Here is a 57671-nt window from a genome sequence, read left to right on the forward strand (position 1 = left end):
CCAACGTTCTAATCCTGAAATGCAAAAACGTGCTGCCAATGCCATTCGCGGATTGGTAGAAAGCGATACCAATCCAATTGTTTCCATTCACGATCACGGAGCTGGTGGCCATTTGAACTGTCTTTCAGAATTGGTGGAAGAAACCGGTGGTCTGATTGATTTGGACAAATTGCCTGTAGGCGATCCAACACTTTCTGCGAAGGAAATCATTGGTAACGAATCTCAGGAAAGAATGGGATTGGTGATTGGCCAAAAAGACATCGATACTTTACAACGTATCGCCGACAGAGAACGTTCACCGATGTATCAGGTTGGTGATGTTACCGATAATAAACGCTTTACTTTTGAAAGCAAAACCAAAGGTGATAAGCCAATGGATTTCGCCTTAGAAGACATGTTTGGAAGTTCGCCGAAAACCATCATGGCAGACAAAACCATCAAAAGAAATTATGCTGATTTAGACTATAGCAGCAATTATATTCAGGACTATTTAAGAGACGTTTTGAAATTGGAAGCCGTTGCCTGTAAAGACTGGTTGACCAATAAAGTTGACCGTTGCGTAGGCGGAAGAGTTGCCAAACAACAATGCACCGGACCATTACAGCTTCCATTAAATAATGTTGGTGTAATGGCTTTGGATTTTAATGGCAAAGAAGGAATTGCGACTTCAATCGGTCATGCTCCTATTTCAGCCTTGATTGACCCGAAAGCAGGAAGCCGAAATGCGATTGCCGAAGCGTTATCTAATATAGTTTTTGCTCCATTAAAAGAGAATTTGAAAAGTGTTTCACTATCAGCCAACTGGATGTGGGCTTGTAAAAATGAAGGCGAAGATGCCCGTTTATACGAAGCAGTTGAGGCCTGTTCTGATTTTGCAATAGAATTAGGAATCAATATTCCAACCGGAAAAGATTCTTTGTCGATGAAACAAAAATATCCGAATGATGAAGTGATTGCACCGGGAACAGTGATTATTTCTGCTGCCGGGAATTGTTCAAACATCACTAAAGTAGTAGAACCTGTTTTACAAAGAAACGGCGGTTCTATTTATTATATCAATTTGTCACAGGACGATTTCAAATTGGGTGGAAGTTCATTTGCTCAAACCCAAAATAAGATTGGTTCGGAAACACCAACCATAAAAGATGCTGCTTTCTTCAAAAAAGCATTTAACACCATTCAGGATTTAATGAAAGACCGACAAATCCTTGCCGGTCATGACATCGGAAGCGGTGGTTTGATTACGACCTTATTGGAAATGTGTTTTGCGGATGTTAATTTAGGAGCAAAAATCTCGTTTGATTCATTCCCTGAAAATGATTTGGTAAAAATCCTTTTTGCAGAAAATATCGGTTGGGTTTTACAAGCCAAAGACGATGCTCTTTTTGAAAGCGCCCTAAGCGGATTAGAATATTTCAAACTGGGAACTGTTGTTGAAAGCGCCACACTTGAAGTTACCCATAATTCAGAACTTACTGTTTTCAGTATTCCGTCTTTAAGAGATGATTGGTTTGAAACCTCGTACCTACTAGACCAGAAACAAAGCAAGAATGGCAAGGCATTAGAACGTTTTGAGAATTTTGCCCATCAGCCACTACACTATCAATTCCCAGCTCATTTTACAGGAAAAAAACCTGAAATAGACAGTTCTAAACCTAGACCGAAGGCAGCTATCATCCGTGAAAAAGGAAGCAATTCCGAGCGTGAAATGGCGAATGCGATGTATTTGGCAGGTTTTGATGTGAAAGACGTTCACATGACCGATTTGATTTCGGGAAGAGAAAACTTAGAAGACATTCAGTTTATTGGAGCCGTTGGAGGTTTCTCTAATTCGGATGTTTTAGGTTCAGCTAAAGGTTGGGCAGGAGCATTTAAATACAATGAAAAAGCCAACAATACATTGAAGAACTTCTTCAAAAGAGAAGACACACTTTCAGTCGGAATTTGCAATGGATGTCAGTTATTCATGGAATTAGAATTAATAAATCCGGAGCACAAAGTCCACGGAAAAATGCAGCATAATGAAAGCCAAAAGCATGAAAGTATTTTTACATCTGTTAAAGTTCAGGAAAATAATTCGGTTATGCTGAAAACCTTAGCAGGAACAACGCTTGGTGTTTGGGTTTCACACGGAGAAGGGAAATTTAATTTGCCTGAAACAGAAAATCAATATAGTATTGTAGCGAAATATGCCTACGAAGGTTATCCTGCGAATCCAAATGGTTCTGACTATAACACCGCCATGATGTGTGATACAACAGGGCGACATTTGGTTATGATGCCACATATTGAGCGTTCGACTTTTCCTTGGAATTGGGCGTATTATCCATCGGATAAAAAAGATGAAGTTTCACCGTGGATTGAAGCGTTTGTAAATGCACGATTGTGGTTGGAAAATAACCGATAAGAAATCAACATTTCAACAATCCAACGTGTTCATAACTAATTTGCACACTCCGACCAACGACAACGAATAGTTTTTACTTTTATTAAAAGTAATTCTGAAAATATGAAAGTAAAAAATCTATTATACGTTGCTTTATTGCTGCTTTCACTAAACTGTTTTTCTCAAAACTGGGATAAAATCGAAGCCAAAGACGGCATCCATTACATTTCACATTATATGCAGAATATCAATCTGGATATACTGGGCAAATATTTATTTAAAGGCCAGGAACCTGTGGTAGAACTGAATGAATACGGAATGGGATTCTATCAGCTTCACGAGCAGCCAAAAAGACCCATGATTTGGGGATTAGAATGTGATGACAGAGGAGCGCTGATATATAAAAAGGGATTTGATAATGCTTCGTATACGCTTTGGTACCAATACACTACAAAACTGGAGGATGATACTGAAGATGACATGAATTGGAAAGCTGTAGAATTTACAATGCATTTCAATACTTTAAAAATGTTTATTCAGGGAGAACGAAGTAAAGACTATAAGGAAACTGCCAGTAAATAATATAAAAAAGGCTCCTGAATTCAGGAGCCTTTTTTATTTAAAATCTATAACCGAGAGTAGCCTGATACCACATGTTTTTGTAGCGGGGCGTATCCGAAGTTCCGTCTCCATTATTATTCTTTACATCCCAACCAGCTCTCAAACCAACTACCAAATGATTAAAATTTAAATCAACACCACCTGTCAATCCAAAGATGTTCTTACGAATATTGGCATTGCTAAATGCCTGTTCCTCTGTAGTTGATATCGTTCCTCCTTCAAAATCATCGGTTTGCTTTGACAAATACGAAAACTGGGGACCAAATAAAATAGAAAGATTTTCAATTGGTTTAAAAGAAGCCAAAATTGGCACATCAATAAAGTTGGTTGTTCTAGTCATTTCATAGCTACTGCCCAAAAATGTCCCGGTTGATTTAAATCCTTTTTGCGAAAATAAAATTTCAGGCTGAATTCCAAAATACCTACCAATTGGAATAGAAACAAAACCTCCTATTGCGAATCCTGCTTTTGAATCGGCTACAAAATCGTCTCCCTCAGAGTCATATACATTAGATAAATTAGCTCCGGCTTTAATCCCTAAAAATAACTTTTCGCGATTATCTGTCGTCGTCGTTTCCGGCTCACTTTGAGCCAAACTCTTTGTTGCTGTTAACGTAATCATTGCGATTACTAGAATTACATTTTTCATAGTTTTCATTTTAAGTGTTTGTAAATTTTGGGTTGTTATAAATAACATTGTAAAATTCGCCATTAACAGTATAAAATGAATTACAGAAATATCCCTATATGTTATATAATTATGGCGTGTCCCGCCGAAAATGGCGGGTCGGGCTGTCCGCACTGCACGGCAGCTTGCTTCCATCCCTCACGCAGTCATTGCGAGGTACGAAGCAACCTATTCACCAAATTGTCAAAACAAAAAACTTATCATTTCTTTGAAAAGTGTTTACAGCACATAAGTCAGCGAGTGTTAAATATTGATTTTGTCTGTTGAATTAACCTATCTTTGAGTAGCAGCAATAAAATAGACTTTTTATGACAATTTTTTATTTTCGTAAAACATTCATTGTTTTGATCTTTTTAGCCGCTTCAACTTTCACATATTCTCAAAACAACACTACATCTTCAGGAGGCCAGGCTAATGGCTCTGGAGGCTCTGCGAGTTATTCAGTCGGGCAGGTTGTCTACAATATGCAGTCAGGTTCTAATGGAAATATAATCCAGGGTGTACAGCAACCGTTTGAAATCATGGTGCTTTCCAATCCCGATTTCCAGCCAATTAATTTAGTATTTAAGGTGGCTCCAAATCCCGCTGCAGAAGTCCTTTACCTGACTTCTGACGAAAATTTCGATTTAACGAATGTTAATTATGCTTTATTTGACAGTACAGGTAAAATTTCAAGACATACAATTCCGGTAAACCAACAAACCCAAGCCATTCCTATGGAAAACCTCCCACAAGGATTCTATATTTTAACGGTTTCTAAAAATAATCAAGTCTTAAAAAGTTTTAAAATCATAAAGAAATAAGCTAATTATCGCCATGAAAAAACTACTATCCTTCCTAATCATTCTTTCAGTTTGTTCAGTCTTTGCTCAGTCTCCACAAAAAATGAGCTATCAGGCAATCCTCCGAAATACGAGTGATGGTTTAATTATAAATACAGCTGTTGGCATGAAAGTCAGCATCCTGAAAGGCTCTGTAACCGGAACAGTTGTTTATGAAGAAACCCATACAACAACTACGAACATCAATGGGTTAATTTCAATTGAGATTGGAGCAGGGAATATAACCTCCGGAAGTTTTGCTGCTATCAATTGGGGTAACGATTCCTACTTCGTTAAAACTGAAACCGACCCAACTGGCGGTAACAACTATACCATCACCGGAACAAGTCAGCTTTTGAGTGTGCCATATGCATTTTATGCAGAAACCACTAAGCCTGTTGGTAAGAGTAATATCTATTTGAAAGGAGATATAACCGATGCAGAAGCTGCAGCGCAGCTAGGCCGCGAATTGGGCTCAAGTACTGAGTTTGTTAACATTATTAGCACAACTGTATTAACAACAGTAAATCTGGATGCAGCAACCACCTTAGTAAGATTGACAGTTACAAACAATACTGCTTTAACAACATTGTCGGTTAACGGTATTACTCAATGTTACGAATACATTAATGTTCGTGATAATCCTTCACTAACAACCTTGACTTTTAATTCGCTTACCAAATCAGATAGGATAGATATATGGAATAATGCATTACAGACAGTTAGTTTTTTATCCCTTAGAAAAATAACGACCGGTAATAATTTGGGGATTACCTCGCCTAACATTACCTCTATAAATCTCCCTCAATTAACTGAAGGCGATATAGAAATCTCGAATACAAGTGTGACTACTTTAAATATTCCTAATTATACGAATGGCAGACTTACTTTATTTGGTGGATCCACTTTATCATCAGTTTCATTACCAAATTATACAAGCGGTCGTGTGTATATAGGGGGCAGCGTAAATCTGACATCCTTCTCAGCACCCAATTATACTACTTCTACTGGTATGACCATTAGCAATGCAGGCTTAACATCATTATCATTACCCAACCTGAATATTTCAAATTCAGAAATTCTTATCGATGCTAATCCCAGCTTATCATCTATCAGCTTTCCGAACCTACAATATACAACTGGCACTTACTCCTCCTTAAAGATTACTAATAATACATCATTGACAACCATAAGCTTACCGAGTTTCTTAAGTGGTAATCTTTATTTCAGTGGTACATCACTGTCGACAGTAAACCTCCCTAATCTTCATACCGGAGGAATCATTAACATTACTAATTCCAGCATCCAAACATTAAATTTTCCTGCACTTACAACAGCAGCCTTTGACTTTAGGAATAATCCTCAGTTAACTTCTGTTACTATGCCAAATCTAACATCAGTATTGGGAATGACCCAGCAATTCTCAAGCAATCATTTGAGCAGTGCATCTGTAAATAGTATTTTACATCAGTTTACGTTAGTTCCTGGATTATCGGGAATGAGAATATATTTATACCAACAAAATCCATTAGCGCCACCAACCGGTCAGGGAATTACAGATAAAGCTACATTGGTAGGTGCCGGAAATTATATTTACACTGATTAATATATAAAATCAGCATTCAGAGCAAAGAGCCCACAATACACATAAAGTTTAAGGCGTCAACATTTTCTCGAGGCTGCGTCAACAAATTGTTGACGCAGCCTCAAGTTTTTATTGATAAGGCTTCGATATTTTGTCGACGCAGCCTCAATATTTTCTCCACCTTATTAGAAACAAAAAACCCTATCCAAATAAATGAATAGGGTTTTATAAAAAAAGATTTGATATTAAGAGGAGGAAGCCCAGTGGGCTTCAGGTATAAAAAAAGAACCCTTCATCAATGATGAAGGGTTCCATAAAAAAAGGCAGCGACATACTCTCCCACATAACTGCAGTACCATCTGCGCAGTCGGGCTTAACTTCTCTGTTCGGAATGGGAAGAGGTGAGCCCCGACGCAATAACCACCTTAAGTCGTTTTGCAAGGGTCTCGTTCTGAAAACGAGAACAATACATAATATCTTAACATACTGAGATAAAGAAAAATTAAAGAAAGTTTCTTCCTCCGCCTTGCGGCGGAGGAAAAGGTGTACATAAGCTTACGGGTTATTAGTACTACTCGACTATGACATTACTGCCTTTACATCTATAGCCTATCAACGTGGTCATCTTCCACGACCCTTAAAAGAAATCTCATCTTGTGGTGGGTTTCGCGCTTATATGCTTTCAGCGCTTATCCCTTCCAAACGTAGCTACTCTGCGGTGCTCCTGGCGGAACAACAGATACACCAGAGGTTTGTCCAATTCGGTCCTCTCGTACTAGAATCAGATCCACTCAAATTTCTTGCGCCCACAGTAGATAGAGACCGAACTGTCTCACGACGTTCTGAACCCAGCTCGCGTGCCACTTTAATGGGCGAACAGCCCAACCCTTGGGACCTTCTCCAGCCCCAGGATGTGACGAGCCGACATCGAGGTGCCAAACCCCCCCGTCGATATGAGCTCTTGGGGGAGATCAGCCTGTTATCCCCGGCGTACCTTTTATCCTTTGAGCGATGGCCCTTCCATGCGGAACCACCGGATCACTATGCTCTACTTTCGTACCTGATCGACCTGTATGTCTCTCAGTCAAGCTCCCTTATGCCATTGCACTCTACGCACGGTTACCAAGCGTGCTGAGGGAACCTTTAGAAGCCTCCGTTACTCTTTTGGAGGCGACCACCCCAGTCAAACTACCCACCAAGCAATGTCCCCCGAAATACGGGGTTAGACCTCAGATAAGCAAAGGGTGGTATTTCAACAATGACTCCACAACGCCTGGCGACGCCACTTCATAGTCTCCCACCTATCCTACACATCACTTATCCAAGACCAATACTAAGCTATAGTAAAGGTGCACAGGGTCTTTTCGTCCCACTGCGGGTAAGCGGCATCTTCACCGCTACTACAATTTCACCGAGCTCATGGCTGAGACAGTGTCCAGATCGTTACACCATTCGTGCAGGTCGGAACTTACCCGACAAGGAATTTCGCTACCTTAGGACCGTTATAGTTACGGCCGCCGTTTACTGGGGCTTCAATTCAATGCTTCTGATTACTCATAACATCTCCTCTTAACCTTCCAGCACCGGGCAGGTGTCAGGCCCTATACTTCATCTTACGATTTTGCAGAGCCCTGTGTTTTTGATAAACAGTCGCCTGGACCTCTTCACTGCGGCCCCCATTGCTGGGGGCGACCTTTCTCCCGAAGTTACAGGTCTATTTTGCCTAATTCCTTAGCCATGAATCTCTCGAGCACCTTAGGATTCTCTCCTCGACTACCTGTGTCGGTTTACGGTACGGGTACTGTTAATCTAAGTTTAGAAGTTTTTCTTGGAAGCCCTTAGGTACACTATCTCTTTGTCCGAAGACTCCGAGTACTATCGCATTTCCCCAGTTCCTGCGCATTTAACTACAAGACCTATAGGTAGGTGCTTTAACGAACTATTCCGTCAGTTCGCGGTACTTTCATCACTCCGTCACTCCATCACAATTAACAGTAGTACGGGAATATTAACCCGTTGGCCATCGACTGTCCCTTTCGGGTTCGCCTTAGGACCCGACTAACCCTCAGCTGATTAGCATAGCTGAGGAAACCTTAGTCTTTCGGTGTGCGGGTTTCTCGCCCGCATTATCGTTACTTATGCCTACATTTTCTTTTCTGACCTCTCCAGCATACCTTACGATACACCTTCGCTGATGTCAGAATGCTCCCCTACCACTTACATTACTGTAAATCCATAGCTTCGGTACTATACTTATGCCCGATTATTATCCATGCTCGTCCGCTCGACTAGTGAGCTGTTACGCACTCTTTAAATGAATGGCTGCTTCCAAGCCAACATCCTAGCTGTCTGGGCAGACAAACCTCGTTATTTCAACTTAGTATAGATTTTGGGACCTTAGCTGATGGTCTGGGTTCTTTCCCTCTCGGACTTGGACCTTAGCACCCAAGCCCTCACTGTTAGTGAACATTATATAGCATTCGGAGTTTGTCAGGAATTGGTAGGCGGTGAAGCCCCCGCATCCAATCAGTAGCTCTACCTCTATATAACTTTATAACTAACGCTGCACCTAAATGCATTTCGGGGAGTACGAGCTATTTCCGAGTTTGATTGGCCTTTCACCCCTACCCACAGGTCATCCGAAGACTTTTCAACGTCAACCGGTTCGGACCTCCACTATGTGTTACCACAGCTTCATCCTGCCCATGGGTAGATCACACGGTTTCGCGTCTAACACTACTGACTAAAGCGCCCTATTCAGACTCGCTTTCGCTACGGATCCGTATCTTAAATACTTAACCTCGCCAGCAACGTTAACTCGTAGGCTCATTATGCAAAAGGCACGCCGTCACCCCACGAAAGGGCTCCGACCGCTTGTAAGCGTATGGTTTCAGGATCTATTTCACTCCGTTATTCACGGTTCTTTTCACCTTTCCCTCACGGTACTGGTTCACTATCGGTCTCTCAGGAGTATTTAGCCTTAGCGGATGGTCCCGCCAAATTCAGACAGGGTTTCACGTGCCCCGCCCTACTCAGGATACCACTATCTATATCTTCTCTTACCTGTACGGGGCTATCACCCTGTATCGCTTACCTTTCCAGGTAATTCCAGTTCAATCCGCATAGAATGTCGTGGTCCTACAACCCCAGCATTGCCGTAACAACACTGGTTTGGGCTAATCCGCGTTCGCTCGCCACTACTTACGGAATCACTTTTGTTTTCTTCTCCTCCGCCTACTTAGATGTTTCAGTTCAGCGGGTTTGCCCACCTATCGGTGTGACATGTCTTCAACATGCCGGGTTGCCCCATTCGGATATCTACGGATCAATTCGTGTGTGCCAATCCCCGTAGCTTTTCGCAGCTTATCACGTCCTTCTTCGCCTCTGAGAGCCTAGGCATCCCCCATACGCCCTTATTTTGCTTATTGTACCCAATCTCGTTGTAAACAACGAGACCGTTTTTTTTTGTTCATTACTATAAATAGCAACAAACGCTTTCTACTTTTTAAATTTTTTCTTATCTCAATATGTCAATGAACTTTTCTTCTTTCGAAGCTGTGGAGAATATCGGAGTCGAACCGATGACCTCCTGCGTGCAAGGCAGGCGCTCTAGCCAGCTGAGCTAATCCCCCGTTTCTTAGTGGTCAGTTAACAGTTCTAAGTTAACAGTACTTCAAACGGTTACTCAACCTCCAGAATTTCCTTTATAAACAAAACAAAGTAGTCCCGCCCAGACTCGAACTGGGGACCCCTACATTATCAGTGTAGTACTCTAACCAGCTGAGCTACGAGACTCTGTTTTTTGCTTATTATAATATTTGAACTAACAGCGAGAGTAATTGAATTAAATGATTTAAGGTCTAGTCCTTTTTATCGTCTCTAGAAAGGAGGTGTTCCAGCCGCACCTTCCGGTACGGCTACCTTGTTACGACTTAGCCCTAGTTACCAGTTTTACCCTAGGCAGCTCCTTACGGTCACCGACTTCAGGTACCCCCAGCTTCCATGGCTTGACGGGCGGTGTGTACAAGGCCCGGGAACGTATTCACCGGATCATGGCTGATATCCGATTACTAGCGATTCCAGCTTCACGGAGTCGAGTTGCAGACTCCGATCCGAACTGAGAACGGTTTTATAGATTCGCTCCTACTCGCGTAGTGGCTGCTCTCTGTACCGTCCATTGTAGCACGTGTGTAGCCCAAGGCGTAAGGGCCGTGATGATTTGACGTCATCCCCACCTTCCTCACAGTTTACACTGGCAGTCTTGTTAGAGTTCCCGACTTGACTCGCTGGCAACTAACAACAGGGGTTGCGCTCGTTATAGGACTTAACCTGACACCTCACGGCACGAGCTGACGACAACCATGCAGCACCTTGTAATTTGTCCGAAGAAAGATCTGTTTCCAAACCTGTCAAACTACATTTAAGCCTTGGTAAGGTTCCTCGCGTATCATCGAATTAAACCACATGCTCCACCGCTTGTGCGGGCCCCCGTCAATTCCTTTGAGTTTCATTCTTGCGAACGTACTCCCCAGGTGGGATACTTATCACTTTCGCTTAGCCACTGAGATAAATCCCAACAGCTAGTATCCATCGTTTACGGCGTGGACTACCAGGGTATCTAATCCTGTTCGCTCCCCACGCTTTCGTCCATCAGCGTCAATCCACTGGTAGTAACCTGCCTTCGCAATTGGTATTCCATGTAATATCTAAGCATTTCACCGCTACACTACATATTCTAGTTACTTCCCAGTAATTCAAGTCTGGCAGTATCAATGGCCGTTCCTCCGTTGAGCGAAGGGCTTTCACCACTGACTTACCAAACCGCCTACGGACCCTTTAAACCCAATGATTCCGGATAACGCTTGGATCCTCCGTATTACCGCGGCTGCTGGCACGGAGTTAGCCGATCCTTATTCTTACGGTACCGTCAAGCTCCCTCACGAGGGAGTGTTTCTTCCCGTACAAAAGCAGTTTACAATCCATAGGACCGTCTTCCTGCACGCGGCATGGCTGGATCAGGCTTGCGCCCATTGTCCAATATTCCTCACTGCTGCCTCCCGTAGGAGTCTGGTCCGTGTCTCAGTACCAGTGTGGGGGATCTCCCTCTCAGGACCCCTACCCATCGTAGCCATGGTAAGCCGTTACCTTACCATCTAGCTAATGGGACGCATGCTCATCTTTTACCGTTGGAACTTTAATTGCAAAATGATGCCATTTCGCAATGCTATGAGGTATTAATCCAAATTTCTCTGGGCTATCCCTCTGTAAAAGGTAGATTGCATACGCGTTACGCACCCGTGCGCCGGTCTCAGGTATTGCTACCCTACCCCTCGACTTGCATGTGTTAAGCCTGCCGCTAGCGTTCATCCTGAGCCAGGATCAAACTCTTCATCGTATATTGTTATGCTGAACTCGCGTTCTGCATTCGTAATGTAGACAAAGGCTAGTCTTTTTTCAAATCTTCCGATTCTCTTACTCTCTTTTTGTTGTTTTAAACATCACTGTCTAAAACGGCTGTCAATTCAATATGTCTATGAACGTTTTTGTTTTCTTTAGTTCCTGAAACAAGTTCAGGACAAATCGCTATTCTTTCGTTTAGCGGGTGCAAAAGTAACTATTCTTTTTTAACCAACAAGCAATTTTAAAAATATTTTTGAATTTATTTTAAATTCCTCGTTTTTCCAGTTTTTATATGAACATCCCTCTCTTGCGGGGTGCAAATATAAAAACTAAATCTCCCTTATTCCAAATAAAATTTAATGTTTTTTGAAGCTTTTTTTAAGGTGTTGATAACTTGCAGTTTACAACTGCTCTTTGTCTTGATTTATACAAAACCTCCAAAATAGCCCCGATAGAAGCAGCTACCGCGTAGCGCGGATAGCGGGACGACTCGTCCCGAATACTGTAATTGGTGTGCTCCTAAAATTTAAAAAGGATTGTCTACTTTTTGAGTTCTTTGGCTTTCTTCTCCCAGTAATCATATAGTTCATCTATATCTACAGGGTTTGCAGGTTTCTGATTGACTAATCTTCCTCTGACGAAAGCGCGGTCCAGAATGGTTTCAATTAAAAAGTCTTCGTTAACGTCGTAGGGCGCATATTTTGTTTTGAGATTTATATCGAATAATCTGGCGGTGTTATTAGACCAGAATGCTTTCCAGCCGCTTTTGTAATCTTTAATCAACTCGAATGTGGTATAACCTGTTTGGCGATGGATTAGCTTAACTAATATCTGGCCTTGTTTTCTCGAGAGTTTTTTTAGTTGTCCTGTGAACTCATTCTCCATATAATTCTCAACTATTTTGAAGTATTTCTTTTTCTCTCTGTTGGTTTTCATTTTATCCATATTCTTATTCATGACCGTCAATCTTTCGGCGGCAATTTTGGCAATTGGATATACTTTATAGACTCTGTTTTGAAGTAACTGGAATTCTTTCTTTTCTTCTGCGCTCCACTTGTGTCTATAGACTACTACTTCTTCCAGCGGAACAATGGTGTCGTTCGCTTCTATCATGGCATCTCTTTTTGCCAGTGAATCGTTTGTAACTTGTGCGTTTGAAATAAAAGAAACGGAAAGGAATAAAAAGAGAAAAATTAACTTTTGCATAGATATTATTTATTAGGGTAAAAATATGGAATATCCCTAACAACTGTGATGCCAAATTTATATTTTAGCAAAAAAATATTTATGGCAACAAAATCTATACTCACCAAATCATCACTTTCCTTTTTAGAAACCTATTTAAATAATGCCTCTCCGACGGGTTATGAATCGAATGGTCAAAAACTTTGGATGGATTATTTGAAACCTTATGTGGATACTTTTATAACTGACACTTATGGTTCGGCTGTGGGAGTAATCAATCCGGATGCTAAATATAAAGTAGTTATTGAAGGACACTCTGATGAAATTTCGTGGTATGTAAATTATATTACTGCTGAAGGACTAATATATGTTATACGAAATGGTGGTTCAGATCATCAAATCGCACCTTCTAAAAGAGTTAACATTCACACTAAAAAAGGTATTGTAAAAGGTGTTTTTGGTTGGCCTGCTATTCACACCCGAAATCGTGGAAAAGAAGAATCAGCAACCTTACACAATATATTTATAGACTGTGGTTGTTCTACGAAAGACGAAGTTGAAAAACTAGGCGTTCATGTTGGTTGTGTTATAACCTATCCTGATGAATTCATGATTTTGAATGGCAATAAATTTGTTTGCCGTGCTATCGACAATAGAATGGGCGGTTTTATGATTGCGGAAGTTGCTCGACTTTTGAAAGAAAATAAAAAGAAATTGCCTTTTGGATTATATATTACCAATTCTGTCCAGGAAGAAATTGGGCTTCGTGGCGCCGAAATGATTACCAACACTATAAAACCTAATGTTGCCATAGTAACCGATGTTTGTCATGACACGACAACTCCGATGATTGAGAAGAAAATCGAAGGCGATTTACAAATGGGTAAAGGTCCGGTGATTGCTTATGCTCCGGCTGTTCATAATACGTTAAGAGAGTTAATTGTAAATACGGCGGAAGCTAATAAAATTCCATTTCAGCGTCATGCCACTTCAAGAGCTACCGGAACTGATACTGATGCTTTTGCTTATAGTAATGGTGGTGTTGCTTCGGCTTTGATTTCTTTACCGTTGCGTTATATGCATACGACGGTTGAGATGGTTCATAGAGAAGATGTAGAAAACGTCATCAAACTGATTTATGAAAGTCTGCTGAAAATAGAAAACAACGACACTTTTTCTTATTTCAAGTAATACAAAACAAAAAGCATCCCGATAAATCGGGATGCTTTTTTTACTTCCGCATGGCTGCGAAAGCAATCAACCTAAACTTATAATTTTAAATCTACTTTAATAGTAGCATCGTTATTGTACACTTTAACACATTGAATTTTACTGTTTATTTTTTCAAAATCTAATGGAAAAAATTCATTTGAAATTGTGCTTTCAATAATTTGATTGTCTTCGGTAATTCTGTCTTCAATAGTTGTTTCTAAAGAAAGGTATTGAGCAGTTTCATCTTGACTTTCAGTAATTAACTTGTTTTCAGCTATCACATCTTCGATAGTTTTTACATAAGTAGTTTCAATAACTGAAGCTGGATTAAAAATTGTTGTGTCAGTTTCATTTGATACTTCATTGTTAGTTGAAGTTTCTAAAATTAATGTAGCTGATTCTTGTTGGTCTAAAACTTGAGTTTCAAACTCTGTAGTTGCATTTGCGTTAGTAAAGCTTAAAGCAACTAGTCCTAAAATGATGATTGATGTTTTCATGATGATTGATTTTTTATGATTGATGATTTTTTATGATTGATGATTTTATTATTTAGATTAATATCCTATGCAAATATATGGCTAAAAACAGATACCTTGTTTTACATAGTACTTAAATTTAACAAATTTTTAACATTAAAAGCATTTTTATTGATGTTTGGAAATAAAAAAAGCACCGCTTATAAATAAACGGTGCTCTTTAAATTGGTTTTAAGCTTGTTTTAAAAAAGCTAAAGCTTCTTGTGCTTTTGAAAGCTCAGCATATTTTAATGCTGTATTTCCTCTTTCGTCTTTGATTTTTTTGTCTGCACCTTTTGACAATAAATATTTGATGATTTCAACATTGTTGTATCGGGCAGCAAACATTAGAGGTGTTACTCCGTTTGACAATTCATTTACATCGCTGCCATATTCAACGAACTTTTTAACTGATGCTATATCTCCATTGATAATAGCATTACATAATGGAGTGTTGTTGTAATTTACAATTTCTTTTGAAGTTGTAAAAGTTGAAGTTGAAACAGTACTTGCAACTGCAACATCTGTAAAAGCTACAAGAGCTAAACCTAGGATAATGATTGTTTTTTTCATGATTGATGATTTAAATGTTAATGATTAAAGTGTAAGACTATCGTGTTTGCAATTCGTTACAGAAAAAAAATATTATAACATATATTTAACAAATGCACTAATTATTAGCTCTTTATGTCTATACAAAGAAAAACCATCCGTAGATGCGGATGGTTAGTTAATCTTTATTTCACTATTATTTTATTGGTTGAGAAAACTCAATACATTCTTTTCAATTCTTTCATTAATATTTGATATATCGGCTTTGATAAATTTTTCGCCTAATATATTTTCATACAATTCGATGTAGCGTTCCGAAACCGTTTCAATATATTCATCAGTCATATTTGGAATTTGCTGTCCTTCTTTTCCCTGAAAACCATTTTCTATTAACCAACGACGAACAAATTCTTTTGATAATTGTTTTTGTTCTTCACCATTATCTTGTCTTTCCTGATAACCTTCAGCATAAAAATAACGGGAGGAATCCGGCGTGTGGATTTCATCAATTAAGACAATCTTTCCGTCTTTGGTTTTACCAAATTCATATTTGGTGTCGACCAAAATTAAACCTCTGCTTGCCGCAATTTCAGTTCCTCGTTGGTATAAAGCTCTGGTGTACTTTTCTAAAACCAAATAATCTTCTTCTGAAACGATTCCGTTTGCCAAAATAGCTTCACGCGAAATGTCTTCATCGTGTGAACCATTGTCTGCTTTAGTTGTTGGCGTAATAATTGGTGTTGGAAATTTGTCGTTCTCTTTTAAACCTTCTGCCATAGTTACACCGCAGATTGTTCTTTTTCCAAGAGCATATTCACGAGCTGCATGACCGGAAAGATAACCACGAATTACCATTTCTACTTTAAAAGGTTCACAAAGATGACCAACAGCAACGTTTGGATCCGGAGTTGCAATAAGCCAATTGGGAACAATATCTTGTGTCAAATGCATAAACTTAGTAGCAATTTGATTTAGAATTTGTCCTTTATAAGGAATTCCTTTTGGCATAACGACATCAAAGGCAGATAATCTGTCAGTAGCAATCATCACTAACAAATCGTCATTGATGTTATAGACTTCACGGACTTTACCGCGGTAAACCGATTTTTGATTCGGAAAATTGAAATGGGTTGTAGTAATAGTATTCATTATGTTGTGTTGTTGTGGATGCAAAAATAGGAATTTGAAGGAACTTTTTAGTTATCAATTTAAATTAAAAAAAGAACCCTATCAATCTTTAACTTGATAGGGTTATGTTCTAAAATTAAAACTATTGATTAGTCGTTATTCTCAATACTCTTATACGCATCGATTACTTTTTTAACTAATCTGTGACGAACAATGTCTTTGTCATCAAGATAGATGATTCCGATGCCTTCAATATCTTTCAAAACTAATAAGGCTTCCTTCAATCCCGAAATGGTTCTTCGTGGTAAATCAACTTGTCCCGGATCACCCGTGATGATAAATTTTGCGCTTTTTCCCATACGGGTCAAGAACATTTTCATTTGCGAATGTGTTGTATTCTGCGCTTCATCCAAAATCACAAAAGCATTATCCAAGGTTCTTCCACGCATGAATGCTAATGGTGCAATTTGTATAATTCCTTTTAATATGTAATCTTCCAAAGTTTGTGGCGGAATCATATCACGCAATGCATCGTATAAAGGTTGCATATACGGATCAAGTTTTTCTTTCATATCACCAGGAAGAAATCCCAGATTTTCACCAGCTTCCACAGCAGGGCGCGTTAAAATAATTCTTTTTACCTGTTTTTCCTTTAGTGCTTTTACTGCCAAAGCAACTCCGGTATAAGTCTTCCCGGTTCCGGCTGGACCAACTGCAAAAACCATATCGTTTTTAGCGACGTAATCTACCAGCTTTTGTTGGTTAGGCGTCATCGCTTTGATGAGCTTCCCTCCTATTCCGTGAACCAATATCTTATCACTGTCAGGCATGCGTTGCTCTTCCTGTGAGTTGCTTTGTATAACGCGATCGATAACATTATCATCAATATTGTTATAACGTGTAAAATGTAACATCAGGCGGTTAAAGCGGTTTTCGAACTCATCTAACTCTTCTTTCTCTCCGAATGCTTTTAATGTGGTGCCTCGGGCTACGATTTTGAGTTTAGGGTAATATCTTTTAATGGTTTCAAGATGGGCATCTTGAGCGCCCCAAAATTCTTTTGGAGCAATGTCGTGTAATTCAATGATACGTTCGTTCAAATGCAGTAGTATTAAATTAAAATAATTCGCTATATATTATTAGCTTTGTATCCAAATTTAATCAAATAAAAGAATAGGTTTTACTATTTTTGGAAACCGATTTCAACCAAGTTATAAACAATTTATGTCAATCATCACTTTAACGACCGATTACGGATTAAAAGACCACTTTGTCGGCGCTTTAAAAGGTAAATTGTTATCCGAGTTTCGCGAAGCCACGATTATTGATATTTCCCACAATATTGACGCTTTCAATGTTGCCGAAGCTGCTTATATAATTGGTGCGGCGTATAATAGTTTTCCAAAAGGAACCGTACATTTAATTGGTGTTGACATCGAATTGAATACCGAAAATCAGCATATTGCTATGCAATGGAACGATCAGTACTTCATTTGTGCTGATAATGGGATTTTGAGTATGCTGATTCAAAAGATTGTTCCGCAAAAATTGGTTGCCATTAATATTCACGACCGTTTACCAAATGATGCCACCGATTTGGATGTGTTTGTAAAAGTCGCCTGTCATTTAGCCAAAGGTGGTTTGCTAAACGTAATTGGCAAAGAAATAAAAGCCATCAAAGAAGTTACCGAATTACAAGCTCTTGTTCACGATAATCAGATTAAAGGAAATGTAATTTATATTGATTATCTGGGTAATGTCGTAACCAACATTCCAAAGAAATTATTTTTGGAAATAGGCAAAAGCAGACCTTACGAACTAAAGTTTAAAAACCAAATCATAAAAACTATTTTACCAAAATACTCCGATATTGGAATTTCCTCCAACTATCCTTTGAAAGATCATGAAGGACAGAAACTGGCGATTTTTAACGAAGCTGGTTTTTTGGAAATTGCCATTTTTAGAAGTAATCCGGAAACCGTTGGATCTGCTTCCAGTTTATTAGGTTTGAATTATAGAGATGTGGTAACGATTGAGTTCGGAAGTTAAGGGATTAGGGAAAAGGGATAAGTTAAAAGAAAAATAATGTTCATACGAATAGTAAAAATGAGTTTTCACGAAGAGCATATTCCAAAGTTTTTGGAGAATTTTGACGTGATGAAAGAAAAAATACGCGGCGCAGAAGGCAATCGTTTTTTAGAATTGTATCAGGACAAAAACAATCCGTGCATTTTCTTTACGTATAGCTTTTGGGAAACCGAAGCTGATTTGGAAAATTACCGTCAATCGGAATTGTTTTATGATGTTTGGACATTTACCAAAAAACTATTCAACGAAAAACCGGAAGCCTGGAGTGTGGATAAAGTAGTAAGTTTACCCTAAAATAAAATAAATGAAATCAATAGCGTTACGCGAAATAAAATCCTTCTTTGGTTCACCAATCGGCTACCTCGTGATTGGATTATTTCTATTGCTCAACGGCTTATTCCTTTGGGTTTTTGATGGCGAATACAATATACTCCAAAGCGGATTTGCCGATTTGAGTCCGTTTTTTACTTTGGCACCATGGATTTTCATTTTCCTGATTCCGGCCGTAACGATGCGTAGTTTTTCGGATGAAAAAAAGCAAGGCACAATTGAATTGTTATTGACCAAACCCTTATCGCTTTGGCAAATTGTAAACGGCAAATTCCTCGGTTCGTTTTTACTGATTGTTATTGCGCTGCTGCCGACTTTGGTTTACGTTTACGTAATTTCCAGTTTGGGAATGCCCGAAGGCAATATCGATATGGGTAGCACATTGGGTTCTTATTTTGGATTATTATTTCTGGTTGCTTCTTACACTTCTATCGGGATTTTTACATCCACACTTTCTGAAAATCAGATTGTGGCGTTTTTACTTTCGGTGTTTTTATGTTTCCTTTTTTACTTTGGTTTTGAAGGTATTTCAACTTACGTTAAAGGTTTTGAAGATGCTGTTTCCCGAATCGGAATGGATTATCATTTCAAAAGCATGTCGCGCGGCGTTTTAGACACACGGGATATTTTGTATTTTGTAAGTGTGTCGTTTCTGTTTTTATCGTTCACTGTTTTTAAACTTAAATCTTTGAAATCGTGATGAAAACAACAAACAATAACTTTAAAAAAATAGCGCTCACTATAGGTTTTATAGTGATACTGAACTTGGCTGGTCATTTTCTTTACAAACGTTTTGACTTAACTGCCGACAAACGCTATACACTTTCGCAAACATCTTTAAACATTGTTGCCGATGTCAAAGAACCATTATATATAGATGTCTTTCTCGAAGGAGATTTTCCGGGAGAATTCAAAAAATTACAAACGGAAACCCAACAATTATTAGAAGAATTTAAATCGAATAATTCGAATGTTATCTTCCAATTTGTCAATCCGCTTGAAAAAGAAGAAGAGAAAGACAGCATAATGCAATCTTTTATACAACGTGGCTTGACTCCTGTAAATGTTACCGTAAACGACAAAGGACAACAAACTCAGGAAGTAGTTTTTCCATGGGCAATTGCCACTTGTGGCAATCGTTCGGTAAAAGTTCCGTTGCTAAAAAACATGATGGGCGCATCAACAGCTGAAAAAGTGGTGAGTTCGGTGCAGCATTTAGAATATGCTTTTGCTAATGCCATCAATACCGTTTCAAAAGACAAACAGAAAAAAGTGGTAATCATTAATGGTAATGGCGAGCTTGAAGACCGATACATTGCAGATTTTATCAAATCCGTTAGAGACAATTATTTTATTGCGCCATTTACTTTAGATTCAGTTGCTAAAACTCCGGTTCAGACTTTAGAACATTTGAAAAAGTACGATTTAGCGATTATTGCCAAACCAACTGAAGCCTTCTCAGATGCAGAAAAACAAGTATTAGACCAATATGTTATCAATGGAGGAAAAACGATTTGGCTGGTTGATCAGGTCAATATGGAAATAGACAGTTTGTATAATGAAACAGGAGCAAATCTGGCATTTCCAAGAGATTTGAATCTGAATGATATGTTCTTTAAATATGGAATAAGACTGCATCCTGATCTGATAAAAGATTTATTGGCTACACCAATTATATTGGAAACAGGCGCACCGGGAAGTGGCACTCAAAAAGTTAAACTGCCTTGGTATCTTTCTCCGATGATTTATCCTTCGCAAGACACAAAAAATCCAATTGTAACTAATTTGGACGGAATCAAATTTCAATTTGCCAGTCCGATTGAGCCATTGAAAAACGACATCAACAAAACCATTTTACTGCAATCATCCCAATATTCAAAACTAATTGGAACGCCGTCTGAAGTAAGTTTACGAATGGCATCTGAAGAATTAGGTCCAAAAGATTTTGCCGGTTCAGGAAATTATCCGGTGGCTGTTCTTCTCGAAGGAAAGTTTCATTCGGTATACGAAAACAGGGTTTTAGCGTTTAAAGATGCTAGTTTCAAAAACACCGGAAAAGACAGTAAAATGATTGTTATTTCCGATGGTGATGTAATTAAAAACCAATTGGACAAAGATGGCAGAGAGGTTGAATTAGGATTGGATCAACGAACCGGAATTCTTTACGCCAACAAAGATTTTATGATGAATTGTGTCAATTATTTATTAGACGACAACGGACTTATTAACATTAGAAGCAAGGAAGTGAATTTGCCTATTTTGGATAAAGAAAAAGTCTATGCTTCCTATACCCAATCGCAAGTCATAACTGTAGCAGTGCCAATCGTTATTCTCTTGTTATTTGGAGTTGTGTTTACCTTTTTACGCAAGCGAAAATATAGCAAGTAATGTTAATAAAAAACTTTTTGAAATCTATTAGTTTAAGATATATTTGTAAAAATTAAATTCAGATGAAATTTATAGTATCGAGTTCATACTTATTAAAACAACTACAAGTTCTGGGTAGTGTTATCAATAGCAGTAACACTTTGCCTATTTTAGATAACTTCCTATTTGAGTTAGACCATAAAAACTTAAGTGTTTCAGCTTCCGATTTAGAGACAACCATGTCGGCTACTTTAGAAATTGATTCAACCAGCAAAGGAAGCGTTGCTGTTCCTGCGAAATTGTTATTAGACATTCTAAAAACATTTCCTGAGCAACCATTGACTTTCACTGTAGAAGAAAACAGCACTATCGAAATCAGTTCAAATTCGGGTAAATATGCTATTGCTTACGCACCGGGAGAAGAATTTCCAAAATCGGTAAGTTTAGATAATCCATCTTCAACGGTGGTTCCTTCAGAGGTTTTAGCCACAGCGATCAGCAAAACTATTTTTGCTGCCGGAAACGACGATTTACGTCCGGTAATGAGCGGTGTTTTTTTCCAATTCTCTCCTGAAGGTTTGATTTTTGTTGCTACTGATGCACATAAATTAGTGAAATATGCTCGAGCCGATGTGAAAGCTTCGCAAGTTGCTGATTTCATTATGCCAAAGAAACCTTTGAATATTCTGAAAAGCATTCTCGGAACTTCTGATGCTGATGTAACTATAGAATACAACGATTCAAATGCCACTTTCTCTTTCGATAGTTATATTTTGACTTGTCGTTTGATTGATGGAAAGTATCCAAACTACGAAGCGGTAATTCCAAAAGAAAATCCAAATAAATTGATGATTAACCGAGTTTTATTATTGAATTCTGTGCGTCGTGTTGCGATTTTCTCTAACAAAACTACGCATCAAATCCGTTTGAAAATTGCCGGTGCCGAATTGAATATTTCTGCTGAAGATATTGATTACTCAAACAAAGCAGAAGAAAGATTGACTTGCGATTATCAAGGCGATGATATGCAAATCGGATTCAATTCCCGTTTCTTATCTGAAATGTTGACAAATTTAACATCAGACGAAATCCAATTGGAAATGTCAATGCCAAATCGTGCCGGAATTTTAACGCCAATTGATGGCTTAGATGAAGGCGAAACCGTTACCATGCTTGTGATGCCGGTAATGCTGAATAACTAAATATAAACTAACCTTTATACCGAGAAACCGTAATTTCGAAAGAGATTGCGGTTTTTTATTTTTTATTATATATTTGACAACCTAACAATTTAAAAACTATTTAAAACATGAAGAAAAATGTACTTGCTGGATTATTATGTCTTGCTTTTGGAATTACTGCTACGGCTCAAAAACTAGATAAATTTGGGGCTGATTTGGCTAAAAAATCAGTTATGGGAAAAGAAATCAGAGTTCCTTATACGGATTTAACCAGCTATTTTGGATTTATCAAACCAGGTTCAAAACCAGACGAAGTGAAAGGTGGAAAAAAAATGTATTACATCTATGTTTGGGTTCCGGTTGCAGCTCCTGAAATTGGAATCAGAATGATTTCACCTGTGCCTGACAGTGTAAAACCAAGTGAGAAAGATTACCAATCAGCTGACTATACTGCTAATGCCGCAGACACAAAAAGTTTCTTTGATACTTGGGTAACTTTTGAAAGAGCTGACGGGATTTTGAAAATTGAAGATGTAGCTGCTAAAGCAAAATCGGCTTCATGGACAAAAATTGAAAGCAATGACGATTCAGGTGAAATGCCTGCTCAGCCATCAGGAAGCAAGTATAATTCTTTGATGAGAATTACAAGCGATACTTCTAATCCAACAAAATCTTTAGTGATGGGATTATACAGAATCGGATTCACAACTTACAAAACAGGTGAAGTTCAAGGAAGCTTCTTAGCGCAACTAGGTGCTCCAATCAAACTTCCTGGAGTTCAGGTTGCTGTTAATCCTGCAGATATCGTAAAAAAATAATCGTTTTACATAAAGCAAAAAGCTCCGGTTTCCCGGAGCTTTTTTTATTCGTGTAATGCCAGAATTGGCGTTTTGGAATGAAGTGACATTTTCTGTGTAGTTGATGTTGTAAAAAGTTGTGTGAAAAAGTTTTTTTTGTGCATAACCATAGCCAATAAATCAATACTTTGATTTGCTATGAAATCCTCAATTGTTGATTCAATATCATTACTCGGAATGACAAAGAATTCCAAGTTTTTTTCATTTTCAAAGATTGATTCCCAATATTCAATTTTTTCTCCCTGGAAATCTGAATCCACAGTTTTTACATATAAGCATTTTACTTTGGCATTCATTTTTTTGGCTAACGTCAAAACTTCATTCAATGCATAAATTTCATCCTCTTTGTAGCGGGTTCTAAATCCAATAGTTTCTATTTTATGATATTTTGCGTCATGAGCCACACTTAAAACCGGCACTGAAACATCTGAAATAACGCTGCTCGTATTAGTTCCTATAAAAGAATCAAACCAGCCCGAAGCACCATTGGTTCCCATAACAACAAAATCAACATTTTCCTGTCGAACTACTTCCTTGATGCAGGAAATTAAATCGCCATTCATTATTATGTGATTCATGACAATGTCTTCAGCATTATGCTCCTTGGCAATATCTTCAAGCTTTGGCATTTCATTTTTGAAATGATCTGAATTAGCCAATTCTAAAGTGTCATACATTTCAGCATAATTAAGAGGTATAACCTGACTGTCAAGAATCGGTAACTCAAACGTGTGCAGCAAAACCAACTCAGCTTTGTACAATTTGGCCATCTCAATCGCATATACAAAGGCATTTTCAGAGGTTTCTGAAAAATCTAATGGAACGAGTATCTTTTTCATGGTAGGCTGTTTTTTAAATTATACACATAAAATTACGCCTGCATTTTTTAATTAAAAAGTTAATTAAGAGACTCTTAACGAATTAGTTTGTATTTGTAAAAGTTGTCTTAAATCATGTAAAAATCACATCTTAAGTTTTATTATCTTTGCCATTCCGGAATAAAATTTATAAATGATTTCACAAGAAACTATTGTTGCTTTAGCTTCTCCATCTGGTGCTGGTGCCATTGCCGTTATCCGCCTTTCGGGTAAGGAAGCTTTGAGTATCGCTGAGCAAGTATTCCAATCGGTTTCCGGAAAATCTATTTCTAAACAAAAAACACACACGATTCATCTTGGACATATCATTGATGACGGAAAAGTATTTGATCAGGTTTTGCTTTCTATTTTTATAAATCCACATTCGTATACCGGCGAAGATGTTGTTGAGATTTCCTGTCACGGTTCGACTTATATTCAGCAGCAGATTATTCAATTGTTATTGCGAAAAGGTTGCCGAATGGCTCAAGCAGGTGAATTCACATTACGGGCATTTCTTAACGGAAAACTTGACTTATCACAAGCCGAAGCGGTTGCCGATTTAATTTCATCCGATAATGAAGCCAGTCATCAAATTGCGATGCAGCAAATGCGTGGTGGTTTTTCAAATGAAATAGCCAAACTAAGAGAAGAGCTCTTGAATTTTGCATCACTTATCGAACTCGAATTAGACTTTGCCGAAGAAGATGTTGAGTTTGCCGACAGAACTCAGTTTAGTGATTTGTTGAATCGAATTGAATTTGTTTTAAAACGCTTAATCGATTCATTTGCGGTTGGGAATGTCATTAAAAACGGAATTCCGGTAGCTATTGTTGGTGAACCAAATGTTGGAAAATCGACTTTATTGAATGCTTTATTAAATGAAGAAAGAGCCATAGTTTCTGAAATTGCAGGAACGACACGCGACACGATTGAAGACGAATTGGTTATTGGAGGAATTGGATTTCGATTTATTGACACGGCCGGAATTCGGGAAACAAAAGATGTGGTGGAAAGCATTGGTATCAAAAAGACATTTGAAAAAATAGAGCACGCACAGGTTGTTGTTTATCTGTTAGATGGAAGTTGGATGATGGAAGATGGAAGCCACAATATTAAGAAAGTTCAAATCGAGGCAGAAAAAATAAAAAATCAGTTTCCTCTGAAACCATTGATTATTATCGCTAACAAATCGGATAAACTCAGTAGCAGTCAAATTTCGAATCTGAAATCTGAAATTCCAAGTATCTTACTTTTATCTGCCAAGGAAAAAATAGGCATCGATGATTTGAAAACCCAATTGCTTTCGTTTGTAAATACTGGTGCGTTGCGCAATAACGAAACGATAGTAACCAACACGCGTCATTATGATTCGCTTTTAAAAGCTTTGGAAGAAATTCAAAAAGTGAAATTTGGTTTGCAATCCAATCTTTCTTCTGATTTAATGGCAATTGACATCAAACAGGCGCTGTATTACTTTGGTGAAATCACAGGAGAAGTTACCAATGATGAATTATTGGGCAATATTTTTGCAAATTTCTGTATCGGTAAGTAGAAAAACATCTTATGAATTGTTACTATTTTTCTTTATCTTTAGGAACTTTCTTCATCATTAAAAATACAATATGGGGTTTAAGAGAAATTGGACAAAACTTTCAAAGTGGTTTTTAACTAGACCCAATACTTCTGGAACTTTAGTTTTTCTTTTGTTACTTGTATTGGTATCCTTTTTAGTGAAATCCAGATACAATGTTGTTAAGGAAAATCAACGCCGTGAAATGTCGAACATCCTGAATGTCGTCCGACAAAATTTTGAGCAAATCCTTAAAAGCAGTTACGTAACAACCTTAACGCTTGCAATGACTGTAAACGATGAAGGCAAGCCTGAAAATTTTGATAAAATTGCAGCCCAGTTAGTAGATTCAAATCCTTCTATAAATGCTGTTCAACTTGTCCCAAATGGTGTTATCAAATATGTTTATCCATTAAAGGCAAATGAAGCTGCTATTGGTTATGATATCCTACATAGCTCAAAAGTAAAAGATGAAGCACTCAAATCAATCGAAACCAAACTAATCTATTTTGCAGGACCACTTGAGTTAAAACAAGGCGGAATGGGTGTTGTGGGAAGATTACCTATTTTTAAGGAAAATAAATTTTGGGGATTTTCAGCAGTAATTATCCGACTCGAAACCTTGATAAAAGCCTCGGGCATTGAATCCATTGATGATTCAAAATATTATTTTCAGTTTTCAAAAATTAATCCCACCTCTAAAAAGGAAGAGTTTTTTCTTTCGAACAAAAAGGAATTTTCGGAGTACTATTTTCAAACTGTTATCATTCCAGATGGCGATTGGAAATTATATTTGATTACAAGGGAAAAAAATGCGTTGTTATATCAAATATTTACCTCAAGTTGTTTGGGATTTTTATTATCATTAATCTGTGCACTTTGGGTAGTTTCTATCATGAAAAAACCTGCTCAATTGCAAAAAAAGGTTTTTCAGCAGGCTAAAAAAATTCACGACAGTGAAGTAGAATTCAAGACCTTATTTGAACAGGCACCATTGGGAATTGCTAAAGTTGATAGTCAGACAGGAGATTTTATTACTGTCAACAGTGAGTTTTGCAGAATAGTGGGTTATCCTGAAGACGAGCTCACAAATTATAATTTCCAAAAGATTACACATCCGGATGATTTAGAAGAATATGTAAATTGCTTAAATAAACTCAAAGATGGCAGTATGCAGGAATTTGCGTTGGAAAAAAGATATTTACATAAATCAGGCAGAACGGTTTGGGTTAACCTGATTGTTTCCAAATTATGGAAATCAGATGAAAAAGCAAGCAGCAATATTGCTATAATTGAAGACATCACCGAAAAGAAAAAAGCTGAAGAAGAACTCAAGCAATCATTCCAATTAGTCTCAGACCAAAACAAAAGACTACTGAATTTCTCCTATATTGTTTCTCACAATCTAAGGTCTCACACCAGTAATATTAAGACTATTTCTGATTTTTTGGAAGAAGCAGAGACAAAAGAAGAACGAGATGAAATGATAGGTTTGTTAAAAAAAGTTTCCGAATCGCTCAATGAAACAATGTATAACCTAAATGAAGTAGTCAGCATAAGAACAAATATCACTCTAAATACAGAACATCTTAATCTTTGGGAATATATTGAAAAAGCAAAAAAAATCCTAGGGCAACAAGTTCTCAAACAGGAAGCTACAGTTCAAAATTTGGTTCCTAAAACCATAGAAATCAATTACAATAAAGCCTATCTTGAAAGCATACTTTTCAACCTTATTTCCAATGCAATCCGCTATTGTCATAAAGACAGAAAACCTGTAATAATCCTTTCATTTGATGAGGAAACAAAATCATTGAAAATTAAGGATAACGGAATAGGCATTGATCTAAAGAAAAATGGTGAAAAGCTTTTTGGCATGTACAAAACTTTCAACGATAATCCCGATTCAAAAGGGATTGGACTATTCCTCGTTAAAAATCAGATTGATGCCATGGGAGGAACTATTAAAGTGGAAAGCAAGTTGGGCGAAGGAACTACATTTATAATTTATTTCAAGTAATCAATCTTAGTCTATCACTATCTTCTTAGTCACTACTTTAGCATCAGCCGTTATTTTTACTAAATAAATTCCGGAAGCGAGATTTAGATTTAAACTTGTTTCACCCGTAAAATTTTGCTCAAAAACCTTTTGTCCAAGAGTAGAAAACATTTCAATTTTTGCATCCGTTGTAATGCCATAAACAGTAATGTTATTTTTTGCAGGATTTGGATACAGTACAACTTTAGCAGCATCAAAATCGGTTGTTGACAATGGCGCAAACCAAGACTGACCAACATTTGCTCCAAAAACATAGTCCGCCAAAGTTGGATAATCTATAAACGGATTTCTGTTTACCTGCCAGGTATAGATGAAATTGTTTCTATTCATTTCAAAATCATCTCTTGGATCAGAATTATTCCAAGCTAACAGTGTTGTTAAGTCACCTATTTGCCCAACAATATTTTCATTTGGATTACCATTGACCACATTCAGCCCGTTGTATCGCACTGCCATATAAAAACAAGCACGAGCCACATCGCCTTTCCAACTGCTGGTTGGTGTAGCTACTGGTCCATTATAATCAACACCATAATTTCGATTACCTCTTGAAGAATTTTCCTGACCATCAACCGCTCTCAAATGATGCGCATCAGATAATCCGGCACCAATATCATCAGGGCCGGTCGAAGACCAAACATTGATACCATCAGGCGGTAAATTATACAAATCACCATAATTCCCTCTTGACTGGCAATAAATGTGTTCCCTATTCCATTTTCCAATAATGCTGCTACTTGTTTGATAATCTATTTTAGAACGAGGCTGCTCCGTGTAGATTAACCAAACCTGATTGCTATTCTCCGGGTTTTGATCGGCAGTTTTTAATATGTTGATTATATCGCCATAAGTGTGCGCACGAACAACAGATGGATTGGCAATAATATCTTGTATGGCTTGCTTTAAAACTGCTCCTGATTTTCCTTCCAAAGAAGCATAATAACCCGCTGGAGCAGTACTCGAAATATTTCCATAAGTTGGATTTGCCGGAGTACCAAAAGGCAATGTTGTAAAGTTTATATCAACAACTCTAATTATATTGTTATTATTAAGTACAATATAATTAGAAGGCACTGTTCCAATGGAAACTTCCATTTCTTCATCACCATCATTCGTTGCATCGTTCAAAATTTGAATTACGGTTGACCCTGTTGATGCTCCGTTTGGAATAGTTATGTTTAGATTTCCTGTAAAATCAGCTGAATTAAACGAACCATTATTTAATGTTATTGTGAAATTCAAATCAGAAGTTACAGCAGTATCCGTTGCAAATGTAAGCGTTATGCTCTGTCCTTCAGAAATTGAGTTTGTCGGACTGAAAGAAGTTGTGATTCCGTTATAAATAATTCCGGTACCATCATTATTGGCTCTTGGTGTTGGCGCTTTTACTTCGTATGTTCCATCCGATTTTCTTTGAATTGATTGTGTTGCTGCCTGACTATTTGCATTTTCATTATAACTAACTGTTTCGCCTAAAGCTGTCATTAAAGCTGTAGCAGAAGTTGTCCCGTTATTGCCATACACCAAAGCATCAATCAAATTGGTAGTTGTTCCGGCAGTGTTTGTTGGAAAATCAGTCGCTTCTCCTAAATAAATGGCTACTGCGTCAGGACCGTGCTGAATAGAAGACTGTGGGATCGTTAAGGAAGCGGCAGGAATCAGTAAAGGGTTTCCTATTACTACATTCCCATTACCATCGGTAACCAATCCGTCTAAATCGACGGTAAAATAGCTAAGATTCGTCAAGCCAGAAGAGCTTCCATTAAAGCAAACCAGGACATAGCCATTCAAAGCCATAAAAGGTGTTGTAGATTTTAATTCGACAAACTGTTTGGTATCAGTTGACGGTGTATCTGCATCGAGTTCATTAATAACAATTTGGGCATTACTTACTGAAAAAACAGTAAGCGCCATAAGGAGCAGTATTTTTTTTAACATTATTCTTAAATTGTGGTCTACAAATATATTTATAAGAAAAAGTAAAATCATAATTACCTCTCTTAATTAACCATAAAAATGCTCCAAAAGGAATTTAATAAGGAAAAAACTTAAAAATTAGTAACCATAAACTTTCAAAAAACTAAACCGTGTTTTTTAATACAATTACACTATTTTTACAACATTAATCTTTAGTAGTGTTAGAACTTTTTGGATATATCGGAGCTTTATTTATTGGGATAGTATTAGGAATTACAGGCGGTGGTGGTTCGATACTAACGGTTCCAATATTGGTTTACATTCTAAAATATGATCCAATAATTGCGACAGCTTATTCCTTATTTATTGTTGGAACTACTTCCGGATTTGGAACGTATCAAAATTTTAAAAAAGGTTTTGTTGTTCCAAAAACAGCTTTGCAATTTGCTATTCCTTCGGTGATTGGAGTTTATATAACACGAAAGTTTATTGTTCCAAAAATACCGGAAACTATATTTTATTTTGGCTCCATTCAATTATCAAAAGATACTTTTTTGATGTTGCTTTTTGCAATCGTTATGTTTATGGCTGCCTATTCAATGCTGAAAGACGAAAATGAAACTGGCGTTGTTATTTATAAAGCTAAATCTATTGTACTTGTATTTATTCAACTATTCTTTGTTGGGATTTTAATTGGATTGATTGGTGCCGGTGGTGGTTTTTTAATCATCCCTGCCCTATTGAAATTTGCCAAATTACCGATGAAGACTGCCATTGGAACTTCACTGTTTATAATTACCATTAATTCGTTAATTGGATTTACAGGTGATATTCAAAATATGGAAATCGATTGGCTTTTTCTGATTCCGTTTACAACCTTTTCTGTGATTGGAATTTTTATCGGTCTTTATATTCAACATTATATCAATGAAAAGCATTTGAAAAAAATATTTGGTTTTTTTGTTTTGATAATGTCATTCTTTATTCTCTACAAAGAACTTTTATCATAAAGTATTCTAAATTCATTGCTTACTTTTGTAGGTATCTTTAATTTTGCGCATTCGATACCAATAAATCGAATGTTACTACATAAAACATTTTTCTTATGAAAATAGAACAAATATACACCGGATGCATTGCCCAGGCAGCTTATTATCTTGAAAGCAATGGTGAAGCGGCTATTTTTGATCCGCTACGTGAAGTGCAGCCTTATTTGGACAGAGCCAAAAAAGACAATGCCAAAATTAAATACATTTTTGAAACACATTTTCATGCTGATTTTGTCTCCGGACACATCGATTTAGCAGGGAAAAGTGGCGGAGAAATTGTATATGGTCCAACCGCAAATCCCGAATTTAAAGCCATAATCGCTACCGATAACCAAGAGTTTAAAGTGGGCAATTATACTGTAAAAGCGATACATACTCCGGGACATACGTTAGAAAGCACTTGCTATTTACTGATTGATGAAAATGGAAAAAATCACGGAATCATTACCGGTGATACTTTATTTATTGGTGATGTTGGCCGACCTGATTTGGCTCAGGCCTTAGTAGAAGATTTAACACAGGAAAAATTGGCGGGTTATCTTTTTGATTCATTGCGAAATAAAATTATGCCATTGGCTGATGATTTGATTGTTTATCCAAGTCATGGTGCCGGAAGTGCTTGTGGCAAAAATATGAGTAAAGAAACGACCGATACTCTAGGCAACCAAAAGAGAACGAATTATGCATTGCGGGCTGATATGACCAAAGAAGAATTTACTAAAGAATTGCTTGATGGTTTAGGTCTTCCACCAGCTTATTTTCCTCAAAACGTAATGCTGAATATCAAAGGATATGACAGTTTGGACAGCATTATTGAAAAGAGCAACATCGGGCTTTCTCCAAGAGAATTTGAAGCCGTTGCCAATCAGGGTGACGTTGTGATTTTGGATGTCAGACATGAAAATGATTTTGTAAAAGCACATATTCCGAACTCGATATTTATTGGCATTCAGGGAAATTTTGCACCTTGGGTTGGTTCAATGCTTCGCGATGTTAATCAAAAACTACTACTTGTCATTCCGGAAGGAAGAGAAGAAGAAACCATCACCCGACTGTCACGTGTTGGTTTTGACCATGTTTTGGGTTATCTTAAAGATGGTATTGATGCATGGAAAAAAGCCGGTTTCGAAACAGATAGTATTCATTCTATTTCACCTGAACAATTTGCCGGCGAAATAAACTCGAAAAGTATCATAGTTGACGCCAGAAAACCCGGTGAATACGAAGCAGAACATGTTGAAAATGCAATCAATCTTCCTTTGGACAACATTAATGAGAACTTCCAAAGTGTTCCAAAAGGAGAAAATTTCTATTTGCATTGTGCCGGTGGCTATCGTTCAGTGATTATGGCATCGATTTTAAAATCGCGCGGAATTCACAATCTTATCAATGTTGAAAAAGGAATGAACGGTATTAAACAAACAACTGTAAGTTGTACAAAATTCGAATGTCCATCCACAAAAAAATAAATCAAAAAAAAGTTAAATAACTGATTGTTCATTAGGCAAATTAAATACATTTGCATTCGTAAAAAATTTAAAACAAAAAAATGAAAAAAATACTTCTTTTAGTAGCTGTTGCCGTAGTTCTGTTTTCATGTAAGAACTTAGGTGAAGGTGAATATGAAATTACAGGAAATGTAAAAGGAATGAAAACCGGTTTAGTTTTTCTTGAAAAACAAAACCCAATGGGAATGGGAGCAATGGCAATTGATACTGTAAAAATTGTTGACGGAAAATTTGAAATCAAAGGAAAAACTGCAGAACCGGAAATTCATTTTCTTCAAATTGATAAAGTAGACGGTAAAGTTCCTTTTATTCTTGAAGGTGGTGAAATTGCAATTACCGTTGATAAAGACAGCTTATTCAAATCTAAATCTTCAGGTACATACAGCAATGATGAGTTTACTAAATTCAATGAAGAATCTACTAAAATTCAAAAAAAGATGCAAAAGGATGTTATGGCTTTTCAAATGAAAAACATGGCCGTAATGAATGAAGCTCAGCAAAACAAAGATACGGCAACAATAAGCCGATTGAGAAAAGAGTATGATGTAGTTCAAAAACCAATAACTGATTACACTTTTGGTTACCCAAAAACGCACCCAAAATCTTTCATCAGTGTTTTGATTGTACAAATGATGTCTAACAATCCTAAATTTGCCAAGGATATTGATGGGCTTTACAACTCACTTGATGAGTCATTGAAAAAAACAAAACCAGGAAAGGCAATCAAGGCAAATCTTGATATAAAAAAAAAGCAAGTAGCAAAGTAGTCCGTGTTGGTCAACCAGCACCAGACTTTAAAGCACCAACGCCGGAAGGAAAGCTGGTTTCTTTAAAAGAAAGTTTGGGAAAAGCAACTTTGATTGATTTTTGGGCATCATGGTGTGGACCTTGTAGGCAAGAAAATCCAAATGTTGTAGCGCTTTACAATGAGTTTCACAACAAAGGACTAAACATCATAAGTGTCTCGCTGGATGAAGATGCTGCCGATTGGAAAGAAGCGATTGCAGAAGATAAATTAACTTGGACGCATGTTTCTAACCTGAAAGAAATGAAAGATCCAATTGCATTGCAATATGGCGTTACTCAAATTCCGACTACATTTTTGTTAGATGTTTCAGGAAAAGTTGTTGCAGTTGATTTAAGAGGCGAAGCTTTAAATGCAAAAGTTAAAAAGCTTTTAAATATAAAATGATACTAATTTAGTACTATATAGAAAAAATCTCCTTCGGGAGATTTTTTATTTTACTTAAAACCAAAACGTTAAGAAAAGGCTGGTGAATTAGTTATTTTTTTATTTGTTAAGCTGAAAAGTGTTTTTATATTTGCAACCGCTACAGGCAAATGGGGAGATACTCAAGCGGCCAACGAGGGCAGACTGTAAATCTGCTGTGAGAACTTCGCAGGTTCGAATCCTGCTCTCCCCACGAATAAATACATCAATAAGGAAAAACGCCAAGTTTACTTGAGCGTTTTTTTGTTTGATGTATTTTCAGAGCGTAGCTCTGCAGGAAGGACGAAGTCAATCCTGCCTTGCAAAGCAAAATCCTGCTCTCCCCACAAGAAATCTAAAAACAGGCTCAACGAAGTTAATCCTGAACACTGTTAAAATATTTTGAGTTTTTCATCTTTAACTTTTTTTAAATTATAAAAACTTATATTTGAGTTCTTAAAATCTGACACTATGAAATCAAAATTAACTTTCTGTTCATTACTGGCACTCTCAATTGCATTCATTTCCTGTAAAAAAGAAGACGCCAAAACCGAAACTGAAGCAGTTACAACAGAGACAACCCAACAGCCGGTAATAGTACCAAACGTACAACCAATTCCCGCTCAAACAACCTATACGCAACCAACACAGCAGGTCAGTATGCCTGTGCAAAACACACCACAAACAGTAACTCAGACTCCAGTTGTAACTAAACCCGGAATGAATCCACCTCATGGGCAAGCCGGACACAGATGTGATATTCAGGTTGGAGCTCCTTTAAACTCTCCGGTTGCGAAAGCGGCTACACCAACTGCAACTCCAGGAAAGCCATCATATACCACAACGACTACATCTACTCCAAACCCTACATCAACAACTCCGGTAGCAGGAACTCCTGAATTATTAAAAGCAACTACGCCTGTTGTTACAGCACCGGGAATGAATCCGCCACACGGACAAGAAGGTCATAGATGTGATATTGCTGTCGGACAACCATTGCCAAAATCATAAGCTTATTTTAAAATCATAAAAAAACTCCTCAAGAAATTGAGGAGTTTTTTTTATATAAGTAATTGACTTTTTATTCCAATGCGAAAGTTACACTTACGTTTGTATTTATTTCTAATTCGCCAACAGCTAATGTTTCTCTCTGTGCGCCTCCATCTGCTGCCATTGCCATCATTCCACCTTTATACATTGGCTGCGGAATATAAGTTTGAGAGTTATCCGTAATCAGCAATGCTTTACCCACTTTCTGATTGAGAACTGAAACATAATCCTGTGCTTTTTGTTTGGCATTCTGAATTGCTTTTTTTCTGGCTTCTCTTTCATAATCTTCCATTTTAGACGATTTGAATTCGACTCCATTAATGGAATTTACTCCTGCATCGTTTAATTCCATCATGATATCATCATATTTTGATAAATCTTTAAGTGTAATGCTCAGGTTTTGACTTGCTTGAAAATTATATTTCTTTTTCTCGTAATCATAGCTTTTATATAAGCTTACGTTATTGGTCTTGTAATCGGTAGCAGGAATGCCTGATTTCTTTAAAAACTTAATCACTTTATCTACTACTTCATCATTCAAAGTTTTTACCTCTTTGGCATCTTTCCCTGAATTCTGAAAACCAACAGTTACAACCGCTTGATCCGGAACTATTTTTACTTTTCCTTCACCCGTAACCGAAATTTGTGGCACCTGATTTTTTTGTTCTTGTGCTTGTACTGCTATAGCCAAAAAAGTTGCTATAATTAAAAATGACTTCTTCATAATATTTTTTTTATTTGATTGTTGGTTCCGTTTTTCAAAAGTTGTGCCAATTATAATTTCCCCATTTTGGCCATTACAAAAAGAATGATTATGGGTATCGCCAAAAGAATAACCATAAAAGTGCTTTGTTCAAAAAGTATTGGTTCTTTTAACAACGTAATAGCATAACCGCCAATGGCTCCACCAAAGTGCGCTGTATGCCCAATATTATCTGTCCTTGACTTCATTCCGTAAATAGAATATAACAAATAGGCTATTCCGAATATATAAGCCGGCATTGGTATAATTCCGAAAATGCCAATAACCATATCCGGATACAATAGTATAGCCGAATAGATAATTCCTGTAACCGCACCCGAAGCTCCAACGGCACGGTAATTATATTCATTGCCATGAAAAACCATCGTCAATAAACTTCCAAAAATTAAACTCCCGGCATATATTAACAGAAAGGTCAAATTTCCTAATGTTTCCGTTATTACTGGAGCGAAAGAATATAATGCAATCATGTTAAACGCCAAATGAACAATATCAGCATGGAGAAAGGCAGAAGAAATCATTCTTATTTGTTCTCCGGCACGAATGCTTCCAACATGAAACTGGTACTTTCTAAAAAAAGATTCGTCGTTAAATCCTTTGATACTAAACAAAACATTGGCTCCAATAATTGCCAAGATAAATAGGTTATCCATTATTTGAAATATTTCAGTAAAAATAATAATACTTCCGCAGCAATTGTTAAATAGAATACGTTAAAATAACTTTAAACTTTATATTTGCATAAAATTACAGTAGATGCAATTACTTCTTTTTATTCTTGTCTATCCAATCATTTGGCTGATTTCCATACTTCCATTTCGATTACTTTATATTTTTTCTGATTTTGTGTGTTTTTTGGTTTATCCTGTTTTTGGCTACCGTAAAAAAGTTGTCCGGGAAAACATTGCCAGGGCTTTGCCTCATTTATCCGAAAAAGAAAGATTAAGCATTGAGAAAAAATTCTATAGTCATATGTGCGATATGTTTTTGGAAATGATTAAAACCATGAACATTTCTCAAAAAGAAATGGAAAAACGATTTGTGTTTACCAATCTGGATTTATATCGTGATTTGGAAAAAAAAGGAAAAAGCATCGCTTTGCTTTGTGCTCATTATGCTTCATACGAATGGGCTGTTTCTATGAATTATCATATCACATTTGAAGGCTATGGAATTTATAAAAAGATCAACAATAAGTATTTTGACAAATTAATAAAAAACATTCGTTCAAAGTTCAATGCTACTCTACTCAACACCCGGGAAACTATTCCGACTATTGAACGAAATTATAAAAACAATCATTTAAGTGTTTATGGTTTAGCAAGCGATCAATCGCCACAAGCCAGCAAAGCATACCATTGGGCTAAGTTCATGGGAATCGAAACACCTGTTCATACCGGTGCTGAAATGCTTGCCAAACGTTTTGATATGAATGTAATTTTTTTGAAAAACAAAAAAGTAAAACGTGGTTACTACGAAGCTACGTTTGAACTTATGGCTGATAATCCGAAAGAGGTACCAAACTATGAAATCTCTGAAGACTTTTTGAGAAGGGTTGAAAAACAAATCTATGAAGCTCCTGAGTTTTATTTGTGGACACACAAACGTTGGAAACACAAGAAGAAAAAATAGTGTTGAGTCTTAGAATTTAAACCAAGATTTCACCATAGTTTTTTCCTGATTTAAAGCTTTATTGTGGGCAAATTCATTGGTTACGGGATTATACTGATACTCTTTTGCCCATTCCTGATGATGCTTTGCTAAAGCTTTGATGCTGTCACAAACCATTTGAATTTCTTCTGAAGTTGTTGTTGGATGAATAGACATTCTGATCCATCCCGGTTTTTTAATTAAATCTCCCGAAGTAATTTGACAAACCAAATCATGTGATGTTTTTTGGTCAACATGTAGCAAGTAATGTCCGTAAGTTCCGGCGCAACTACAACCACCACGTGTTTGAATTCCGAATTTATCGTTCAATAATTTTACCCCCAAATTAAAGTGTAAATCATCAATATAAAAAGAAATCACTCCTAACCTTTCCTGATGCTGATTGGCCAAAATGTGAATATTGTCAATAGTATTCAATTCTGAAAAAACATAATCAACGATTTCGTGTTCTCTGTCCAGAATATTTTTGACTCCCATTTGCTCTTTCAACTGAATGGCTAAAGCCGTTTTTATCACCTGAAGAAAACCCGGAGTTCCGCCATCTTCCCTATCTTCAATATTGTCAATGTATTTATGTTCACCCCAAGGATTCGTCCAGCTTACGGTTCCGCCGCCTGGACAATCAGGCACATTATTATGGTACAGATTTTTATTAAAAACCAAAACTCCGGAAGTTCCCGGCCCACCTAAAAACTTGTGAGGTGAAAAGAAAATGGCGTCTAAATAACTTTCATCATCCGGATGCATATCAATGTCTACATAAGGTCCCGAACAGGCAAAATCTACAAAGCAAACACCGTTGTTTTGATGCATAATTTTGGCTACCTCATGATACGGAGTTCTAATTCCGGTAACATTAGAACACGATGTAATTGAGGCAATTTTAAAACTTCGGTCTTTGTATTTTCTCAATGATTCTTTGAATTCTTCCAGACAAAACAATCCTTCTTCGTTTGCCGGAAGAATAACAACATCAGCTATGGTCTCTAACCACGATGTTTGATTAGAATGATGTTCCATGTGCGAAATAAAAACAACTGGTTTTAATTCCTTTGGAATCGCAATGAACTCTTTAAGATTTTCCGGCACTTTCAATCCAAGAATACGTTGAAACTTATTGACAACACCTGTCATTCCGGTTCCGGTATTGATTAAAACATCATTCTCATTGGCGTTTACGTGTTGCTTTATAATGCGCTTTGCTTCATGGTATGCCATCGTCATGGCTGTTCCTGAAACGGTAGTTTCTGTATGTGTGTTGGCCACAAAAGGGCCAAATTCGTTTATTAGTTTTTCTTCAATTGGACGGTACAATCTACCACTGGCAGTCCAATCCGTATAGATAATTTTCTTTTTCCCAAAAGGCGTTTCAAACTCTTGGTCAATGCCAATAATGTTCTGGCGAAATTGCTGAAAATAGTGTTCTAGTTTTGTTTCGGTTGCTGTGGTAATCATTCTGTAACAATTTGGTTTCAAAGATACATTATTTTTAATTTTAGTGTAAAATAATTGGACTTCTTTGACAAATCCACAAATTGCTGTTCTCATTTAAACCTTAACTTTGTCATAGAGTCTTAAACCAAAATCTATTTTTATGAAAAATAAAGTTATGTTGCTTTTGGTTATTCTAGGAATAACAACAGCTTTCTCCCAGGAAGATACTCGTCCGGTAAATACAGGTGATGATTTTAGCTTAGAAGGTGCATTAGAATTGTTCAAAAATTCTAATTCATTGGAAGAATTTGAAAAAAGTATGAATCAGGAAAATAATCAAGTCAATAATCTTGACTTAGACGGTGATGGTCAAACGGACTACATCAATGTAGAAGACATCAAGGAAAATGATTCACACGTCATTATCATGAGCACCTATCTTACTGAAACAGAAAAGCAAGATATCGCCATCATTGCTCTTGAAAAAACAGGTGATGGTAAAGCGGTACTTCAAATTGAAGGCAATGAAGATTTGTTCCCAAAAAACACTTTATTAGAACCTTCAACTGAAGAAAAAGGAGCAGTTCAAAATTTAAAAGCAGAATCCAATGTTGCCGTAATTGAAAATGCATCGCCAACCGTTAATGTTTGGTTATGGCCAAGTGTTCGTTACTTATATGCTCCAACTTATGTCGTTTGGGTTTCACCATATCGATGGAGAGTTTACCCAAGATGGTGGAAACCTTGGAGACCCATTTCACATCCTGTTTTTTATGCCCATAGAAATCACTACCGAACTTATTATCGACCAGTTACTGTTCGTCGTGTTTCAGCTGTTCGCACTGTCTATTATCCAAGACGACATTCGTCAACATTAGTAGTGCATAATCGAAGAGGAACAACTGTAATTCATAAAAACAAAAGAGGCAACGTAAAAACTGTCAAAGTAAGAAGAACAAGAGTTAGAAGATAACCATCATGAACAAGAACACACTTTGGTCACTTCGATTAGGGTTTTCCGGAAAACAAAGTAAATCCATAGAGCAATTGGGATTGTCAAAATTCCTGGACAAATCCTTTTCTTCTTCTTTTGATAAAAAAGTACCGAGTTTGTTGGACAACAGTCCTAAATCATTAAAAGAATTAAAAGCCAAACGCCAGGAAATTAAAAGTTCAAATGCTACCAATGTAAAGGAATTATTGAAAGTTGAGCTTCAGGTACAACAGGAATTAAAAGCTTGGTGGCTGCAAAAAATGATTGCTGATGAATTTCCGCTACGCGAAAAAATGACTTGCTTTTGGCATAATCATTTTGTTTCTACTTTTCAAAAAGTGAAAGTAAATCATTGGGTTTACCAACACAATCAAACTCTTAGGGAAAATGCTTTTGGGAATTTCAAAACACTAACCAAAAAGATGATTCGTACCAATGCTATGGTTCGCTATTTAGACAATGTTGACAATAAAAGAGATAAAATCAATGAAAATCTAAGTAGAGAATTATTGGAACTTTTCACACTTGGCATTGGCAATTATACCGAAGATGATATTAAAAATGGCGCTAAAGGTTTGGCCGGACTTAACATAGGTGAAAACGAAGCACAATACAGATCGTTTCAAGAGAACGATGACACGATTACCTATTTTGGAAAAACCGGAAAATTCAAAGCTGATGAAATGATTGATATCATTTTTGAACAAAAAGCGATTCCTTATTTGATTACACAAAAAATATTGAAATGGTTTATTTATGATACTCCTTCAGAAGAATTGGTTCGTTATTATGGTGATTATTTTAGAAAAGTGGATTTTGAAATCAAACCGTTATTAACTAAAATATTTACTGAAGAGTTTCCAAAAGACAACGCCGGAAGCAAAATAAAAGACCCGCTGGTTTATATTATACAATTGATGAATGAACTGAATATAGAACAATCAAATCTGAAATTATTGGCTTTTTATTTGAAACAACAAGGAATGGACTTATTCAATCAACCCAATGTTAAAGGATGGAATGGTGGCAAAGAATGGTTGAGTTCACAAGTGTATTTACAACGAAATAATGCTGCCGATTTATTGTGCAACGGAAAAAATATAAGCAAAAAAGCACAGTATATGGATAATGAAAATCAGTTGGTAAAAGTTTCCTTAAACTGGACAAAATCGGGCAATAATAAAACTATCATAGCCGAACTGCAAAATCGATTACTGTTTCAAGCCGATGAAAATATGCAGAAAGATTGGGAAACGATTTTAAAATACGATTTCAATCCAAAGGCAGAAGGCGCAGATAACGCTGTGATGCGTTTGTTTAATAACATGATAAAAACACCTGAATTTCAAATAATATAGTCATGAACAGAAGAAACTTTCTCACGCTCACAGGAACATTCACAGGAGGAACATTGCTTCTGCCGAACTTTCTTCATGCTTTTGGTTCGCAATCCAATTTGGTTATTGGTGAACAATGTTTGGTATTCATTCAGTTAAATGGTGGTAATGACGGTTTGAATACGTTTATTCCTTTTGAAGATTCGTTATATTATGATTACCGCACCAAAATAGCCTTGGATAAAAACACTATTATCAGCAGAAATAAAGGCATGGCGTTTCATCCGTCGCTGAAAGATTTTGCAAACATGCAGCAAAACGGAGATTTAACCGTAATTCAAAATGTGGGTTATCCCGAACCAAACCGATCGCATTTCCGAAGTCAGGAAATTTGGCAGACCGCTTCAGATGCTAATCAATATATAAGCAATGGTTGGCTTGGCCGCTATCTTGATTTGCAATGCAAAGAGCATGAACCAACTGCCGGAGTAAATTTTGATAACATTGATAATTTATCTCTCAAAGGCAATGAGCCAAACTCGATAACGTTAAAAGATCCAAATCGTTTTAAGATGCGAACTGACAACGATGATATGGTAAAGCTTTCTGATAATCCGCAATTGGATTTTGTGCGTAAGATTGCTAATTCGGTTTCTGAAGGTTCGGATGACATTCAAAAGGCATTGGCAAAATCAACTTCGGAAATCAATTATCCCAAAACGGGTTTGGGTAAAAATTTAGAATGGATTGCCCGATTAATAAAAGGCAATCTGAACTCAAAAGTTTATTATACTTCGCAAAACGGTTATGATACGCATGACAATCAAATCAATATTCAGCAACGTAATTTAACTGAACTTAATGATGCTATTTATAGTTTTTATACCGAATTAAAAAAAGCACAATTGCTTCAAAATGTTACTTTGGTTGTCTTTTCAGAATTTGGGAGACGTGTTAAAGAAAATGGCAATGGAACAGATCACGGAACTGCGGCACCAATGTTTATCATAGGAGGAAATAACAAAGGGAAAATTATTGGCAACAATCCAAACCTTGCTGATTTAGATAACGGCGATCTAAAGTATGAAGTTGATTTTAGAAGTGTATATGCCTCTTTGTTACAAAGCAAAATGAATTTTGATTACACAAAAATTGGTATTACCAATAAAGTTTTGAATGAATTATTTTAATAACTATTCTTCACTTGCAATATTATTTACGAAAATCCCCACTAGTGGGGATTTTTTTTATAATTTAAACTCGGAATTTTGAAACTACTAACCTTAAACACTAAACACATGAAAATCTATGATTCATTTGGAATTTTTGATGACATTAAACAAGAGTTCTATTTAACTTGTCAACTCACAAATATTGATCCTGATCTTTATGAAATCACAGCTTATTATGACATTTGCAACACAACTCGTTACGCTATTGTAGCAATACTTCAGACAAAAGATGGAAATGATAAAGATTTAAGCACCTATCCGCCAGACTTTACCTATAAGGTAAGTGATGTAGAATTCACAGATTTAGACCAAAGTTATTTAACTCCGGGTGATAAAGATATTTTTAGCATACAAAAAGGTGAAACGATTGATGTCATTTTACATCACGGAATTGGCTTTGACCCGATAAATAATGCTTATGATGATGATTACATCAAAAACTATAAAGTAGAAACTTATGTCTATTATTCAAAAGGCTCTCCTCCTGGAGCAAGGGGTACAGGTGTATTAACTTAAAAATCATTAATGAATAAGTGTTTAAAACTTAAAATCATTACAAAGACGGTGGTATTACTTTTTATCACTGTCTTTGCTATGGGGCAAAATAAAAGTTTGAAAAGTGTTGAAACCACTTTTGAAGATTTAGACTTCAACGAAAGAATAACTGGTTTGCAAAAAATAAACCCAAACCAATTATCTAATGATGACAAAGCTCTTTTTTATCTTTTATATGGTCAGACTTATTATAAAAACAGCAATGGTGCCAAGGCACTACCCTATTTTATGAAAGCCAAAGACATTTATAAAACACAAAAAAATTATGATAAGGTTATCGATATTAACCTTATCATAGTCGAAATGAAAGGACTGACTGACTACAAATACAATGACTACAAATACCTGATTGATGAAGCTGTTGATTATGCTACAAAAAGAAATAACATTCCTTTATTGTGTAAAACCTATAAAGAAATAGGTAATAATTTATTTGATTCTGATCCATTAAAAGCAATAGACTATTATCAAAAAGCAATCCTTGAAAATAAAAAAGTTAAGGATTCCTTCTTTGAGGCTAATGTGAGGTCAAATATCGGATTAGTATATATTGAAAAATTACACAATTATAAATTAGCTCGAAAATATAATGCTTTAGCGTTCGACTATTATCAAAAGCATAAATTGAACTTTAATATTGCCTGTAATTACATTAATCAGGCAGATCTTTTTTTAAAGGAAAAAAAATATGACTCTGCCATGATAATGTATAAAAAAGCGGAGGTTCTAGATATAAAAGACAATAATACGAATACCCGAATTATCCTGTATGGATATATGGCTGACTTGTATAAGGAGATGAAGGATTATAAAAAAGCTCTGGAATATACCGATAAACAAAAAGTGTATCAAAGCATAAATGATGACAACGAACAAGTAAAAGCAATAAGAGATATTGATGCTAAATACCAAACCAAAGAACATAAAGATGAAATAGCCTGGTTAAAAAGTCTTACGAAAAAAGGTGGAGCGGTAATTGTTTTTTTGGTAGCACTTTTAGTCCTGATTTTTTTAGGATACAAAAACCTCCGCAAAAAGAAAAAAATTGCAGAGCAGGAAAAGTTAATCGAAACCCAAAAACTTCAAAATGTTCTTCAGGAGCAAGAGCTTCACGAAATAGACAAGTTACTTGAAGGGCAGGAAAAAGAACGCATCAAAATTGCCAATGACTTACACGATAATCTGGGAAGTTTATTGGCTACACTCAAACTTAATTTTCAAAACCTGAAGAAACAAGATGTAAACAATGATGATGCTGATAATTTGTTTAATAAAACCGACGAATTAATAGAAGAAGCTTATCAAAAAGTGCGAACAATTGCTCACACCAAAAATGCCGGCGTAATTGCCAATCAAGGTTTGCTGCCAGCTGTTAGAAACATTGCCAAAAAAATGAATATTCCGGGCAAACTTACTGTTGAAGTTATTCCATTTGGACTTGAAGAACGCTTAGAAAATGCGCTCGAGGTAACCATTTTCAGAATGATACAAGAATTGCTTACCAACGCCATCAAGCATGCTAATGCTACAGAAATCAGCATACATCTTACCCAACATGATGATAGCTTAAACATCATCATAGAAGATAATGGAGATGGATTTAATTATAAAAAAATAGATAAGAAAGAAGGCATGGGATTAACCAATATTGAAAAAAAAGTGGAACAAATGGGAGGCGTTTTTACTATTGATAGTAAAGAAAAAAGAGGCACTTCCATTCTAATTGACATACCCTTATGATAACATTAGCTATTGCCGAAGACCATCAGGCGCTGATTGATGGCATGAAGTTATTTTTTAAAAACGAAGCTGACATTATGATTGTGGGGGAAGCCAATGATGGTGAAGAACTTATTGAATTGGTAAAAACTAAAAGACCAAGCGTAGTTATCACTGATATTCGTATGCCAAAATGCGACGGAATCACAGCAACCCGAATCATCAAAAGCCAATTCCCACAAACAAAAGTTATTGCCTTTAGCATGTTTGACAAAGACGAAGCCATCGAACAGATGAAAGCCGCCGGAGCATCGGGCTATATCATGAAAAATTCCTCATTGCAAACCGTACTCGATGCAATTAGAACTGTTGCCCGAAACGAAACTTTTTTTGACGATGCCATTACTGCAAAAGATTCTCAGACTAAAGAAGCGATTATCTTAAGTTCACGCGAAAAAGAAATTCTCCGATTAGTAGGTGAAGGCAAATCTTCCCAGGAAATCGCAGATGCCTTAAACATTGGAAAATCAACAGTTGACACCCATCGTAAAAACATTATAAAGAAATTCAATATTACCGGAAAAAATGATTTTTTGCGATTTGCCGTAGAACGGAAATACGATTTCTAACTCAAAAAAAAGCTTATTAAAATAATTGAAAAATCCCCTCTAGTGGGGATTTTTTTGTGCTTTTCGTTTTCGAACTTTGAACTGTTATTATAATTATAACAAAGTGGTTAAGTTAGAAATCCTGCCCGAAATAATCTCATAGTGGTATTTGAAATTTAAAAAAGGGCAGGTTTTTAAATAAATATGATCAAAAGAACAGACAAATTATAGTATGACGCTTCTAAAAAAACTAACTAAGATGAACAAAACGTGCTAATCAAATCAAGAAAAACAGCCATAATTATCATTAAAGTTCTTTTAGTATGCTGTGTGATTATCATTGGATGGGAACTTTATTTACTGATGGAAAACTAATTTTTTAATTATAAAAATTATGAAACTTCTAAAAATTGATAACAAAAACATGCTGACTACAGCGGATAAAACCACAAACGTTATTATCAAAATCCTTTTAGCATGTAGCGTAGTTTTAGTAGGATGCGAACTGTATATACTCTTAAAATTATAAATATTCCTTTCAACCCTCTTGTTTTTAATTTGAGACGATTACTACTCCAAGAGGGTTCGCAAGGATAAAACTAAAAAACTAGAAATCATGAGTTGGAACAAAGTAGAATACAATTGCAGAGCCATATATGAATACCAATTCATTAATGGAGAAAAACCAATGGAACGAAGAATTTTGATACAAGTTATAGCCGAAGAGTTTCCCGATTTACCCCGAGTGCGAATTGCTTATGCAGTTGACAGATGTATCAACACCGTGGCTGCTCCAATGAGTCCAAGTACCTTTTTGACTTTTGTACAAAGTTATTTGAGATAATTATAAATTTAGTCGTAGCGAATTACGATACTTTGGAACTCCAAAAGCACAATCAAAACTCATAATTCATTCCGCTCTTCACTCGGGTCATAATTCGAAATTAATTATATTTGCTGAAAATATAATCAAATGCAACACATTATCGACCGCTTTGTAAGCTACGTCACTATCGATACCGAATCAGATCCAAATTCTGATACTACACCAAGCACAAAAAAACAATTTGACCTTGCTAATAAACTGGCAGAAGAATTAAAAACCATCGGTCTAAAAGAAGTCACGATTGACAAACATGGTTACATCATGGCGACTTTACCTTCTAATGTTGACCACGAAGTTCCAACGATTGGTTTCATTTCCCACTTTGATACAACTCCTGATTTTACAGGTAAAGATGTAAAACCACAAATAGTTCCTAACTATGATGGTGGCGATATTGTTTTAAACGCAGAACAAAACATCGTTTTATCTCCTAATTATTTCAAAGATTTATTGCTTTACAAAGGACAAACCCTAATTACAACCAACGGTTTGACGCTTCTTGGTGCCGATGACAAAGCCGGTATCACCGAGATTGTAACTGCTATAGAATATTTAGTCAACAATCCAGAAATCAAGCACGGAAAAATCCGTGTGGGTTTTACACCCGATGAAGAAATTGGTCGTGGTGCTGATTTATTTGATGTGAAAAAGTTTGGCGCCGATTGGGCTTACACTATGGATGGCAGTCAGATTGGCGAATTAGAATATGAAAACTTTAATGCTGCTGGTGTCAAAATTACTTTCAAAGGAAAAAGTGTGCATCCGGGTTATGCCAAAGGAAAAATGATAAACTCCATGCTTATCGCGAACGATTTTATCAATGAATTACCAAAGCATGAAACACCACAGGAAACTAAAGGTTATGAAGGTTTCTTTCACGTAACCGGAATTTCGGGAAGCATCGAAGAAACTAAACTGGATTTGATCATTCGTGACCACGACATGAAAAAATTCAAAAAACGCAAGGAGTTAGTTCATGACATTACGAAAAAATTCAACAAAAAATTCGCAAAACAATTCGGTGAAGACATTGTAATCACGACTATCAAAGATCAGTATTACAACATGAAAGAGAAGGTTGAACCTGTAATGTTTATTGTTGATTTGGCTGAAAAAGCCATGAAATCATTAGACATAAAACCGTTGATTAAACCTATTCGTGGCGGAACAGATGGCTGCCGATTATCGTATATGGGTTTACCGTGCCCGAATATTTTTGCCGGCGGACACAACTTCCACGGAAAATACGAATATGTTCCGGTAGAAAGCATGCAAAAAGCAATTGATGTCATTATCAAAATTGCAGAACTTACGGCTACAACAGATTTCTCAAAAACAGAGAAGAAGAAATCTAAAAAGAAGAAGTAATTTTCCATCGCAATGAAAGAAGAAAAACGCATCTGGGACAAAGTCAATCAATGGGAAAATGAATTGAGAATTCTTCGTGAAATAATTCAGAAAACCGAATTGGTTGAAACCAATAAATGGGGCGGCGAAGTCTATACTGTCAACAACAAAAACGTGTTGGGAATTGGTGGCTTCAAGAACTATTTTGTTATTTGGTTTTGGAATGGTGTGTTTCTAAAAGACGAAGCCAAAGTTTTGGTCAATGCCAATGAAGGTGTAACCAAAGGATTGCGACAATGGCGTTTTACTTCAGCAGCTGATGTTAATGAGAAACTGGTTTTGCATTATATCAACGAAGCGATTTCTAACGAAAAAGCCGGTCTTTCAATAAAACCCGAAAAGAAAGAAGCCATGAAATGTGATTTCTTTGAAAGTGAACTCAATAAAGATTCAAAGTTGAACGCAGCTTTTGAAAAATTCAGTCCTTATAAACAAAAAGAATTTTGGGAATTTATGGCAACAGCCAAGCAGGAAAAAACTAAAGTTACGCGATTAGAGAAAATCAAACCTATGATTATGGAAGGATTGGGTTTGAATGATAAATACAGGAAATAATTCATAATTTATAACTGTCAAATAAAAAAGCCTCTCGTCTGAGAGGCTTTTTTATTTGACTATGCTTTCTTATTCAACGCTGCTGTTAATTCTAACGAAATAGCAGAACGCTCAATTTTAAGCTTTCCTGACATGGTTTCGATTACCACTGACGTTTCTGCCAGTTCAGCAATTTTTCCGTGGAAACCACTTTTAGTAATGATTTTATCACCCACTTTTAAACCTGCTTCGAATTCTTTTTCTTGTTTGATTTTCTTTTGTTGTGGCCTTATCATAAAGAAATACATAACCACAATGATTAATAAAAAAAACGGTAATTGTCCAAATTCTCCCATAATAATTAATTTTTTAGCCCTTTTTAGGCACTTCGATGTTAGCTTTAATTGTTAATATTTTGTTTTCTTCTTTTGTATTGCAAATAATGGTTACTGTTTTTGAAGTTTCGCCGTGTTTTCCGGCTGAAGTAAACCATACATGTATTTTTCCCGATTCACCAACTTTTATAGGTGTTTTTGGGTAATCAGGAACAGTACATCCACAAGATCCTCTGGCAGATGTAATAATCAAATCGGCTTCGCCAGTATTTTTAAAGGAAAAATCATATACTGCATTATCTCCTTGTTGAATCGTACCAAAATCATGCTCTTCTTGATCAAAACTCATTATTGGATATTTCCCGTTTGCAGGAACCGATTTTGATGGATTTGAAAGATTAACATTATCGGTTGTCCGAATCGTCGGAATCTTTTTGGTATCTTCATTTTTACAAGCAGTAGCTATTATCAACAAACCTACTACAAGCAATAAATTGAATTTTCTTGTCATCATTTATAATTACATTAATCCTCTTCCTGTTTTTTGAATTTTATTTTCGCTTTGAAATTCTTTGACCAAATTGTCTAAAATTCCGTTGATAAAAATACTGCTTTTTGGTGTTGAATATTCTTTGGCTAATTCCAAATATTCGTTGATTGTCACTTTGACCGGAATTGATGGAAATTTTAAAAACTCACAGATTGCCATTTTCAAAATGATGGTATCAATTTCTGCTATTCTATCCGCATCCCAATTTGGAGTTTTGTCGATGTATTCTTTGGCCAATTCAATTTCATTAAGCACCGTTTTTCTAAATAACAAGCTCACAAATTCCTGATCTTCCTGGTCTTTGTACAATTTAGTTACTTTAAATTCTGTTCCTTCTGAAATTTGCTTCAACTGTTTTTGAATTTGAGTATTCACCAACGGAATATCGTCAATCCATGTCAATTTATTGTCTTCCAGATATTCGTATAACTTCTCATTTGGAGCAATCAGTTCGGTAAACATATCCGCAACAAATTCTTTATCTTCTTCAAAAGAACTTTTTTTGGTGCTCATGTAGTTTTCATACAACGAACTTTGCTTGATTTCGTTAAGTAAAATCAAAATATAGTCATCGTTCATCGACCAGTTGTTGATTTTTCTTTTTTCTAAAGCAATACTCAACGAATTGCTATCTTCTAATAATTGAAGAACCGCATTGTTGACAAATTTTTTGTTGGGATTTTTTTCTTCTGGTGTAGCTAAATGTTTTTTGCTCGAAGCTTCTAAAAAGACAACTTCTTTTTTTCTGATTTCAATCAGTGAAGACATCATAATTAAATACAAATCCTGAATACTATCGATACTGTGAAGCAAAAATTTTTCTTCTTTTTCAATATCATCAGAATTTTTTTGATGTAATGCATAAATGGATTGCATTACTTTTACCCTAATATGTCTTCTGTTTAACACCTGTAAGAACTTTTAAAATTAACAAAGCGAAAGAAAATCTTTCGCTTTGCAAAAATAGTAATTATTTTATTTTGAAACGGCTTTATTTAGCAGCGTTTTCTTTTTTTCTTTGCGCAATTCTGTTTTCGGCAATTTGCATCGCAGCTTGTTGCGTTGTCAAATTATTTTTATCAGCGAAACTGAAAATCTCAAGTGTTGTATTGTAGATGTTTTCTGTTTTTCTCATTGCTTCACCTTCGGCATACTTAACCAATTCGCCATAAACATTGATAATTCCACCAGCATTTATCAGGAAATCCGGCGCATATGCAATACCTCTTTCTCTTAGAATCGGTCCGTGAACAGCTTCAACTGCCAACTGATTATTGGCTGCGCCGGCAATTACTTTAGCTTTGATTTTATAAATGGTATCGTCATTGATAGTTGCTCCAAGCGCACAAGGTGAATAAATATCAACATCAGCAGCATATAAATCGGCTCCAGTGAAAATTTGGGCACCATATTTTGCTACCATATTTTCCATTTTATCCTGATGAATATCCGACACAAAAACAATCGCTCCTTCTTTTGTCAAATGACTAATCAATGTTTCTCCAACATGACCGTTTCCTTGCACCAAAACTTTTTTCCCTGCTAAACTATCTGAACCAAACTGGTACTTTGCCGCTGCTTTCATTCCCATATAAACACCATAAGCTGTCACAGGAGAAGGATTACCTGAACCACCTTTTTCAATAGAAATTCCGGTAACAAATTTTGTTACTTCATGAATTCTGTCCATATCTTCTGTAGTCGTTCCAACATCTTCTGCAGTGATGTATTTTCCGCTTAGCGAATTTACAAACTGACCAAAACGCGTAATCATTTCGGGAGTTTTATCCGTTTTGGCATCGCCAATAATTACGGCTTTTCCGCCACCTAGATTTAAACCTGTTATGGCTGACTTATAAGTCATTCCACGTGAAAGACGTAAAACATCATTCAAAGCTTCCCATTCGTTTGTGTAATTCCACATTCTGGTACCGCCAAGTGCTGGTCCCATTACCGTATTATGGATTCCAATAATTGCTTTTAATCCTGTATCTTTGTCATTACAAAAAACAATTTGTTCGTGATTATCAAAAGATAGCTGACCAAAAACGGGATCCATTTTTTTAAGCTCTGCCGGTGTAGTGATTTCTGATGTCATTTTGTAAATGTATTAATTAAGGCTTTTTAAAAAAGTCCGTACAAAATTAAAACTTTATTCAATAAAATTCACTAAAATCAGGAATAATTGGCAATTTGTTAATAAAATCAATTTAAATCAAGAATACGATAATTTAAGTATTTTTAACGATTTAACACTAAACAGTTTTTAAAATCCCATTTTGTATATTTTCAATGAAAGAACTTCAGTATTTAAACAAATATTTTGTCAAATATAAATTCCATTTTTTATTAGGAATTATCATAACAATTGTAGCCCAAATTTTTTCACTCTTCACGCCAAAGCTCATTAGCAAATCGTTTGAAGTCATTGAAGATTTTCACAAAAAAGGTTTGAGCAATGAGGTTGTTAAAACCGAATTAATTCACAATATCTTTTGGATTATTGGCACCACTTTGATTGCCGGAGTTTTAACGTTCCTTATGCGACAAACTTTGATTGTAATGTCGCGCCATGTTGAGTTTGATTTAAAGAATGAAGTCTTTAAACATTATGAAGTTCTGGATCAGAATTTTTACAAACGCAACCGGACCGGCGATTTGATGAACCGCATCAGTGAAGACGTGTCAAAAGTCAGAATGTATGTTGGACCAGCGGTAATGTACACTATCAATACATTCATTCGGTTTACAGTTGTTATCATATATATGTATAATGTTTCGCCCCGACTGACATTATATACTATACTGCCGTTACCAATTCTTGCTTTTATTATTTTCAAACTAAGTCAGGAAATCAATAAGCGAAGTACTATTTTCCAACAATATTTATCAAAGGTTTCGAGTTTTACTCAGGAAATATTTTCCGGAATTCGTGTCGTAAAAGCCTATGCTTTGGAAAAACAATATCAAAACAATTTAGATGATTTGGCCAAAGAAAGTAAATCCAAAAGTATGAGTTTGGCCGGAGTGCAATCACTTTTTGGTCCGTTGATGATTGCTTTAATTGGCGTGAGCAACTTAACTGTTATTTATTTTGGCGGAATGATGTATATCGACGGAACCATAAAAAGCATTGGAACCATTGCCGAATTTATTTTGTATGTCAATATGCTGACATGGCCTGTGGCTTCTATTGGCTGGGTTTCATCCTTGGTGCAGGAAGCTGAAGCTTCACAAAAAAGGATTAATGAATTCCTAAAAATTGAACCCGAAATCAAAAACAAAACCACAAAAAAAACAAACATACAAGGCAATATCGAATTCCGAAATGTGACTTTTACTTATGAAGATACTGAAATTACGGCGCTGCAAAATATTTCATTTACCGTAAAAAGAGGAGAAACTTTAGCAATTTTAGGAAAAACCGGTTCGGGGAAATCGAGCATTTTATCTTTGATTACCCGAATGTATGACATCAAAAACGGAACGATAACTATCGATGGCAAAAAGATAGATGAAGTCAATTTAAACGACTTGCGAAACAGCATTGGCATTGTGCCGCAGGATGCTTTTCTTTTCTCGGACACGATTAAAAACAACATCAAATTCGGAAAAGAAAATGCCACAGACGAAGAAGTAATTGATGCTGCCAAAAAAGCTGTCGTTCACAACAATATTATTCACTTCAAAAAACAATACGAAACCATTTTAGGAGAACGAGGTATCACACTTTCGGGTGGTCAAAAGCAACGTGTTTCTATTGCGAGGGCGATTATCAAAAACCCTGAAATATTATTGTTTGATGATTGTCTTTCGGCTGTAGATACCGAAACCGAAGAACAAATTTTGAATAACTTATTAGAAATTTCCAAAGACAAAACCACGATTATTGTCAGTCACCGCGTTTCTTCTGCAAAAAATGCAGACAAAATAATTATCCTCGACGAAGGCCAAATCATCCAAGAAGGCACTCATAATCAATTAGTAAACCAAGACGGTTATTATGCCGAATTGTATGCGAAACAACTTTCGGAAAAAGAATTAAATTAATTGTTGTTTGGTAACGAAAAATTTACCATTTTTGAACTGTTTACAAACACTACTAATTGACCGAAAGAATATGAGAGAAAATGATATGTTAGAAAAAGATGAGATTTTTTCTAAAGTTTTAAGAGCAGGAAGAAGAACTTATTTCTTCGATGTGAGAGCAACAAAAGCTGATGATTACTACATAACCATTACAGAAAGTAAAAAGTTTACAGAAGAAGATGGTTCTTTTCACTTCAAAAAGCATAAAATTTATTTGTACAAAGAAGACTTCGCTGCTTTCTCTGAAATTTTAGAAGAAATGACCGCTTATGTTTTGAACCACAAAGGCGAAGAAGTAATCTCTGAAAGACATCAAAAAGACTTCAAAAGAGAATACCAACAAGAAACTACGGAAGAGAAACCAACTTCAGAAAAAAGTTTCACAGATATCGATTTTGACGATATTTAAGAAATAACTAGTAACTAGTGATTAGTCCGAAACTGAAAAGTTTTGGACTTTTTTTTATCCTATTCGCAAACCATTCTCAACTTTCAAGTCCGAACTTAGCAAAACAATATCATCTTCGTTTACCGAACCCAAAACCAAACATTCGCTCATAAAATTGCCGATTTGTTTCTTTGGGAAATTCACAACAGCAACAATTTGTTTTCCAACTAAAGCTTCTTTTGTGTACCGTTTTGTAATTTGTGCCGAAGATTTTCTAATTCCGATTTCTGCCCCAAAATCTATCGTCAATTGAAATGCAGGTTTTCTTGCTTGTGGAAAATCATTGACTTCCAGTATGGTGCCAATTCGCATTTCTACTTTTTCAAAATCCTGCCAGAAAAGGGTTTGTTCCATAAAAATAGGGTCTGAATAGTTTTTATATAGTCATAAATGTAGTAAAAACATTTTATTTTCTTAATTTTAAGAAATTATAAACTGCATAACCTATTAAATCCCATTTTCTTTATGAAAATTGCACTTTTTACTAATGAATTTCCACCGAATATTTATGGCGGTGCCGGAGTTCATATTGATTTTCTGAGTCAGGAATTAGCCAAGTTGGGCGATGTTGAAGTACGCTGTTTTGGAAATCAAGAGGAACATTTAAAATCGATGAACGTTTTAGGTATTCAATCTTCATTAACCAAAATGGAAGATGAAACCAATCCGCATATCAAAATGTTTCATAATTTGAGTAAAAATGTGGAAATGTCACAACATACGATGCAAGCTGATGTTGTTCATTGCCATACCTGGTATACACATTTGGCAGGAATATTTTCACGTGAATTGTTGCAAATACCTTTAATTCTGACAACACATAGTTTAGAAACCCATCGTCCATGGAAAGTAGAACAATTAGGTAATGGCTATTTTCTTTCCCGTTGGATAGAAAATCACGCCTACAATACTGCCGATGGTGTAATTGCTGTCAGCCAACAAATGAAAACCGATGTTGTTGAAGCTTATGGCATAAACCCTGAAAAAGTAACGGTAATTCATAACGGCATTGATCCTGAATTTTACAAACCAACTTTTGACAATCAGTTATTGGAAGAACTCGGAATAAATCCGACTATTCCTTTTGTGCTTTTTGTGGGTCGGATTACACGTCAGAAAGGAATCTCACAATTGATTTCGGCAGCGAAATATTTTAATGCAACTTGCCAAATTGTATTGTGTGCCGGTGCACCGGATACGCCGGAAATAGCTAAAGAAACTGAAGAACTTATTGCCGATTTAAAATCGCAACGCGACGGAATAATTTTAATTTCCGAAATGTTGCCAAGAGAAAAGGTCAAAGTGCTTTACAGTCATGCCCGCGTTTTTGCCTGTCCATCACTTTATGAGCCTTTTGGCATTATCAATCTGGAAGCATTATCGTGCGAAACTCCGGTTGTTGGAAGTGCGGTTGGCGGAATTCCTGAAATAATTCAAGAAGGGAAAACAGGGTACTTAATCGAGCTTGAAAGTGTTTCCCGAACCGATTTTAATCCAAAAAATCCTGAAGCATTTCAGAAAAATTTTGCAGCAAAAGTCAATCTTTTATTAGATGATGAAAATCTGGCAAACCAGATGGGAAAAGCAGGAAGAGAAAGGGTTTTAGAAAAATTCAGTTGGGAATCGATTGCAAAAACTACGTTTAACTATTATGAAAAAGTCATTTCCCAATTTGAAAAAGAAAAAGCTTAATTAAAAATCTAAACAATAATTTAACCATGATAAACAAAAGTACATTAGCTATAATTTTAGGTGGCGGACAAGGCTCAAGATTATCACCATTGACAGAAAGCCGATCAAAACCAGCCGTTCCAATTGCGGGAAAATATCGTTTAGTTGATATTCCGATTTCCAATTGTATTAATTCTGACATTAAAAGAATGTTTGTTTTGACCCAATTTAATTCGGCTTCGTTAAACCAACACATCAAAAACACCTATCATTTCAGCCATTTCAGCCTGGCTTTTGTAGATATTTTGGCGGCAGAACAAACACCTGATAATCCAACATGGTTTCAGGGAACAGCCGATGCAGTTAGACAATGTATGACTCATTTTATGAATCATGATTTTGATTATGCCTTAATTTTATCAGGTGACCAATTGTATCAAATGGATTTTAATGAAATGATTAAAGCTCATGAGAAAAGCGGCGCTACCATTTCAATTGCAACCTTACCGGTAACTGCTAAAGAAGCCCCGGAATTTGGAATTCTGAAAACGGATTCAGAGAATTTTATCTCGTCGTTTATAGAAAAACCTAATGTGAGTTTACTTCCCGAATGGACATCAGAAGTGAGTGAAGAGTCAAAAGCGGAAGGGAAACTTTATTTAGCTTCGATGGGAATTTATATTTTCAACCGCGAATTGTTAGTTGAATTAATGAAAAACCCTGATACCAAGGATTTTGGAAAAGAAATCATTCCACAAGCCATTGGAAAACAAAAGATACTGAGTTATCAGTACGAAGGATATTGGACAGATATTGGAAATATTGATTCCTTTTTTGAAGCTAATTTAGGCTTGACCGATGATATTCCAAAATTCAATTTATTCGACAATTCAAGTAAAATTTACACACGCGCAAGAGTTTTGCCACCATCAAAAATTACGGGTGCCTCTACAGTAGATAAATCTGTTATCGCTGAAGGTTGTATAATAAATGGTACTACTATTGAGCATTCTGTAATTGGAATTAGAAGCAGAATTGATTTTGGTTCATCCATCATAAACTCTTATTTAATGGGTAATGATTACTATCAAAATATAGATGAGATTAGGACGAACCAAATGCATGGAATTATCAATATTGGTATAGGCGAACGTTGCTTTATCAATAACACCATTGTAGATAAAAACTGTAGAATTGGAAATGATGTCCGGCTCAATGGCGGCAAACATTTAGAAGACGCAAATACCGATTTGTACACCGTTAAGGACGGAATTATAGTAGTAAAAAAAGGAGCTGTTATACCCGATGGTTTTACAATATAAAGACAAAAAAATCCCGATTACTCGGGATTTCCTTTTTTAATTCATTGTCACGTAGTTGTATATTTTTTGTCCTGCTACGTCATCTAAATGAGCTTTCTTTTGCATACTTGCAACTATTGGTTTCCATGCTTCTGCAGAAAAATCTTTTGGATCATATAACTTATGACATTTGGCACAATTGTTCTCGTACAAACTTTTGCCTTCTGCCAGTTCCGGCGTCATTACTGTTGCTATTGAAGCAGTCGGTTCTGTTTTCTTAACTTCTGTTGTTGGAACGCTCGATTTAGACGCACAGGAATAAATGATTACGGCTAGAACGGATAAGGCAAGTACTTTATATTTCATGTTTTTTGTTTTTATTCCGCTGCGCTACATACAATTCGGCTACGCCTCGGGTTTGGTTTAGGTAAATGTAAAAAAAATCCCAACAGTGAAACTATTGGGAAATTAATCTTAATTAAATCTTAAGGTCTGCTCGCCTAATGACTACTTCACATCCATTAATTCTACATCAAAAACTAAAGTTGCATCAGGCGGAATTACACCACCGGCTCCACTTGAGCCGTATCCTAAATAAGACGGAATAACAAAACGGGCTTTGTCCCCAACTTGTAACAAAGCAATTCCTTCGTCCCAACCTTCGATTACGTGACCTTTTCCTAAAGGAAATTCAATTGGTTTTTTTCTTGGATAAGAAGAATCAAATGTTTTTCCGTTTTCTAATTGTCCTGTATAATGAACTGAAACTGTTTTACCGGCTTCTGCTTGCTTTCCGTTTCCTTTTTGGATGAACTTATAACGCAAACCACTTTCTGTTTTTTCAAAACCGGCAGCCAATTTTTCCATGGCTTCTTCCGCTAGTTTTTTAGCTTCTGCAATTCTTTTGGCACGTGAACCTTCAAATGTTCTGAACGCTTCGATAGCGTTCCATTTTTGCGCTTCGTCTCCTACTCTAACGATTTCAATACTGTCTATCAAATCGCCTTGTGCAACAGCATCAACAACATCCTGACCTTCTACTACGTTCCCAAAAACAGTGTGTTTTCCATCTAACCAATTCGTTGGAACATGCGTAATAAAAAACTGCGAACCATTGCTTCCCGGACCAGAGTTTGCCATAGACAAAACACCTGGTTTATCGTGTTTTAAGCTTGGATGAAACTCATCGTCAAAGTTGTAACCCGGACCACCAGTTCCAATTCCTTGTGGACATCCACCCTGAATCATAAAATCCGGAATTACCCTGTGGAATTTTAATCCGTCGTAATATGGTTTTCCCATTGGTTTTGCTGAATTTTCTAATTGCCCTTCGGCTAATCCAACAAAATTACCAACTGTTCCCGGTGTTAAATCATGTGTCAGTTTTACTAAAATCGAACCTTTAGTCGTGTTGAATTTAGCATATATTCCGTTTTCCATAATGTGAATTTTTATTTTGTGGTGCAAAGATAATATTTAAAATTGTAATTTTGGTTACCAATAAAAACGAAAACATGGGTTCAATTTACAGCAAAGCCGACAATGAAATTGTCATTTCAAGAATCAATAAACTTACACCTGAAAGTAAAGCACAATGGGGAAAAATGACAGTAGACCAAATGCTTTCACATTGTCAGGCTCCAATGGATTTTGCCTTTGGAAAAACTCCAATGAGATCTAATTTTATCATGCGCTTATTTGGGAAAATGTTGAAAGGAAAAGTTTTTAGTTCAACCGAATTCAAGAAAAACAGTCCGACAGCGCCGGCTTTTATCCGAACAGGCACTTATGATTTTGAAGAAACCAAAAATGGGCTAATCGAAAGAATAGGAGTATTTTCAGATTTGGGACAAAAAGCACTTAAAACTACCAAGCATCCTTTCTTTGGGGAATTGACTTATGACGAATGGAGTCAGTTGCAGACTATGCATCTTGATCATCATTTAAAACAGTTTGGAGTATAGAAACGTAAAGTCCTAGCCCCGATAGAAGTGAAAA

Annotated in this window: 51 protein-coding genes, 3 tRNA genes and 3 rRNA genes (1 of these 57 running past the window's edge); 34 read left to right on the plus strand and 23 right to left on the minus strand. The window is 36.3% G+C overall.

Going from position 1 to position 57671, the window contains the following annotated elements; genetic code table 11:
- Both purL and GS03_RS12730 read left to right on the plus strand, forming a co-directional pair.
- On the plus strand, positions 1-2407 hold the 3' portion of the coding sequence (purL, locus tag GS03_RS12725; RefSeq protein ID WP_136152915.1) for a phosphoribosylformylglycinamidine synthase. 1286 nt of this gene lie to the left of the window's left edge; the window shows 2407 of its 3693 coding nt (coding positions 1287-3693); the start codon falls outside the window, past its left edge; it ends in the stop codon at positions 2405-2407.
- 102 nt (positions 2408-2509) lie between these two features.
- Positions 2510-2968, plus strand: coding sequence for a hypothetical protein (locus GS03_RS12730; RefSeq protein WP_136152916.1), 459 nt, complete (start codon positions 2510-2512; stop codon positions 2966-2968).
- 37 nt (positions 2969-3005) lie between these two features.
- Here GS03_RS12730 and GS03_RS12735 read toward each other — a convergent pair whose 3' ends face one another.
- On the minus strand, positions 3006-3665 hold the full coding sequence (locus GS03_RS12735; protein ID WP_168710310.1) for a porin family protein: 660 nt from the start codon (positions 3663-3665) through the stop codon (positions 3006-3008).
- Between the two features lie 338 nt (positions 3666-4003).
- Here GS03_RS12735 and GS03_RS12740 point away from each other — a divergent pair, with 338 nt between their 5' ends.
- Both GS03_RS12740 and GS03_RS12745 read left to right on the plus strand, forming a co-directional pair.
- Complete coding sequence (locus tag GS03_RS12740; protein WP_136152918.1) at positions 4004-4498, plus strand: T9SS type A sorting domain-containing protein; 495 nt, start codon at positions 4004-4006, stop codon at positions 4496-4498.
- Between the two features lie 13 nt (positions 4499-4511).
- Positions 4512-6122: a leucine-rich repeat domain-containing protein gene (locus GS03_RS12745; protein WP_136152919.1), complete on the plus strand. Its 1611-nt coding sequence runs from the start codon at positions 4512-4514 to the stop codon at positions 6120-6122.
- Positions 6123-6419: 297 nt separating this feature from the next.
- Here GS03_RS12745 and rrf read toward each other — a convergent pair.
- The 6 genes from rrf to GS03_RS12775 all read right to left on the minus strand — a co-directional run bounded on the left by rrf (position 6420) and on the right by GS03_RS12775 (position 12707).
- Positions 6420-6529 (minus strand): 5S ribosomal RNA (rrf, locus tag GS03_RS12750).
- Positions 6530-6646: 117 nt separating this feature from the next.
- Positions 6647-9529: ribosomal RNA gene (locus tag GS03_RS12755) — 23S ribosomal RNA — on the minus strand.
- A gap of 130 nt (positions 9530-9659) precedes the next feature.
- A tRNA-Ala gene (locus tag GS03_RS12760) sits at positions 9660-9733 on the minus strand.
- An 89-nt stretch (positions 9734-9822) separates the two neighbouring features.
- Positions 9823-9896 (minus strand) — tRNA-Ile (locus GS03_RS12765).
- Positions 9897-9984: 88 nt separating this feature from the next.
- Positions 9985-11496 (minus strand): 16S ribosomal RNA (locus tag GS03_RS12770).
- Together the 16S, 23S and 5S rRNA genes with 2 tRNA genes alongside form the textbook arrangement of a ribosomal RNA operon.
- Positions 11497-12041: 545 nt before the next feature.
- Positions 12042-12707 carry a DUF4294 domain-containing protein gene (locus GS03_RS12775; protein ID WP_136152920.1) on the minus strand — a complete coding sequence of 222 codons (666 nt, stop codon included), beginning with the start codon at positions 12705-12707 and terminating at the stop codon, positions 12042-12044.
- A gap of 81 nt (positions 12708-12788) precedes the next feature.
- Between GS03_RS12775 and GS03_RS12780 the strand changes: the two genes are divergently transcribed.
- Positions 12789-13877 carry a M42 family metallopeptidase gene (locus tag GS03_RS12780; protein ID WP_136152921.1) on the plus strand — a complete coding sequence of 363 codons (1089 nt, stop codon included), beginning with the start codon at positions 12789-12791 and terminating at the stop codon, positions 13875-13877.
- Positions 13878-13954: 77 nt separating this feature from the next.
- Here the strand turns inward: GS03_RS12780 and GS03_RS12785 are convergent, their stop codons facing one another.
- From GS03_RS12785 to GS03_RS12800, 4 genes are all read right to left on the minus strand, one after another.
- Positions 13955-14395, minus strand: a complete 441-nt coding sequence (locus GS03_RS12785) for a hypothetical protein (RefSeq protein WP_136152922.1) — start codon at positions 14393-14395, stop codon at positions 13955-13957.
- 210 nt (positions 14396-14605) lie between these two features.
- Positions 14606-14986, minus strand: coding sequence for an ankyrin repeat domain-containing protein (locus GS03_RS12790; RefSeq protein ID WP_136152923.1), 381 nt, complete (start codon positions 14984-14986; stop codon positions 14606-14608).
- Positions 14987-15166: 180 nt separating this feature from the next.
- The gene (locus GS03_RS12795) at positions 15167-16114 is read right to left on the minus strand and encodes a phosphoribosylaminoimidazolesuccinocarboxamide synthase (RefSeq protein WP_136152924.1); all 948 of its coding nucleotides are present in this window, start codon (positions 16112-16114) and stop codon (positions 15167-15169) included.
- Positions 16115-16242: 128 nt separating this feature from the next.
- Positions 16243-17193 (minus strand): PhoH family protein, encoded by a 951-nt coding sequence (locus GS03_RS12800; RefSeq protein WP_136152925.1) that lies wholly within the window; start codon positions 17191-17193, stop codon positions 16243-16245.
- Positions 17194-17317: 124 nt separating this feature from the next.
- On the opposite strand from GS03_RS12800, the gene GS03_RS12805 reads away from it, so the two are divergent.
- The 6 genes from GS03_RS12805 to GS03_RS12830 all read left to right on the plus strand — a co-directional run bounded on the left by GS03_RS12805 (position 17318) and on the right by GS03_RS12830 (position 22877).
- Positions 17318-18142, plus strand: coding sequence for an SAM hydrolase/SAM-dependent halogenase family protein (locus GS03_RS12805; RefSeq protein WP_136152926.1), 825 nt, complete (start codon positions 17318-17320; stop codon positions 18140-18142).
- Between the two features lie 36 nt (positions 18143-18178).
- Positions 18179-18475: a putative quinol monooxygenase gene (locus GS03_RS12810; RefSeq protein WP_136152927.1), complete on the plus strand. Its 297-nt coding sequence runs from the start codon at positions 18179-18181 to the stop codon at positions 18473-18475.
- A gap of 10 nt (positions 18476-18485) precedes the next feature.
- Positions 18486-19211 carry a gliding motility-associated ABC transporter permease subunit GldF gene (gldF, locus tag GS03_RS12815; RefSeq protein ID WP_136152928.1) on the plus strand — a complete coding sequence of 242 codons (726 nt, stop codon included), beginning with the start codon at positions 18486-18488 and terminating at the stop codon, positions 19209-19211.
- On the plus strand, positions 19211-20899 hold the full coding sequence (gldG, locus tag GS03_RS12820; protein ID WP_136152929.1) for a gliding motility-associated ABC transporter substrate-binding protein GldG: 1689 nt from the start codon (positions 19211-19213) through the stop codon (positions 20897-20899). Before gldF ends, gldG begins: the two co-directional genes overlap by 1 nt.
- Positions 20900-20961: 62 nt before the next feature.
- On the plus strand, positions 20962-22080 hold the full coding sequence (gene dnaN, locus GS03_RS12825) for a DNA polymerase III subunit beta (RefSeq protein ID WP_136152930.1): 1119 nt from the start codon (positions 20962-20964) through the stop codon (positions 22078-22080).
- 107 nt (positions 22081-22187) lie between these two features.
- Positions 22188-22877: a Lipl32 family lipoprotein gene (locus GS03_RS12830; protein ID WP_136152931.1), complete on the plus strand. Its 690-nt coding sequence runs from the start codon at positions 22188-22190 to the stop codon at positions 22875-22877.
- A gap of 44 nt (positions 22878-22921) precedes the next feature.
- Here GS03_RS12830 and GS03_RS12835 read toward each other — a convergent pair whose 3' ends face one another.
- Positions 22922-23755 (minus strand): universal stress protein, encoded by an 834-nt coding sequence (locus GS03_RS12835; RefSeq protein ID WP_136152932.1) that lies wholly within the window; start codon positions 23753-23755, stop codon positions 22922-22924.
- Positions 23756-23927: 172 nt separating this feature from the next.
- Here GS03_RS12835 and mnmE point away from each other — a divergent pair, with 172 nt between their 5' ends.
- Both mnmE and GS03_RS12845 read left to right on the plus strand, forming a co-directional pair.
- Positions 23928-25328: a tRNA uridine-5-carboxymethylaminomethyl(34) synthesis GTPase MnmE gene (gene mnmE, locus GS03_RS12840; RefSeq protein WP_136152933.1), complete on the plus strand. Its 1401-nt coding sequence runs from the start codon at positions 23928-23930 to the stop codon at positions 25326-25328.
- A 223-nt stretch (positions 25329-25551) separates the two neighbouring features.
- Complete coding sequence (locus tag GS03_RS12845) at positions 25552-27366, plus strand: PAS domain S-box protein (protein WP_168710311.1); 1815 nt, start codon at positions 25552-25554, stop codon at positions 27364-27366.
- Between the two features lie 6 nt (positions 27367-27372).
- On the opposite strand, the gene GS03_RS12850 is transcribed toward GS03_RS12845, so the two are convergent.
- Complete coding sequence (locus tag GS03_RS12850; RefSeq protein WP_136152935.1) at positions 27373-29343, minus strand: endonuclease; 1971 nt, start codon at positions 29341-29343, stop codon at positions 27373-27375.
- A gap of 197 nt (positions 29344-29540) precedes the next feature.
- On the opposite strand from GS03_RS12850, the gene GS03_RS12855 reads away from it, so the two are divergent.
- The 6 genes from GS03_RS12855 to GS03_RS12880 all read left to right on the plus strand — a co-directional run bounded on the left by GS03_RS12855 (position 29541) and on the right by GS03_RS12880 (position 34100).
- Positions 29541-30332, plus strand: a complete 792-nt coding sequence (locus GS03_RS12855; protein WP_136152936.1) for a sulfite exporter TauE/SafE family protein — start codon at positions 29541-29543, stop codon at positions 30330-30332.
- A 95-nt stretch (positions 30333-30427) separates the two neighbouring features.
- A complete protein-coding gene (locus tag GS03_RS12860; RefSeq protein ID WP_136152937.1) occupies positions 30428-31840 on the plus strand; it encodes an MBL fold metallo-hydrolase in 1413 nt (470 codons plus the stop codon).
- Between the two features lie 80 nt (positions 31841-31920).
- Positions 31921-32646 (plus strand): DUF4369 domain-containing protein, encoded by a 726-nt coding sequence (locus tag GS03_RS12865; protein WP_136152938.1) that lies wholly within the window; start codon positions 31921-31923, stop codon positions 32644-32646.
- Between the two features lie 53 nt (positions 32647-32699).
- Positions 32700-33071 (plus strand): TlpA family protein disulfide reductase, encoded by a 372-nt coding sequence (locus tag GS03_RS12870; protein ID WP_246034205.1) that lies wholly within the window; start codon positions 32700-32702, stop codon positions 33069-33071.
- Positions 33072-33222: 151 nt separating this feature from the next.
- Positions 33223-33303: transfer RNA gene (locus tag GS03_RS12875), tRNA-Tyr, on the plus strand.
- 257 nt (positions 33304-33560) lie between these two features.
- Positions 33561-34100: a hypothetical protein gene (locus GS03_RS12880; RefSeq protein WP_136152940.1), complete on the plus strand. Its 540-nt coding sequence runs from the start codon at positions 33561-33563 to the stop codon at positions 34098-34100.
- 70 nt (positions 34101-34170) lie between these two features.
- On the opposite strand, the gene GS03_RS12885 is transcribed toward GS03_RS12880, so the two are convergent.
- Together GS03_RS12885 and GS03_RS12890 are read right to left on the minus strand one after the other, a co-directional pair.
- Positions 34171-34863, minus strand: coding sequence for an SIMPL domain-containing protein (locus tag GS03_RS12885; protein ID WP_136152941.1), 693 nt, complete (start codon positions 34861-34863; stop codon positions 34171-34173).
- A gap of 50 nt (positions 34864-34913) precedes the next feature.
- Positions 34914-35555 carry a rhomboid family intramembrane serine protease gene (locus tag GS03_RS12890; RefSeq protein WP_136152942.1) on the minus strand — a complete coding sequence of 214 codons (642 nt, stop codon included), beginning with the start codon at positions 35553-35555 and terminating at the stop codon, positions 34914-34916.
- Positions 35556-35658: 103 nt separating this feature from the next.
- On the opposite strand from GS03_RS12890, the gene GS03_RS12895 reads away from it, so the two are divergent.
- Positions 35659-36534 (plus strand): lysophospholipid acyltransferase family protein, encoded by an 876-nt coding sequence (locus GS03_RS12895; RefSeq protein WP_136152943.1) that lies wholly within the window; start codon positions 35659-35661, stop codon positions 36532-36534.
- A 9-nt stretch (positions 36535-36543) separates the two neighbouring features.
- On the opposite strand, the gene GS03_RS12900 is transcribed toward GS03_RS12895, so the two are convergent.
- Positions 36544-38028 carry an aminotransferase class V-fold PLP-dependent enzyme gene (locus GS03_RS12900; protein WP_136153118.1) on the minus strand — a complete coding sequence of 495 codons (1485 nt, stop codon included), beginning with the start codon at positions 38026-38028 and terminating at the stop codon, positions 36544-36546.
- A 139-nt stretch (positions 38029-38167) separates the two neighbouring features.
- On the opposite strand from GS03_RS12900, the gene GS03_RS12905 reads away from it, so the two are divergent.
- The 9 genes from GS03_RS12905 (at position 38168) to GS03_RS12945 (ending at position 47300) form a co-directional block, all read left to right on the plus strand.
- A complete protein-coding gene (locus tag GS03_RS12905; protein WP_136152944.1) occupies positions 38168-38980 on the plus strand; it encodes a hypothetical protein in 813 nt (270 codons plus the stop codon).
- Positions 38981-38985: 5 nt separating this feature from the next.
- Positions 38986-40359: a DUF1800 domain-containing protein gene (locus GS03_RS12910; RefSeq protein WP_136152945.1), complete on the plus strand. Its 1374-nt coding sequence runs from the start codon at positions 38986-38988 to the stop codon at positions 40357-40359.
- 2 nt (positions 40360-40361) lie between these two features.
- Positions 40362-41528, plus strand: a complete 1167-nt coding sequence (locus GS03_RS12915) for a DUF1501 domain-containing protein (protein ID WP_136152946.1) — start codon at positions 40362-40364, stop codon at positions 41526-41528.
- Between the two features lie 78 nt (positions 41529-41606).
- On the plus strand, positions 41607-42086 hold the full coding sequence (locus tag GS03_RS12920) for a hypothetical protein (protein ID WP_136152947.1): 480 nt from the start codon (positions 41607-41609) through the stop codon (positions 42084-42086).
- Positions 42087-42095: 9 nt separating this feature from the next.
- On the plus strand, positions 42096-43865 hold the full coding sequence (locus tag GS03_RS12925; protein ID WP_136152948.1) for a tetratricopeptide repeat-containing sensor histidine kinase: 1770 nt from the start codon (positions 42096-42098) through the stop codon (positions 43863-43865).
- Positions 43862-44473 (plus strand): response regulator transcription factor, encoded by a 612-nt coding sequence (locus tag GS03_RS12930; protein ID WP_136152949.1) that lies wholly within the window; start codon positions 43862-43864, stop codon positions 44471-44473. The genes GS03_RS12925 and GS03_RS12930 overlap by 4 nt, the downstream gene beginning before the upstream one ends.
- Before the next feature lie 595 nt (positions 44474-45068).
- Entirely contained in the window at positions 45069-45296 is a 228-nt protein-coding gene (locus tag GS03_RS12935; RefSeq protein WP_136152950.1) for a hypothetical protein, read from the plus strand.
- Positions 45297-45425: 129 nt separating this feature from the next.
- Positions 45426-46706: a peptidase T gene (pepT, locus tag GS03_RS12940; RefSeq protein ID WP_136152951.1), complete on the plus strand. Its 1281-nt coding sequence runs from the start codon at positions 45426-45428 to the stop codon at positions 46704-46706.
- Positions 46707-46718: 12 nt separating this feature from the next.
- Positions 46719-47300: a YdeI/OmpD-associated family protein gene (locus GS03_RS12945; RefSeq protein ID WP_136152952.1), complete on the plus strand. Its 582-nt coding sequence runs from the start codon at positions 46719-46721 to the stop codon at positions 47298-47300.
- 59 nt (positions 47301-47359) lie between these two features.
- Here the strand turns inward: GS03_RS12945 and yajC are convergent, their stop codons facing one another.
- The 4 genes from yajC to GS03_RS12965 form a co-directional block, all read right to left on the minus strand.
- Positions 47360-47635 carry a preprotein translocase subunit YajC gene (gene yajC / locus GS03_RS12950; RefSeq protein ID WP_136152953.1) on the minus strand — a complete coding sequence of 92 codons (276 nt, stop codon included), beginning with the start codon at positions 47633-47635 and terminating at the stop codon, positions 47360-47362.
- A gap of 13 nt (positions 47636-47648) precedes the next feature.
- Positions 47649-48128: a DUF1573 domain-containing protein gene (locus GS03_RS12955; protein WP_136152954.1), complete on the minus strand. Its 480-nt coding sequence runs from the start codon at positions 48126-48128 to the stop codon at positions 47649-47651.
- Between the two features lie 6 nt (positions 48129-48134).
- Positions 48135-49040: a transcription antitermination factor NusB gene (gene nusB / locus GS03_RS12960; RefSeq protein ID WP_136152955.1), complete on the minus strand. Its 906-nt coding sequence runs from the start codon at positions 49038-49040 to the stop codon at positions 48135-48137.
- Between the two features lie 115 nt (positions 49041-49155).
- A complete protein-coding gene (locus GS03_RS12965) occupies positions 49156-50262 on the minus strand; it encodes a Glu/Leu/Phe/Val family dehydrogenase (RefSeq protein WP_136152956.1) in 1107 nt (368 codons plus the stop codon).
- A 194-nt stretch (positions 50263-50456) separates the two neighbouring features.
- On the opposite strand from GS03_RS12965, the gene GS03_RS12970 reads away from it, so the two are divergent.
- Both GS03_RS12970 and GS03_RS12975 read left to right on the plus strand, forming a co-directional pair.
- Positions 50457-52214 carry an ABC transporter ATP-binding protein gene (locus tag GS03_RS12970; protein WP_136152957.1) on the plus strand — a complete coding sequence of 586 codons (1758 nt, stop codon included), beginning with the start codon at positions 50457-50459 and terminating at the stop codon, positions 52212-52214.
- A 70-nt stretch (positions 52215-52284) separates the two neighbouring features.
- Positions 52285-52662, plus strand: coding sequence for a PUR family DNA/RNA-binding protein (locus tag GS03_RS12975; protein WP_136153119.1), 378 nt, complete (start codon positions 52285-52287; stop codon positions 52660-52662).
- Between the two features lie 54 nt (positions 52663-52716).
- Here GS03_RS12975 and GS03_RS12980 read toward each other — a convergent pair whose 3' ends face one another.
- On the minus strand, positions 52717-53055 hold the full coding sequence (locus tag GS03_RS12980; RefSeq protein WP_136152958.1) for a tRNA-binding protein: 339 nt from the start codon (positions 53053-53055) through the stop codon (positions 52717-52719).
- Between the two features lie 111 nt (positions 53056-53166).
- Between GS03_RS12980 and glgA the strand changes: the two genes are divergently transcribed.
- Positions 53167-54393: a glycogen synthase gene (gene glgA, locus GS03_RS12985; protein WP_136152959.1), complete on the plus strand. Its 1227-nt coding sequence runs from the start codon at positions 53167-53169 to the stop codon at positions 54391-54393.
- Positions 54394-54419: 26 nt separating this feature from the next.
- The gene (locus GS03_RS12990) at positions 54420-55694 is read left to right on the plus strand and encodes a glucose-1-phosphate adenylyltransferase (RefSeq protein WP_136152960.1); all 1275 of its coding nucleotides are present in this window, start codon (positions 54420-54422) and stop codon (positions 55692-55694) included.
- 36 nt (positions 55695-55730) lie between these two features.
- Here the strand turns inward: GS03_RS12990 and GS03_RS12995 are convergent, their stop codons facing one another.
- Positions 55731-56039, minus strand: a complete 309-nt coding sequence (locus tag GS03_RS12995) for a cytochrome c (protein ID WP_136152961.1) — start codon at positions 56037-56039, stop codon at positions 55731-55733.
- A 141-nt stretch (positions 56040-56180) separates the two neighbouring features.
- Positions 56181-57113, minus strand: a complete 933-nt coding sequence (locus tag GS03_RS13000; RefSeq protein ID WP_136152962.1) for a peptidylprolyl isomerase — start codon at positions 57111-57113, stop codon at positions 56181-56183.
- Between the two features lie 74 nt (positions 57114-57187).
- On the opposite strand from GS03_RS13000, the gene GS03_RS13005 reads away from it, so the two are divergent.
- Positions 57188-57637 (plus strand): DUF1569 domain-containing protein, encoded by a 450-nt coding sequence (locus GS03_RS13005; RefSeq protein WP_136152963.1) that lies wholly within the window; start codon positions 57188-57190, stop codon positions 57635-57637.
- The last annotated feature ends 34 nt before the right edge of the window (positions 57638-57671 follow it).

The organism is Flavobacterium sangjuense, assembly GCF_004797125.1.
Lineage (GTDB): Bacteria > Bacteroidota > Bacteroidia > Flavobacteriales > Flavobacteriaceae > Flavobacterium > Flavobacterium sangjuense.

Coding starts and splice junctions, on each gene's coding strand:
- GS03_RS12955 (WP_136152954.1), bottom strand. CDS start 48,128: ATGATGACAAGAAAATTCAATTTATTGCTTGTAGTAGGTTTGTTGATA.
- GS03_RS12880 (WP_136152940.1), top strand. CDS start 33,561: ATGAAATCAAAATTAACTTTCTGTTCATTACTGGCACTCTCAATTGCA.
- GS03_RS13005 (WP_136152963.1), top strand. CDS start 57,188: ATGGGTTCAATTTACAGCAAAGCCGACAATGAAATTGTCATTTCAAGA.
- GS03_RS12900 (WP_136153118.1), bottom strand. CDS start 38,028: ATGATTACCACAGCAACCGAAACAAAACTAGAACACTATTTTCAGCAA.
- gldG (WP_136152929.1), top strand. CDS start 19,211: ATGAAAACAACAAACAATAACTTTAAAAAAATAGCGCTCACTATAGGT.
- GS03_RS12885 (WP_136152941.1), bottom strand. CDS start 34,863: ATGAAGAAGTCATTTTTAATTATAGCAACTTTTTTGGCTATAGCAGTA.
- GS03_RS12905 (WP_136152944.1), top strand. CDS start 38,168: ATGAAAAATAAAGTTATGTTGCTTTTGGTTATTCTAGGAATAACAACA.
- glgA (WP_136152959.1), top strand. CDS start 53,167: ATGAAAATTGCACTTTTTACTAATGAATTTCCACCGAATATTTATGGC.
- GS03_RS12930 (WP_136152949.1), top strand. CDS start 43,862: ATGATAACATTAGCTATTGCCGAAGACCATCAGGCGCTGATTGATGGC.
- yajC (WP_136152953.1), bottom strand. CDS start 47,635: ATGGGAGAATTTGGACAATTACCGTTTTTTTTATTAATCATTGTGGTT.
- GS03_RS12795 (WP_136152924.1), bottom strand. CDS start 16,114: ATGAATACTATTACTACAACCCATTTCAATTTTCCGAATCAAAAATCG.
- GS03_RS12850 (WP_136152935.1), bottom strand. CDS start 29,343: ATGTTAAAAAAAATACTGCTCCTTATGGCGCTTACTGTTTTTTCAGTA.
- GS03_RS12975 (WP_136153119.1), top strand. CDS start 52,285: ATGAGAGAAAATGATATGTTAGAAAAAGATGAGATTTTTTCTAAAGTT.
- GS03_RS12775 (WP_136152920.1), bottom strand. CDS start 12,707: ATGCAAAAGTTAATTTTTCTCTTTTTATTCCTTTCCGTTTCTTTTATT.
- GS03_RS12910 (WP_136152945.1), top strand. CDS start 38,986: ATGAACAAGAACACACTTTGGTCACTTCGATTAGGGTTTTCCGGAAAA.
- GS03_RS12965 (WP_136152956.1), bottom strand. CDS start 50,262: ATGACATCAGAAATCACTACACCGGCAGAGCTTAAAAAAATGGATCCC.
- GS03_RS12865 (WP_136152938.1), top strand. CDS start 31,921: ATGAAAAAAATACTTCTTTTAGTAGCTGTTGCCGTAGTTCTGTTTTCA.
- GS03_RS12890 (WP_136152942.1), bottom strand. CDS start 35,555: ATGGATAACCTATTTATCTTGGCAATTATTGGAGCCAATGTTTTGTTT.
- GS03_RS12935 (WP_136152950.1), top strand. CDS start 45,069: ATGAGTTGGAACAAAGTAGAATACAATTGCAGAGCCATATATGAATAC.
- GS03_RS12780 (WP_136152921.1), top strand. CDS start 12,789: ATGGCAACAAAATCTATACTCACCAAATCATCACTTTCCTTTTTAGAA.
- GS03_RS12925 (WP_136152948.1), top strand. CDS start 42,096: ATGAATAAGTGTTTAAAACTTAAAATCATTACAAAGACGGTGGTATTA.
- GS03_RS12740 (WP_136152918.1), top strand. CDS start 4,004: ATGACAATTTTTTATTTTCGTAAAACATTCATTGTTTTGATCTTTTTA.
- gldF (WP_136152928.1), top strand. CDS start 18,486: ATGAAATCAATAGCGTTACGCGAAATAAAATCCTTCTTTGGTTCACCA.
- GS03_RS12990 (WP_136152960.1), top strand. CDS start 54,420: ATGATAAACAAAAGTACATTAGCTATAATTTTAGGTGGCGGACAAGGC.
- GS03_RS12860 (WP_136152937.1), top strand. CDS start 30,428: ATGAAAATAGAACAAATATACACCGGATGCATTGCCCAGGCAGCTTAT.
- dnaN (WP_136152930.1), top strand. CDS start 20,962: ATGAAATTTATAGTATCGAGTTCATACTTATTAAAACAACTACAAGTT.
- GS03_RS12830 (WP_136152931.1), top strand. CDS start 22,188: ATGAAGAAAAATGTACTTGCTGGATTATTATGTCTTGCTTTTGGAATT.
- GS03_RS12845 (WP_168710311.1), top strand. CDS start 25,552: ATGTCGAACATCCTGAATGTCGTCCGACAAAATTTTGAGCAAATCCTT.
- pepT (WP_136152951.1), top strand. CDS start 45,426: ATGCAACACATTATCGACCGCTTTGTAAGCTACGTCACTATCGATACC.
- GS03_RS12835 (WP_136152932.1), bottom strand. CDS start 23,755: ATGAAAAAGATACTCGTTCCATTAGATTTTTCAGAAACCTCTGAAAAT.
- GS03_RS12980 (WP_136152958.1), bottom strand. CDS start 53,055: ATGGAACAAACCCTTTTCTGGCAGGATTTTGAAAAAGTAGAAATGCGA.
- GS03_RS12895 (WP_136152943.1), top strand. CDS start 35,659: ATGCAATTACTTCTTTTTATTCTTGTCTATCCAATCATTTGGCTGATT.
- nusB (WP_136152955.1), bottom strand. CDS start 49,040: ATGCAATCCATTTATGCATTACATCAAAAAAATTCTGATGATATTGAA.
- GS03_RS12945 (WP_136152952.1), top strand. CDS start 46,719: ATGAAAGAAGAAAAACGCATCTGGGACAAAGTCAATCAATGGGAAAAT.
- GS03_RS12735 (WP_168710310.1), bottom strand. CDS start 3,665: ATGAAAACTATGAAAAATGTAATTCTAGTAATCGCAATGATTACGTTA.
- GS03_RS12805 (WP_136152926.1), top strand. CDS start 17,318: ATGTCAATCATCACTTTAACGACCGATTACGGATTAAAAGACCACTTT.
- GS03_RS12810 (WP_136152927.1), top strand. CDS start 18,179: ATGTTCATACGAATAGTAAAAATGAGTTTTCACGAAGAGCATATTCCA.
- mnmE (WP_136152933.1), top strand. CDS start 23,928: ATGATTTCACAAGAAACTATTGTTGCTTTAGCTTCTCCATCTGGTGCT.
- GS03_RS12745 (WP_136152919.1), top strand. CDS start 4,512: ATGAAAAAACTACTATCCTTCCTAATCATTCTTTCAGTTTGTTCAGTC.
- GS03_RS12970 (WP_136152957.1), top strand. CDS start 50,457: ATGAAAGAACTTCAGTATTTAAACAAATATTTTGTCAAATATAAATTC.
- GS03_RS12915 (WP_136152946.1), top strand. CDS start 40,362: ATGAACAGAAGAAACTTTCTCACGCTCACAGGAACATTCACAGGAGGA.
- GS03_RS12790 (WP_136152923.1), bottom strand. CDS start 14,986: ATGAAAAAAACAATCATTATCCTAGGTTTAGCTCTTGTAGCTTTTACA.
- GS03_RS12995 (WP_136152961.1), bottom strand. CDS start 56,039: ATGAAATATAAAGTACTTGCCTTATCCGTTCTAGCCGTAATCATTTAT.
- GS03_RS12785 (WP_136152922.1), bottom strand. CDS start 14,395: ATGAAAACATCAATCATCATTTTAGGACTAGTTGCTTTAAGCTTTACT.
- GS03_RS12730 (WP_136152916.1), top strand. CDS start 2,510: ATGAAAGTAAAAAATCTATTATACGTTGCTTTATTGCTGCTTTCACTA.
- GS03_RS13000 (WP_136152962.1), bottom strand. CDS start 57,113: ATGGAAAACGGAATATATGCTAAATTCAACACGACTAAAGGTTCGATT.